This window comes from Clostridium prolinivorans (genome assembly GCF_004011155.1).
In the GTDB taxonomy this organism is placed as follows: Bacteria; Bacillota; Clostridia; order Clostridiales; family Clostridiaceae; genus Clostridium_AT; species Clostridium_AT prolinivorans.
On record NZ_RJWG01000014.1, the window covers coordinates 1 to 46,769 of the forward strand.

40 protein-coding genes, 2 tRNA genes and 1 rRNA gene are annotated in these 46,769 nt (G+C 25.7%); 15 read left to right on the forward strand and 28 right to left on the reverse strand.

The window, feature by feature from the left end; genetic code table 11:
• Positions 1-118 precede the first annotated feature (118 nt).
• The gene (locus EGD97_RS10050; protein WP_078683137.1) at positions 119-3,406 is read right to left on the reverse strand and encodes an SNF2 helicase associated domain-containing protein; all 3,288 of its coding nucleotides are present in this window, start codon (positions 3,404-3,406) and stop codon (positions 119-121) included.
• Positions 3,407-3,744: 338 nt separating this feature from the next.
• On the opposite strand from EGD97_RS10050, the gene EGD97_RS10055 reads away from it, so the two are divergent.
• Positions 3,745-6,672 (forward strand): insulinase family protein, encoded by a 2,928-nt coding sequence (locus EGD97_RS10055; RefSeq protein WP_127837249.1) that lies wholly within the window; start codon positions 3,745-3,747, stop codon positions 6,670-6,672.
• An 89-nt stretch (positions 6,673-6,761) separates the two neighbouring features.
• Here the strand turns inward: EGD97_RS10055 and EGD97_RS10060 are convergent, their stop codons facing one another.
• From EGD97_RS10060 to EGD97_RS10080, 5 genes are all read right to left on the reverse strand, one after another.
• Entirely contained in the window at positions 6,762-7,346 is a 585-nt protein-coding gene (locus EGD97_RS10060) for a uracil-DNA glycosylase (RefSeq protein ID WP_127837250.1), read from the reverse strand.
• 181 nt (positions 7,347-7,527) lie between these two features.
• Positions 7,528-9,192: a putative ABC transporter permease subunit gene (locus EGD97_RS10065; protein ID WP_078683140.1), complete on the reverse strand. Its 1,665-nt coding sequence runs from the start codon at positions 9,190-9,192 to the stop codon at positions 7,528-7,530.
• A complete protein-coding gene (locus tag EGD97_RS10070) occupies positions 9,185-9,910 on the reverse strand; it encodes an ABC transporter ATP-binding protein (protein ID WP_078683141.1) in 726 nt (241 codons plus the stop codon). The genes EGD97_RS10065 and EGD97_RS10070 overlap by 8 nt, the downstream gene beginning before the upstream one ends.
• Positions 9,911-10,093: 183 nt before the next feature.
• A complete protein-coding gene (locus tag EGD97_RS10075; protein ID WP_078683171.1) occupies positions 10,094-10,552 on the reverse strand; it encodes a spore maturation protein in 459 nt (152 codons plus the stop codon).
• Between the two features lie 200 nt (positions 10,553-10,752).
• Complete coding sequence (locus EGD97_RS10080; protein ID WP_078683142.1) at positions 10,753-11,328, reverse strand: nucleoside recognition domain-containing protein; 576 nt, start codon at positions 11,326-11,328, stop codon at positions 10,753-10,755.
• 186 nt (positions 11,329-11,514) lie between these two features.
• Between EGD97_RS10080 and EGD97_RS10085 the strand changes: the two genes are divergently transcribed.
• Positions 11,515-11,757, forward strand: a complete 243-nt coding sequence (locus EGD97_RS10085) for a metal-binding protein (protein WP_078683143.1) — start codon at positions 11,515-11,517, stop codon at positions 11,755-11,757.
• 12 nt (positions 11,758-11,769) lie between these two features.
• On the forward strand, positions 11,770-11,955 hold the full coding sequence (locus tag EGD97_RS10090; protein ID WP_078683144.1) for a hypothetical protein: 186 nt from the start codon (positions 11,770-11,772) through the stop codon (positions 11,953-11,955).
• A gap of 298 nt (positions 11,956-12,253) precedes the next feature.
• Here the strand turns inward: EGD97_RS10090 and EGD97_RS10095 are convergent, their stop codons facing one another.
• Positions 12,254-12,799 carry an NADH peroxidase gene (locus tag EGD97_RS10095; protein ID WP_078683145.1) on the reverse strand — a complete coding sequence of 182 codons (546 nt, stop codon included), beginning with the start codon at positions 12,797-12,799 and terminating at the stop codon, positions 12,254-12,256.
• A 265-nt stretch (positions 12,800-13,064) separates the two neighbouring features.
• The gene (locus tag EGD97_RS10100) at positions 13,065-13,292 is read right to left on the reverse strand and encodes a glutaredoxin family protein (protein ID WP_078683146.1); all 228 of its coding nucleotides are present in this window, start codon (positions 13,290-13,292) and stop codon (positions 13,065-13,067) included.
• A gap of 328 nt (positions 13,293-13,620) precedes the next feature.
• Between EGD97_RS10100 and rluF the strand changes: the two genes are divergently transcribed.
• Positions 13,621-14,430, forward strand: a complete 810-nt coding sequence (rluF, locus tag EGD97_RS10105) for a 23S rRNA pseudouridine(2604) synthase RluF (RefSeq protein WP_127837252.1) — start codon at positions 13,621-13,623, stop codon at positions 14,428-14,430.
• A 718-nt stretch (positions 14,431-15,148) separates the two neighbouring features.
• Here rluF and EGD97_RS10110 read toward each other — a convergent pair.
• Complete coding sequence (locus EGD97_RS10110) at positions 15,149-17,221, reverse strand: sensor histidine kinase (RefSeq protein WP_127837253.1); 2,073 nt, start codon at positions 17,219-17,221, stop codon at positions 15,149-15,151.
• A 241-nt stretch (positions 17,222-17,462) separates the two neighbouring features.
• On the opposite strand from EGD97_RS10110, the gene ispF reads away from it, so the two are divergent.
• From ispF to EGD97_RS10130, 4 genes are all read left to right on the forward strand, one after another.
• Positions 17,463-17,933 carry a 2-C-methyl-D-erythritol 2,4-cyclodiphosphate synthase gene (gene ispF, locus EGD97_RS10115; RefSeq protein ID WP_127837254.1) on the forward strand — a complete coding sequence of 157 codons (471 nt, stop codon included), beginning with the start codon at positions 17,463-17,465 and terminating at the stop codon, positions 17,931-17,933.
• Positions 17,934-18,074: 141 nt separating this feature from the next.
• Positions 18,075-18,590: a hypothetical protein gene (locus tag EGD97_RS10120; RefSeq protein ID WP_127837255.1), complete on the forward strand. Its 516-nt coding sequence runs from the start codon at positions 18,075-18,077 to the stop codon at positions 18,588-18,590.
• A gap of 12 nt (positions 18,591-18,602) precedes the next feature.
• On the forward strand, positions 18,603-19,217 hold the full coding sequence (locus EGD97_RS10125; RefSeq protein WP_127837256.1) for a DNA-3-methyladenine glycosylase: 615 nt from the start codon (positions 18,603-18,605) through the stop codon (positions 19,215-19,217).
• Between the two features lie 270 nt (positions 19,218-19,487).
• Positions 19,488-19,682, forward strand: a complete 195-nt coding sequence (locus tag EGD97_RS10130) for a cold-shock protein (protein ID WP_078683153.1) — start codon at positions 19,488-19,490, stop codon at positions 19,680-19,682.
• Between the two features lie 208 nt (positions 19,683-19,890).
• Here EGD97_RS10130 and EGD97_RS10135 read toward each other — a convergent pair whose 3' ends face one another.
• The 5 genes from EGD97_RS10135 to EGD97_RS10155 form a co-directional block, all read right to left on the reverse strand.
• The gene (locus EGD97_RS10135; protein ID WP_127837257.1) at positions 19,891-20,601 is read right to left on the reverse strand and encodes a 2-phosphosulfolactate phosphatase family protein; all 711 of its coding nucleotides are present in this window, start codon (positions 20,599-20,601) and stop codon (positions 19,891-19,893) included.
• Between the two features lie 71 nt (positions 20,602-20,672).
• Complete coding sequence (locus EGD97_RS10140) at positions 20,673-21,773, reverse strand: GerAB/ArcD/ProY family transporter (protein WP_127837258.1); 1,101 nt, start codon at positions 21,771-21,773, stop codon at positions 20,673-20,675.
• A 7-nt stretch (positions 21,774-21,780) separates the two neighbouring features.
• A complete protein-coding gene (locus EGD97_RS10145) occupies positions 21,781-22,005 on the reverse strand; it encodes a hypothetical protein (protein WP_127837259.1) in 225 nt (74 codons plus the stop codon).
• Positions 22,006-22,008: 3 nt separating this feature from the next.
• On the reverse strand, positions 22,009-23,157 hold the full coding sequence (locus tag EGD97_RS10150; protein WP_127837260.1) for a Ger(x)C family spore germination protein: 1,149 nt from the start codon (positions 23,155-23,157) through the stop codon (positions 22,009-22,011).
• A gap of 14 nt (positions 23,158-23,171) precedes the next feature.
• Positions 23,172-24,665: a spore germination protein gene (locus EGD97_RS10155; RefSeq protein WP_127837261.1), complete on the reverse strand. Its 1,494-nt coding sequence runs from the start codon at positions 24,663-24,665 to the stop codon at positions 23,172-23,174.
• Between the two features lie 122 nt (positions 24,666-24,787).
• Between EGD97_RS10155 and EGD97_RS10160 the strand changes: the two genes are divergently transcribed.
• Genes EGD97_RS10160 through EGD97_RS10170 form a run of 3 tightly spaced genes read left to right on the forward strand, consistent with a single transcriptional unit; the run spans position 24,788 to position 28,730 of the window.
• Positions 24,788-26,434, forward strand: a complete 1,647-nt coding sequence (locus EGD97_RS10160; protein ID WP_127837262.1) for a spore germination protein — start codon at positions 24,788-24,790, stop codon at positions 26,432-26,434.
• 11 nt (positions 26,435-26,445) lie between these two features.
• Positions 26,446-27,609 (forward strand): Ger(x)C family spore germination protein, encoded by a 1,164-nt coding sequence (locus tag EGD97_RS10165; protein ID WP_127837263.1) that lies wholly within the window; start codon positions 26,446-26,448, stop codon positions 27,607-27,609.
• A 20-nt stretch (positions 27,610-27,629) separates the two neighbouring features.
• Positions 27,630-28,730 carry a GerAB/ArcD/ProY family transporter gene (locus EGD97_RS10170; protein ID WP_164850202.1) on the forward strand — a complete coding sequence of 367 codons (1,101 nt, stop codon included), beginning with the start codon at positions 27,630-27,632 and terminating at the stop codon, positions 28,728-28,730.
• Between the two features lie 25 nt (positions 28,731-28,755).
• On the opposite strand, the gene EGD97_RS10175 is transcribed toward EGD97_RS10170, so the two are convergent.
• The 5 genes from EGD97_RS10175 to EGD97_RS10195 all read right to left on the reverse strand — a co-directional run bounded on the left by EGD97_RS10175 (position 28,756) and on the right by EGD97_RS10195 (position 34,124).
• Positions 28,756-29,772 (reverse strand): LacI family DNA-binding transcriptional regulator, encoded by a 1,017-nt coding sequence (locus EGD97_RS10175; RefSeq protein WP_127837265.1) that lies wholly within the window; start codon positions 29,770-29,772, stop codon positions 28,756-28,758.
• 12 nt (positions 29,773-29,784) lie between these two features.
• Complete coding sequence (locus EGD97_RS10180; RefSeq protein ID WP_127837266.1) at positions 29,785-30,732, reverse strand: PucR family transcriptional regulator; 948 nt, start codon at positions 30,730-30,732, stop codon at positions 29,785-29,787.
• Positions 30,733-30,759: 27 nt separating this feature from the next.
• Positions 30,760-31,869 (reverse strand): ABC transporter ATP-binding protein, encoded by a 1,110-nt coding sequence (locus EGD97_RS10185; protein ID WP_078683164.1) that lies wholly within the window; start codon positions 31,867-31,869, stop codon positions 30,760-30,762.
• 137 nt (positions 31,870-32,006) lie between these two features.
• The gene (locus tag EGD97_RS10190; protein WP_127837267.1) at positions 32,007-32,939 is read right to left on the reverse strand and encodes a TIGR01212 family radical SAM protein; all 933 of its coding nucleotides are present in this window, start codon (positions 32,937-32,939) and stop codon (positions 32,007-32,009) included.
• Between the two features lie 57 nt (positions 32,940-32,996).
• Positions 32,997-34,124 (reverse strand): hypothetical protein, encoded by a 1,128-nt coding sequence (locus EGD97_RS10195; protein WP_127837268.1) that lies wholly within the window; start codon positions 34,122-34,124, stop codon positions 32,997-32,999.
• 140 nt (positions 34,125-34,264) lie between these two features.
• On the opposite strand from EGD97_RS10195, the gene EGD97_RS10200 reads away from it, so the two are divergent.
• A complete protein-coding gene (locus EGD97_RS10200) occupies positions 34,265-35,311 on the forward strand; it encodes a YkvI family membrane protein (protein ID WP_127837269.1) in 1,047 nt (348 codons plus the stop codon).
• A gap of 204 nt (positions 35,312-35,515) precedes the next feature.
• Entirely contained in the window at positions 35,516-36,415 is a 900-nt protein-coding gene (locus tag EGD97_RS10205) for a radical SAM protein (RefSeq protein WP_127837270.1), read from the forward strand.
• 60 nt (positions 36,416-36,475) lie between these two features.
• Here the strand turns inward: EGD97_RS10205 and EGD97_RS10210 are convergent, their stop codons facing one another.
• Positions 36,476-38,275 carry a heme NO-binding domain-containing protein gene (locus EGD97_RS10210; protein WP_127837271.1) on the reverse strand — a complete coding sequence of 600 codons (1,800 nt, stop codon included), beginning with the start codon at positions 38,273-38,275 and terminating at the stop codon, positions 36,476-36,478.
• 249 nt (positions 38,276-38,524) lie between these two features.
• Between EGD97_RS10210 and EGD97_RS10215 the strand changes: the two genes are divergently transcribed.
• Positions 38,525-40,312, forward strand: a complete 1,788-nt coding sequence (locus EGD97_RS10215) for a SpoIID/LytB domain-containing protein (RefSeq protein ID WP_127837272.1) — start codon at positions 38,525-38,527, stop codon at positions 40,310-40,312.
• A gap of 159 nt (positions 40,313-40,471) precedes the next feature.
• Here the strand turns inward: EGD97_RS10215 and EGD97_RS10220 are convergent, their stop codons facing one another.
• Positions 40,472-42,214, reverse strand: a complete 1,743-nt coding sequence (locus EGD97_RS10220) for an HD domain-containing phosphohydrolase (RefSeq protein ID WP_127837273.1) — start codon at positions 42,212-42,214, stop codon at positions 40,472-40,474.
• 110 nt (positions 42,215-42,324) lie between these two features.
• The gene (locus EGD97_RS10225; RefSeq protein WP_127837274.1) at positions 42,325-43,011 is read right to left on the reverse strand and encodes a helix-turn-helix domain-containing protein; all 687 of its coding nucleotides are present in this window, start codon (positions 43,009-43,011) and stop codon (positions 42,325-42,327) included.
• Between the two features lie 224 nt (positions 43,012-43,235).
• Here EGD97_RS10225 and EGD97_RS10230 point away from each other — a divergent pair, with 224 nt between their 5' ends.
• The gene (locus EGD97_RS10230; RefSeq protein ID WP_078683325.1) at positions 43,236-43,556 is read left to right on the forward strand and encodes a putative heavy metal-binding protein; all 321 of its coding nucleotides are present in this window, start codon (positions 43,236-43,238) and stop codon (positions 43,554-43,556) included.
• Between the two features lie 186 nt (positions 43,557-43,742).
• On the opposite strand, the gene EGD97_RS10235 is transcribed toward EGD97_RS10230, so the two are convergent.
• From EGD97_RS10235 to rrf, 6 genes are all read right to left on the reverse strand, one after another.
• Positions 43,743-44,930, reverse strand: coding sequence for a MalY/PatB family protein (locus EGD97_RS10235; protein ID WP_127837275.1), 1,188 nt, complete (start codon positions 44,928-44,930; stop codon positions 43,743-43,745).
• Complete coding sequence (locus EGD97_RS10240) at positions 44,920-45,774, reverse strand: DUF3737 family protein (protein ID WP_127837276.1); 855 nt, start codon at positions 45,772-45,774, stop codon at positions 44,920-44,922. Before EGD97_RS10240 ends, EGD97_RS10235 begins: the two co-directional genes overlap by 11 nt.
• Before the next feature lie 262 nt (positions 45,775-46,036).
• Complete coding sequence (locus EGD97_RS10245; protein ID WP_228202009.1) at positions 46,037-46,261, reverse strand: hypothetical protein; 225 nt, start codon at positions 46,259-46,261, stop codon at positions 46,037-46,039.
• A 240-nt stretch (positions 46,262-46,501) separates the two neighbouring features.
• Positions 46,502-46,576, reverse strand: a tRNA-Cys gene (locus EGD97_RS10250).
• A 16-nt stretch (positions 46,577-46,592) separates the two neighbouring features.
• A tRNA-Phe gene (locus tag EGD97_RS10255) sits at positions 46,593-46,668 on the reverse strand.
• A gap of 28 nt (positions 46,669-46,696) precedes the next feature.
• Positions 46,697-46,769: ribosomal RNA gene (gene rrf / locus EGD97_RS12830) — 5S ribosomal RNA — on the reverse strand; the annotation flags it as partial.

Below are 46,769 nucleotides of genomic sequence, written 5' to 3' on the forward strand. Positions count from 1 at the left end.
TATTCTCTGTTTAATTTTCAAAGACCAATCATTTCGCTGTCATCTGACAGCTTTTATAGTTTATCATCTATTAATTTTTTTGTCAACAATTTTTAATATATTTTTAAAAAATTACTTTTTATATTTTAAAAAGTTCTTCAATTTCCTCTTGTGTCATTTGTGATATTAAATTTTCTTCAACATTTTGCTCATCATTCATAACATTTTTTATTATAGATTTCTTTTTTTCTTGTATATTATATATCTTTTCTTCTATAGTTCCACGAGCTATAATTTTAATTACTTCTACAGTTTTCTTTTGGCCTATTCTATGTGCTCTATCTGTAGCTTGATCTTCAACTGCAGGATTCCACCAAGGATCAAAATGAATAACAACATCTGCTCCTGTTAAATTAAGCCCTGTACCCCCAGCTTTTAGAGAAATTAAAAATACACTTCCCTTTCCTTCATTAAATTGTTTAACCATTTTTCCTCTTTCTTCACTCTTTGTTTGCCCATCTAAATACATATAATCAATTTTATTATTATCTAATCTTTTAGCAATATTTTTTAATACAGTAGTAAATTGAGAAAATAATAAAATTCTATGGCCTTTTATAATGCTTTCTTCAAGAAGATAATCTAATGCTTCCATCTTTCCGCTTTCTCCATTAAAATTTTCTACAAACACAGATGGATCGCAGCAGATTTGCCTAAGCCTAGTTAACGTTGATAATATTTTAATTTTACTTTTATTAAAACCTTTTTCTTTTATTTCTTTAGAAATATCATTTTTAGCGTCTTCAATATAAGCTGCATAAAGCTTTTTTTGTTCTTCTGACATCTCTACTACAAGTTTTTGTTCAATCTTTGGCGGCAGCTCTTTTATAACATCTTTTTTAAGCCTTCTTAAAATAAAAGGCTTTATATGTTTATTAAGTTCTTCTAATGCTTTCATATCTTTGTTTTTAACTATAGGTATTTCATATTTTTGAGAAAATTTTCTATTAGATAGTAAATAACCTGGCATTAAAAAATCAAAAATAGACCACAATTCAATAAGTGAATTCTCTATTGGAGTACCTGTTAATGCAAAATATCCATCTGCTTTTATATCTTTTACTGATTGAGCATTAACAGAAGAAGGATTTTTAATTTGCTGAGCTTCATCTATTATACAATATCTGAATTTTATATTTTTATAACTTTCTATATCTTTTCTTATAAGAGGATAAGAAGTTATAACTATATCAAATTTTTCTATTTCTTTTACTTTTTCTTCTCTTTCTTCTTTGCTCCCGGAAAGAACTAAAACTTTTAAGTTCGGTGCAAATTTTTCTATTTCATTTTCCCAATTATATATTAAAGAAGTAGGTGCTACTACTAAAGATGGCTTTTTATTTTCATTATTTTCTTCTATTTCCGATTCGATAAATGCAATTGTTTGAAGTGTTTTCCCAAGCCCCATTTCATCTGCTAATATACCTCCAAATCCACAAGCAGCCAATGTTTTAAGCCATTTAAATCCAAATTTTTGATAGTCCCTCATTATACTTTCTAAATGTTTAGGAGGGGTAAAATCTATATCTTTTACTTCTTTAATAGTATTTACAAGTTCTCTGAATTTTTTATTTTTTTCTATTGAAATCTTACTATTTTTTAATTTTTCATCTATGTAAAAGGCATTATACTTTGAAAGCAAAACCTTTTGCTTTTCTAAATCTGAAGCTTTTATATCAAGATATTCTACCATATTTCCTATATCTTGAATTTCCTCATTTTCAAGAAACACAAAATTGCCTTCTTTAAGTTTATAATATTTTTTCTTTTGTTTTATTGCTTCTAAAATGTTTTTAAGTTCTTTTTTATCTACTCCATCTATATTAAATGTAAATTCTAAAAGATCTTCATCGTTAAGTTTTATACTAGACTTAATATTTGAAGAAGTATAGACTTTCATATTTTTAAAGCTTTCAGAATAATAAATATCTGCATATTCCTGAAGTTTATTTATATCTTCTGTTAAAAACTGAATTATTTTTTCTTCATCTTTAAGAGCATACTTATATCTTTCCTCTTCAAATCCTATACTTTTTAATAACGCTATTAAATTTAATTCTTCTTTTATATTTCTTATTAAAATTTTATTATCATTATTTTTATAATTTTCATTTAAAGAATTTATTTGTATATCACCATAATTAAATATTACATCACATAATATTGATTCTTCAACTTTATCAAAATATATAGTAGTTTTAAGATCTTCTCTATATAAATCTTTTTTTAACGATTCATCAATATTTATATTTTTACTTATCTCTTTTAAATTAGGTATAACATATGCTGCTACTTTTTCTATATCTTTTTTATTAAAAACCATACTTTTATTTGAAGAATTTATAACTTCATTAAAAAAAGGAATATATGTCTTAGCCTGATTTTCACTAGGCTTGTATATATTATTTTTATAAAAAAAATACTCTGCTTTTCTTGTTATAGGAATTGGAATATCATTGTTTTGCTTAATAATTAATCCATTACTATTTATTTTAATATCAAATTCTAAAGGAATATCTTCTTCTAATATAACTACATTTTCCATATTAATATCATTTATAATAATATGAAATTTTTTACCTTTCATTAAATCTAAAAGCTTTTTTACCTGAGTATCATTCAAAAAAACTTTTTTACCCGAAAACACTCCTTTAAATTTACCTAAAAATCTATTTCTATCAAGTGATGATATAAATTCATCCATTTCATATATTTCAACAAGTAAATCAATAATCTTTTTATCTTCGTATTTAAAATCAAATATTTCAGGATCATAAATAAAATTTTTGCTAAATTCAATAACTTTATGTTTATTTTTTGCTACAGATAAAAATTCTTTTATATTTTTTATAACATATGTTTTGCCTTCACCAACCTTTAATTCAATTGAATTAAAAGTTTCTTCATTAAAGTTATTTATTTCAAATTTTATATCTAAATCCAGTTCCCTTTTATTAATTTTATCTGAATTGTTTATAATATTGTTTTTAAAATATTCAATTATTTCGTCAACATCCTTTGAAATTACTGTACCTTTTCTTTTCATTAATTCTTCTTTTTCTCTATTCCATTTTAATAATACTGCTACACAATGTTTACATATATTATTATTATTTATTGTATAAATACAATTACAATCATATTGTAAATTCCCAGTATCAATTTCTATATCTAAATTTACATCATATACATTAATTCCATAAGCTGATTCAACTGATGATTTTATATGCAAAATATTTCCTTTACTTGATTCATACATATTAAAGTCTATACTTCTTACTTTATTTCTTAAATATAAATCAAGTCCTCTAGAATATATTACATCCCCAATTTGTTTTTTCATAAGTTTTTCATCTATATCAAACATTATTCCACCTCAACTATATTTTGCATATTATAAATATCTAATTTCAAAAATAAACTCCTATTAAAATAATACTCATCTATTTTTAAAATAAATTTTTATTTGCTTAAACTATTTTATTTTACTAAGCTATATTTAGTTTTCATATTAAATACCTATATTAATATATTTTAAACAAAAAATTTAAATAATAAAATAAATATTTATAAAACTTAATATTTATTTGTTAAATATTATTATTTTATTAAAAAGAGTAAATTTTTGTTATATAATAAATATATAATAATTGCACCAAATTTTGGAGAATATAATTATATAAATTTAGAAAGGAGTAACAATATATGAAACTTGAATTAAATAAAACATATAATGGTTTTAAATTACTTGAAGAAAAAAATATTGAAGAATTAAATTCTATAGGAAGAATTTTTGAACATGAAAAAAGCGGGGCAAAATTATTTCATTTAGAAAACGATGATGATAATAAAGTTTTTTCAATAAGTTTTAGAACACCTCCAAAAGACAGTACAGGGCTCACTCATATACTTGAGCATTCAGTACTTTGTGGTTCTAGAAAATTTCCATCAAAAGAGCCATTTGTAGAACTTATAAAGGGATCTTTAAATACATTTTTAAATGCTATGACTTTCCCTGACAAAACAATGTATCCTGTTGCCAGCAGAAATCTTAAAGATTTCCATAATTTAATGGATGTATATCTTGATGCAGTTTTTTATCCTAACATATATAAATACCCTGAAATAATGATGCAAGAGGGTTGGCATTATGAATTAGAAAATAAAGATGATGAACTTACATATAAAGGTGTAGTTTATAATGAAATGAAGGGAGCTTTTTCTTCTCCAGAATCAATACTTATGAGAAAAATTCAAGAATCTTTATTTCCTGATACTCCTTATAGTTTTGAATCTGGCGGAGATCCTGATGTAATACCAGAACTTACTTACGAGCAATTTATTAATTTTCACAAAAAATACTATCATCCATCTAACAGCTATATTTTTCTTTATGGAGATATGGACATATTAGAAGAATTAAAATTTATTAATGAAGAATATCTAAATAATTTTAATAAACTTGAGATAAATTCTGAAATTGCTGAGCAAAAACCTTTTATTGAAGAAAAAAAAGTTATATATAATTATCCTATTTCTTGCAATGAAAAAGAAGAAGATAAAACTTTTTTAAGTTTAAACTTTGTAATAGGTAAAGGAACTGATAAAGAATTATCTTTAGCTTTTGATATTATTGAACATCTATTGCTTGAAACTCCTGCAGCTCCATTAAAAAAAGCTTTAATTAATGCTAATTTAGGCAAAGATGTATTTGGTTCTTATGATAATAGTATATTACAGCCTACTTTCAGCATAGTAGTTAAAAATTCTAATGAAAATAAAATTGAAGATTTTAAAAAAGTTATATTTGATACTCTTACTACCCTTGTAAATAATGGAATAGATAAAAAGCTAATTGAATCTTCAATTAATATTAAAGAATTTCAATTAAGAGAAGCTGAATATAATGGATACCCTAAAGGACTAATGTACGGAATAAGATGTATGGACAGTTGGTTATATGGTGAAAGTCCTTTTGTGCATTTAGAATATCAAGAAGCTTTAAATTCTATAAAAAAAGCTCTTACAACAGATTATTTTGAAAAACTTATAAATAAATATCTTATTAATAATCTTCATCGTTCTTTAGTTATAATAAAGCCAAAAAAAGGCCTTGCTGAAGAAAAAAATGAAGAACTTAGAAAAAAACTTGCAAATTATAAAGCTAGCCTATCAGAAACTGAAATTTCTAAAATTATTGAAAATACACATAAATTAAAAGAAAGACAAGAAACTCCTGATCCACAGGAAATATTAGAAACTATACCTTTATTGTCATTAAAAGATATTGAAGTTAAAGCTGAAAAACTTCCTCTTTTAGAAAAAGATTTATTAGGAATAAAAACTCTCTTTCATCCATTATTTACAAGTGGAATAGGATATGTAAATTTATATTTTGATTCAAGCACTGTTCCTCAAAATTTACTGCCTTATATTAGTTTATTATCTTCTATGCTTGGCAAAATAGGAACTGAAAAATACAGCTATGAAGAGCTTTCAAATATAATAAATATAAATACTGGCGGTATAAGATTTTCTGGAGATGCTTTTTCTGAATGTGGAAGTAACACTATTTTTTATCCTAAATTTTCAGTAAGATCTAAAGCTTTAATAACAAAACTTCCTAAACTTATGGAAATATTAGGTGAAATATTAACTCACAGTAAATTCGACGATGAAAAACGTTTAAAAGAAATAATTCAAGAAATGAAATCAAGATTAGAAATGAGAATGTTACAAAGAGGTCATACTATAGCTGCTAAAAGAGTTTGTTCTTATTTTTCACCTATAGCCAAATATGAAGAAACTCTTATGGGATTATCTTTTTATAAATTTATCGTAAATTTAGAAAATAATTTTAAAGATAAGATTAACGAAATTATAGAAAATTTAAATAAAGTTTCTAAATTAATATTTAATAAAAATAATCTTCTTATAAGTTTTACTGCTGAAGATAAATATTATAAAAATTTTGCAGAAAGTTTCCCTGCGTTATTTGAAAATTTAAATGACGAAAATTTATCTTATAATGAATATAAATTTGAATTTGGTGCATTAAATGAAGGACTTATGACTTCTTCTAAAGTTCAATATGTTGCTAAAGCATATAATTTTAAAGAATTAGGATATTCTTATAACGGACATCTGCAAGTCTTAAAAACTATAATAGGCTATGATTATTTATGGAATAAAATTAGAGTTCAAGGAGGAGCTTATGGTGCCTTTGCTAATTTTCAGTGGGGAGGTAATACAGTTTTCAGCTCTTATAGAGATCCTAATTTAAAAGAAACTTTAGATGTTTATTCTAAAGCTGGAGATTTTATTAAAAATTTTGATGCAGATAATCGAGAAATGACAAAATATATAATTGGTACTATAAGTGAACTTGATTCACCATTGACACCTGCAATGAAAGCTCTTGTATCAGATGAATATTATATAAGACATGTAAGTTATGAATCTTTGCAAAAAGAAAGAACTGAAATACTAAATACTACTAAAGAGGATATTAAAAATCTTGCTGATTTAATTACCGATGTTATGAATCAAAATTATTTCTGTGTTCTTGGAAGTGAAGAAAAAATTAAAGATAATAAATATATATTCGGATCTATAATAAATGTATTTGAATAAATATAAAGGATACAGTATTAAACTGTATCCTTTTCACTTTCCGCTAAAGCCACCCAAAGTTTTCTTTAAGTTTTAAATTCCATGTATATTTATTCTTGATATTTATTCTGATTACTATTTAAAATTTCATCATATTTTTTCCTTACACTCTTTAAATCATGCCAAAATAACTTTTTTTTACTTTCATCTCTAAATAATGCTGCTGGATGAAATGTTGCAATCATATAGCATCCTTTTCTTTCAATCCATTTACCTCTATCTCTTGTTATTTTCCAATCTTTGCTTATTACAAATTTCATAGCTACAGAACCTAAACAAACTATAATCTTAGGTCTTATTAAAGCTGCCTGATTTCTTAAATAAGGAAGACAAGTTAAAGCTTCTTCATCATAGGGAGTTCGATTATTTTCAGGTCTGCATTTGCATACATTACATATATAATAGTCTCTTTCTCTTAATAAATCTAACGCTGTTAATCCTTTTGTTAGAAGCTGCCCTGCTTTCCCTACAAATGGTTTACCAAGTCTATCTTCATCTGCTCCAGGTGCTTCTCCAATAAACATAATAGGTGCTCTTAAATTTCCTTCTCCAAAAACAACATTTTTTCTGTTATTTTTCAGTTCACATTTTTCACATGTATTACACTGCTCATAGAGTTCTTTCCATTTAAGCACAATAACCACTCCAAAATTTACTAATATGAGTTTTTAATTTTCATTCTTTCTCTTGTAATTATATTCTCTATTGGTCAGCTTATTGCTAACTTTATTATACATTATTACCCTATGTTTTTTCACAACATTATTATATCACAATATCCTAAGAATAAAAAAATCAGCTTAAAAGCTGATTTTTTTATTCTATTTTACTAAATAATTTTACTCCAACAGAAGTTAATAAAAAATATAAAATTAAATCAAAAGCACCATAAATAACAGCCAATACTCCAAAAGCAGTCCATAGATTTAATTTAAGCCAAACAACAGCCCCAATAGTTAATGCTAAAATTATAAATCCTAAAATCATTGATATTAAAGCATTCATATTATTTTTAACTGCCCTTTGTTCATTATCCCATAATAGTTTAGGGAACATTAAATCTATAAATATACCTACAAAATTTGTGAAAAATGTAATTATTATTGATAATATAGTAATCTGTATAATTAAATAAAAGGGTGGCTTTAATATTATAGAGGATGTCAATATTAAAAGTGCTAACCCTATAAAGTTTAATATTACACCTGATAATACTTTAGAAATAATTTGTTTTTTATAACTTATCGGAAGATATTTACATGTAAAAATGTATTTTCCTTCTCTAGATATAGCTGTAGATGCTGTTGGATTAGATGTAGATATAAACATAATTACTCCAAAACATATTGCAATTACAATTCCTGATAAAGTAGAGCTATTTAATAAATTTCTAACCTTGCTTAATTCTTTCATCATATCCGGTTGAGATAAAAATGGTAAAAATAAAATTATAGGAAATAAAAAATTTATTACTACACAATTCATAAAGTAAGCTGGTGTCCTAAATAAAATTTTTAATTCTTTAATTAAATAGGCTCTTAAAATAGAATTTTCTTTAATATTTTTCTTTATTTCATATTTGCTTAATTTTCTCTGCTTTGATGAAGTTTCTGAAATACCAATAACACCTTTAAAATAAATTTTTTCCCCAATAAAGAGTAATATTAATATAAAAACTGCATTTATTAATAAAAAAATAAATATGTTAAATAAGCCTTTTATTTCTCCACTATAAAGCATAGAATTTACTGCAAATTTTGTATTTGGAAATATAGTTTTTGAAGTTCCAACTAATGAGTTTTTTCCCTGCATCATAATATTTATCATATCTTCAGTATTTTGGGTACTTGATCCTAATTTTTGAAAAATCCAATTAAATCCTAATCCAATTGCAAGACCTAAAATACCAGAAACAGTTTTAAAAAGATCTTTATTTTTGGTAAGTGGAATAAATTTCATAATTACAATGCTTATAATAGATGAAATTACTAAAGGTACAATAGGTAAAGTAAAAAAAACTATCGCTAAATATAAATAATAAATAGCACCTATATTGCTCATAACTCCGTAAATAATCATTATAGGAAGCAAGAATATAATTTCAGTTATATATTCATATATTAATACTACTGTAAACTTTGATCCTAATATTATAGATGGCTTTAATGGTAGTGGTAATAAATTTTCTATATCTGATGAAAAATAAAAAGTATTTAAAACATAAAAAAATCCAAATATAAATATTATAAAATTAGATACTGAAATTACTAATTCAATCAATAATCCTTCTTGATTTATTTTAATAAGTTCTTCATAGGAAGCTTTTGCCATAGCTGCAAAACCAAAAATCATAGGTATAAAAGCTATAGCTATAAGTACAATAAAAGCTATAGTTTTAGGGAGCTTTTTCTTATCCTTTTGTACTAAACTTTCTCCACTGCTTTTTAATAAAACTTTAGTTAAAATTAAAAATTTACTCATTTTCAGTCAACTCCAAAAACATCTTTTCTAATGATTCATTAGACTTAAAATGCTCCCTCATTTCGTCTAAAGTCCCACAAAATAATATATTGCCTTTATTTATAATAGCTACTTTATCACATATTTTTTCAGCTACTTCTAATACATGAGTTGAAAAAAATACAGTTTTACCATTTGAAACATGCTCTCTCATCATTTCTTTTAATGTATAAGAAGATTTAGGATCAAGCCCTGTTAAAGGTTCGTCTAAAATCCAAACTGAAGGTTCATGTATTAAAGCTCCAATAAGTACTATTTTTTGTCTCATACCATGAGAATAGCTTTGTATTTTATCATTTAAAGAATCTATCATTTCAAATCTTTTAGAAAGTTTTTCAATTCTTTCTTCCCTAATTTCTTTTGGTACTTCATAAATATCTGCCATAAAATTTAAATATTCAAGTCCTTTAAGTCTTAAAAACATATCTGGATTATCAGGAACATATCCAAACTGTTTTTTAGCTTCAATTGGATTGTCTTTTATACTTATACCGTTTATTTTTATTTCTCCACTATCACTATTTAAAATTCCAGTAATCATTTTAATAGTAGTACTCTTTCCCGCACCATTAGGTCCTAAAAATCCGAAAATAACTCCTTCTGGTATTGTTAAGTTTAAATCGTTCACCGCCTTTGTAGTACCATTATAACTTTTGTTTACATTATTAATTTCAATCATATAAATTTCCCCCAAATAAAAAATATTATTACTATATGTAATTATGTGATAATTATATATATAAAAATACCAATTTTCAAGTTATGGTAATCTGTATTATATAGTATTAATTACCGTTTATTGTTGCAAAATGTGTATTTTTTAGATAAATCTATAATTATCTTAATTTATCTTAATCTTTAATTAAAATATAAGTCTGGTCAATGTAACTGCGGCAATTATTGCAGTTATATCTGCTAAAATTGCTGCCCATAAAGTATGTCTTATTTTTTTGATTTTAACTGCTCCAAAATATACAGTTAGTGTATAAAAAATTGTCTCTGTAGTACCCATTATTATTGAAGAAAGCATACCTATAAAGCTATCAGGTCCATATTTTATTAATATATCAGAAAGAACTCCTAAAGCTCCACTTCCTGAAAGAGGCTTTATAAATATTAAAGGAAGAATCTCTGGAGGAAGTCCTATAATGCTTACCAATGGTTTTACTAAAAAAATAAAATAATCTAATGCCTTAGATTCTCTAAAAACAGCAATAGCAACTAACATAGCTAAAAGATATGGAAATATTCTAATACATATTAATATTCCATCTTTTGCTCCTTCTACAAAACATTCATAAACTTTAACCCCTTTAATCATTCCATAAACTATAATAATTAATATAATTATAGCTATTATAGACTTTATAGCATAATCAAAAGAAAAAATTTTTTCAAAAGGTAGTTTCGTAAAAAGTAGTATTGATGACTTTAAAAAAAATTGTCCTAAATAATTAATAAATATCATATTATAATTTCTCCTTGTTTATTTTTAATGCTTTGTTTATATACTACTTATTTTTAAAAATATCTTTGAAGTATTTTACAATATATTACGCCCATAACTGCGGCTATTATTGAAGCTATTAATGCTGGAATAATAACTCCACCTGGATTTTGAGAACCACTTGCAGCTCTTACAGATATAACAGTTGTTGGTACAAGCTGAATACAAGCTGCATTTAATACTAAAAACAAAGACATATCATCACTAGCAACACCTTTATTATGATTTAATCTATCCATTTCTTCCATAGCTTTTATTCCAAAAGGAGTAGCGGCATTAGAAAGCCCCATCATATTTGCAGTCAAATTCATTATAATTGCACCCATAGCTTTTTCATCTTTGGCAGCATCTTTAAAAATTAATTTTAATATAGGTTTTAAAAACTTAGCTAAATTTTCAGTTAATCCACTTTTTTCTGCAATTTTCATTACACCGCACCAAATACATAAAATTCCTGATAATTTAATAATAAAATCTACTGTAGATGAAGCTGTGGATATAATTGAATTAGATATAATATCTCCTCTGCCTGTAATTAATCCAATAATTATTCCAATTGCTAAAATAAAAAACCAAATAATATTAATCACATTTCATAGCTCCCTTCAAAGACTAATATAATCTTAAATGTTTTATAAATTATAGTTTATTTTTTTAATACTGTTATTTATTTTATTCTCTATTATTTATATGATAGTATTTCATTACTATTGCATTTAATTTTATATAGTGCTACCATTTATATATAAATTTAAGAATTAAATAGGAGGCAAAATATGACCTTAAGAGATATAATGAAATATATCGAAAGCGAATATAAAGTTATAAACCATACTCCTTGTGAAATATGTGGCGGTGATTATTTAACTGAAGATATACAAATTGCACTTATTGATGATATTCCTTATGATTTATGTGCATGTGTTTGTTCACATTGTGGACATGAAAAAATATTTGAATTTTCAGCGCCTTTTATAAATGAAAATGGAATGAAAAAAATAAGAAATAATTTAAACTAAAGGAGAGTGCAAATGAAAGAAGATAGTTTAAAGATAGTTCAAAAAGATATTGATGAGGCTTTAGAAATGGTTGAATCTATGGAAAAAAATTTAAGTCAGCAAAGTTTTTCTAAGGAAACGGTAAAAGAAAAATTTGTTTTTTTATCTCAAAAACTTCAAGAACTTGAATCCATATTAAAATCTGAAGGTATACTTTAGTGGAGATACTTTTAAAAAATACAAAATAGATTCTAGATTTTACTCAACGTTTATTGTTCATATTTATTTACGCTAAAAAATCTCCATATTCATTTTTGATTTATAATTTATAATTTAATAAAATAAATCCAGTAGTAAATAGCAAAGCCTTCTACTGGATTTATTTTTAATATTTTAATAGTTAACTCAACATGACACTTATCATAAAAAGTCTTGTCTTCATCGGAATGAAACTTTTCCACTCCGATTTAAAATATTTTATTCAAAGTATCTAAAACACTATATTTTTAATGATTTTTTATTTTTGGAAATATCTATTAAGAAGTCCCTGAAATGCCTTGCCATGTCTTGCTTCGTCTTTAGCCATTTCATGTACTGTGTCATGAATTGCATCATAGCCTAGTTGTTTTGCAAGTGTAGCTAGTTCTTTTTTACCTGCTGTAGCTCCATTTTCAGCAGCAACTCTCATTTCAAGATTTTTCTTAGTAGAATTTGTTACAACTTCTCCAAGAAGTTCACAGAATTTAGCAGCATGTTCAGCTTCTTCATAAGCTGCTTTTTCATAATATAATCCTACTTCTGGATATCCTTCTCTAAATGCTTGTCTAGCCATTGCTAAATATAGACCAACTTCAAAGCACTCTCCATTAAGATTTTCTTTTAAGCCTGCTATTACTCTTTCATCAAGTCCTTGAGCTACACCAATTCTGTGTTCATCTGCCCAAACTAATTCTTCAGATTGTTCTTCAAATTTTTCTGCTGGAGCACCACAAACTGGACATTTTTCTGGTGCAGTTTCTCCTTCATAAATAAATCCACATACTTTACAAACAAATTTTTTCATAATCAATTCCCTCCATATAACATGATATATTTTATTTAATTATTTTTATTTTGAATAATTATTGTTTATTAATAATTATTTTCCTTACATAGAATATAATATCACTTTTTTAATTTTTGTCAATAGAAAAAATTAAAAAAATTTGCCTTTTTACGATTGATTTATAATAATGCCATAATATATAACAATTTTTCCTGATAAATGTACAAAAATAATAAAAAAGCTGCCAAATTGGCAGCTTTTTTATTTTAATGTACTGTATTACTTAAAGACCTAGTAGTGAATCTATTTTCTCTTTATCAAATCCAAGTATTGTTTCATCATCAATTTTTATAACGGGTACACTCATAAAACCCATATCCATAAGTTCTCTTCTATATGAAGCGTCTTTTATATTCCTTTCTTCAAAAGCTATTCCTTTTGATTTTAAATATTCTTTTGCTTGTGTACAATATGTGCATGTATCTGAAGTATAGATTGTAACATTTTTCATTATTATCCCTCCAATTTATATTAAACAAAAAAAATTATTATATAATAATATATTAATCATTGGACAAATTATTTGTCAACATATTTTTATATTTGATTAAATGAAAATATTTTATACAATATAAATATACAACTTCAAAAATTAATATATTTTTTAGAAAATAAAAATCGTCTTTTTACTAAAAATAATATATTTTCTTATTATATGTGCAACAAGCAGTTATGTTAATGATATACTGACTTATATTATTGTTTTAACAAATTATATTTATGTTTCATATTTGATGTATATAATAATAGTAAAATATTTTACAGTAAAGGAGATTATAATGAAAAAAAATAATAAAATCTATAAAGATAAAAATATTATTTCAAATAAAAATATAATTACACATAAAGAACAAAATTCTGAAATTAGAATAAATAAATTTATAAGTGAAAAAGGAATATGCTCAAGAAGAGAAGCTGATAAACTTATTGAAGAAGGAAGAGTTACTATAAATGGTATTAAAGCTGAAACAGGAAGTAAAGTAAAAAAAGGTGATATAGTTAAATTAGACGGAAAACCTCTAAAAAATAAAGAAAATCTTGTATATATAGCTCTTAATAAACCTGTAGGAATAGTATCTACCACTGAAAAAAAAGTAAAGAACAATATAATTGATTTTGTAAATTATCCAAAAAGAATATTTCCAATAGGCAGATTAGATAAAGATTCTCAAGGGCTTATTCTTTTAACCAATGATGGAGATATAGTAAATAAAATTTTAAGAGCTGGAAATAACCATGATAAAGAATATATAGTAACTGTTGATAAACCTATAACACCTGAATTTATAAAAGGAATGTCTATGGGAGTTAAAATTTTAGGTACTATTACTAAGCCATGTATTGTAAAAAAAGAAAGTAAATATGTATTTAGAATAATTCTTACTCAAGGATTAAACAGGCAAATTAGAAGAATGTGCGAAGTTTTTGGGTATAAAGTATTAAAATTAAACAGAATAAGAATTATGAATATAAATCTTAAAGATCTTCCTATAGGTAAATGGAGATATCTTACAGGAGAAGAACTTATAACTTTAAATAAGCTTATACATAACTCTATAAAAACCGAAGAAGCTTCAAGGATAAAATAATATTAACATTGTCCACAGCACTGTGGATAATGTGTTTATACTTTTGTGGATTATTTTATTTTAAATATAGCCATTAAATTATTAGAATTTTCTTAACTTTCTTTTAAATATATGTTATTATATATTTAAGGATAATTTAAATTGGGAGGCAAAGCATCATGAGTGATAACGTTATCTGGGTGGATTTTAAAAATAAAAACAAATTTAAAAACAATAATAAAAATAAATTTAAAGAATTTTTTATGAAAATTTTTAATAAATTAAAGAATATTTTTTACTTTTTCTCAAAAACTCATAATTCTAATAATCATAATAATCGTAAATCTACATCCCCTTATCATAAATCTATATTATAACTCTATTATTTTTGTAATTAATTTTTAAATATTAAAATCTATAATTTATAATTTTAAACCAAATAAAATTTTTATAAAAACTATTAAGTTTTATAGTATTTAGGATGTGAATATTTACAAAGCAATTTGTAGTCTATTTTTTTCAAATTATAAATATATAAAATGATTATCTTACAAAAACTCTTTTCCCTTAGAATTGACCACTATATTTTTAAGTAAATTGATAATAAACATACTACTCATTGTATAATGGAAATTAATTTACAGTTTATTGCAAGATTAATCATAATATTGCAAAATAAAAGGCTCTTAATTTTTAAGAAGCTTTAAAATCTATAAAGTTAAGAGCCTTTTATCATTATCTAATAATATATATCAGAAAATTCAATATGAATTCTCTCTACTTTTTCTTGGGCATTATCAATAGTTACTGCAATTTCATTTTCACTTGTTAATTTTACTGGAAGTTTAATAGTAAACTCACTTCCTACATTAACTTTGCTTTTTAAAGATATGCTTCCTCCATGAAGTTCAATCAATGATTTTACAAGATTAAGTCCTATACCGCTTCCTATAATATTTTTTGTAAAACTTGTATCTACTTGTTTAAATCTATCAAACACAACTTCAATTTTATCTTCTGGTATACCTATTCCTGAATCTTTAACTTTTATTACAATCCAATCCCCTTTATCATAAATATTAACCCAAATTTTGCCCCCTTTATTAGTAAATTTAATAGCATTAGATAATAAGTTTAATATTATTCTTTCAATTACATATACATCACAAGCCATGTATTTTTCTTCAACTTCAGTATCAAATTCAATATTTATACCTTTACTTTCAATATATTGCACAACAGAGAATGTAATGTCTTCAACGACACTTACTATATTATAGTTTTGCAGATTTAACTTTAAAAAACCAGAATCAATTTTGCTTAAATCAATAAGATTGTTTACAAGTTTAAGCATTCTATAAGAATTTTGTTTCATACTTTTTATATATTTTTTTATATTTTGCTTATTTTCATATATGTTATCATTTATAATATAATATTCTATAAGCTGTAATGCTCCAAATATAACGTTAAGAGGTGTTCTAAGTTCATGAGATATGTTTGCCATAAATTCATTTTTTACTCTATCACATTCTTTAGCTTCTTCTAATGCTTTTCCTTTCTTTTGTGCATCTTTTCTTTCTCTTATATCTCCAGCAACTACTAAAACTCCTTTTTTATCTTTTAAAACATAAGGAGAAGATTTAGTTTCTACATCTATAATTTCTCCATCTTTAGCAATTAATTTTATTTCTATCAAATCTGTAGTTATTCCTTCTTTATATACTTTATTCATTCTATCTATAATTATTTTATGATAATCTTCATGAACATAATTCATTACTTCTTTACCTAATATATCACTATAATTTTCATATTTTAAAAGATTTAAAGCAGCATTATTTACAAACACAAATTTGCCATCGCATTGAGCAAACATTGCATATGGCAAAAAGTCTAAAAGAGCTTGATAATTTTTTTTACTTTGATTTAATTTTTTGTTTATGTCTTCTAGTTCTTTTGTCCTATTTTCTAAATCACCATAAGCTTTTCTAAGTTCATAAAAAATCATATCATATGGTTTTTGAAGCGTAGTATTAACTATAAATTTATATAGAAAATAAAAAGATATTAATTTAAATATATGCCCTAATATACTAATAATACTTGTATAATTTATATAAACAGCAAAACATAATTCTGAAGCAGCCATAAAAGCTGTAGATAATATTAAAAATTTAGATATGCTTTCATAAGTTTTATTTTTATTATTAAATAAAATCACTGTTATTATAAAAAATATAACAAACATTATATACTCGCTTATTCTTTTAAATAATGTTAATCCTATTTTGGGATCATAACAAACTGGAAAATAATGAAATTTAAAAATTAAAAAGAAAAATATTAGTGCTGATGCATAGAAAAAAATTATAACATTTGACGCATTTGAAATTTTTTCCTTTTTAGTGCTCAATATACAAAACAAGATAAAAACAGCAGTTTGTATATATCTTCCGACTAAATAAAATTGAATTGATACATTATATTTTTCTGTATTAAATACTCCTCCATTATAAGATGTTAAAACATGCAAAAAATCAAAAGAACTTATGATTAAAAAACACATGCCTAAAAACATAAAATTTGAATTTTTAGAAACACCATAAGTGTTTTTTGCTATTATAAATACACTAAATCCTGTTATAATACTTAATAACTCAACTAAATTATGAAAAATAAAATAGTCTTTAATATTTACATGATACAAAATTAACATTATAATTATGCCTATTGTTAATTTTTCCATAATTTTTAATTTATATTTTTTGCTATTTAATTTTTCTGCATAATAATTAAGTTCTCTAACCATAACTTATTCTCCTCTTTAGTAAATAATAAAATAATAATACTTATTTAGCATTATTATTTATCTATATTCTACATATTAACTATATTTCCTCCATAAAAATTTATTTTATGATTTATTATATTCAAATACTAAAATATGTAATGTATTATATTGTCTTTTTATGTTAAAATAATTTTGATAATTATTATGAATTTTTTATATGTATAAATAAAAAATATATTTTAATTTAAAGGAGATATATATGAGAATTGGAATAGGTTATGATGTACATAAATTAAAAGAAGGGAGAAAACTTATATTAGGAGGCGTAGAAATACCTTATGAAAAAGGTCTTTTAGGGCACTCAGATGCAGATGTGCTTTTGCACGCTATAATGGATAGCCTTTTAGGAGCTGCTGCTCTTGGAGATATAGGAAAACATTTCCCAGATACAGATGATAAATACAAAGGAATATCAAGCCTTATTCTCTTAAAAGAAGTTGGAAAACTTATAAAAAATGAAGGTTATTATATAGAAAATATAGATTCAACTATTATAGCTCAAAAGCCTAAAATGGCAAAGTATATTCCTAATATGATAAAAAATATATCAGAAGCTTTAGATTTAAGTTACAATAAAGTTAATGTAAAAGCTACTACAGAAGAAGGATTGGGTTTTACTGGAAAATGTGAAGGAATATCAGCACAAAGTATATGTTTATTAAACAAATAGATATCCAACATAAAAATAAATAACTTTGAAATCTTTTATATCTATAAATAATAATTGTGTTTTCATAAATAGAGTATAAATAGGAAATACTAGGGAAAAATAATATTATAATGCTTAATTTTAATGAATGGAGGTATATTTATGACTGGAGGAAATAACAATGAAAACAATTCATTAGATGATCTTTACAGTAATTTTGGAAGCACAAGCGATAGCGAAATGGCTCAAGAAATAAGCAGTCTTAAAGAACAGCTAAGAAGTATGCAGCAGGCTCTTTATGATATACAATCCAGTTCTCTTATTTCTTCAGAGAATTTTAATTCCTCTCAAAATAATGGGAATAATGGAAATCAAAATAAACAAAATAACCAAAATTCTAATGGAAACTTTAAAAATTCTCAAGCTTTAAATACACTTTTAAAGCAAATAAGTGATTTTAGAAAAGAAGCTCAAAAGCAGCAAGAACAAGCTCAAATGGAAGTAGAAAAGTCTATTTCTCAGGCTATACAAATTTTACAGCAAGCTAATGATCAAATACATTCAAATGCAGCACTAACGCAAATGAATGTACTTATAGATCAAGCTCAGCAGCAACTAAACGGTATGGGTTCTATGCCAAAAAATAACGAAGGTAAAAAAGATAAAAATAAGGCTTAAAATAATAAAGTTATGGAAAAGCTTAAAAGAGAATTTTACAAAAAAGATGCAGTTACAGTTGCAAAATGCCTTTTAGGAAAATATCTTGTTCACTTAATAGATAATGAAGAAGTTATAGGAAAAATTGTAGAAACAGAGGCATATATGGGCCCTACTGATAAAGCTGCTCATTCTTATAATAATAGAAGAACTCCTAGAAATGAAGTTATGTATGGTAATCCAGGTTTTGCCTATATTTATATGATATATGGAATGTATAACTGTATGAATGTTGTTGTAGAAGAAATAAATAAGCCTCAAGCTGTATTAATAAGAGCTTTAGAACCTGTAAAAGGTTTTGAAATCATGAGTAAATTTAGATATAAAAAAAATTATAAAATAATTTCTAAAAGAGAAAAATTAGGCTTGACTAACGGTCCAGGTAAACTTTGTAAAGCACTAAATATAGATAGAACTTTAAACGGAGAAGATTTATGCGGCTCAAGGCTTTATATATTAGAAAATGATATTAAAGAAAATTTTCATATAGTGGCTTCTAAAAGAATAAATATAGATTACGCAGAAGAAGCTAAAGACTATCTTTGGAGATTTTATATAAAAGATAATCCTTATATATCTATTAAATAATTATATAATCACTTTTATTATCCTTTCTTAATATAATATTTTTCTTACAATTAAACTCATAATTAATTATTTTATAATAAAAACTCAATTAAATAGTATTTTATTAGTAGTTACAATTAACTTATAATTGCTTGTATTTATAACACACAAGTCAAACCAACAGAAAGTTACATAACTTGAAATTAACATAGCATATATTTGCTTGTATTTTTATAATAGATTTGAACATAATAAATTTAAAATAAATTAAATAAAGGAAGGATAATATTTATGGAAACAGGAATAGTTAAATGGTTTAATCCAGAAAAAGGTTATGGATTTATATCTCAAGATGGAGGGGACGATATTTTTGTTCATTATACAGCTGTAAAAATGGATAAACAGCTTGAAGCTGGTAATGAAGTACAGTTTGAAATAGTTCAAGGACGGAAAGGTCCTCAAGCTGCTAATGTAAAAATATACTAAATTAGATATTATACTAAATTAAATCTAAAATTTTAATATAAAGCTAATATAAAACTAATAAATAACTAATATAATAAGGCTTATATATAAATCATGCACATAAAAGTAAAATATTTATTCGTACTTTTATATGCATGATTTTTTATATTTTGTTATTTTTCCATATGTTTTATAAATGAACTATTTAAGTATTTGATTACAAACATTTTTATGTTGTTATTTTTCCATCTTTGTATTGAGGTACAATATTTATTATACTTTTTTGGCAACAATAATTAATATCATCTATAAGATTTAATTTTTTAATCTTTTTATAGTGATTAGCATATTTTATAAAGCTAAAAATATCTTCATTGTTTTTATAAATATAATGAGCAGTTGTACTTATATCAGAAAGTTCTATATCTTTTTTTAAAATTTTTAAACAATCAATTATATATCCGCTGCAAATAAAATCATCTATAGAAAATTCATCATAAGTTCCAGCATTTATAAATACAACATCATTATTAAGTTCTATTATCTTTTTAGCTGCAGCCTCTCCATTTATTAAAGCTGCAATTAAAATATTTTCAGCTCCTTCTGCACTTTTTATAGCTCTGGTTCCATTAGTAGTTGTAAGCACTATTGTTTTATCTTTAACTGTTTCTTTTGTATATTCAAGAGGAGAATTAGAACAATCAAATCCTTCTATTTTTACAGCCTCTCTTTCGCCCCCTAATATATACTTATCTCTATTTTCTTTTAAAAATTTTAAAGCATCTTCAATAGTTAAAGCAGGTATAACTTCTTTACATCTATTATTGATAGCTGTAACTATCACTGAAGTTGCTCTAAGCATATCTATAACAACTACCGTTTTATCTAAAATTTTTTCTTTTTTTATATCCCCTGCAGAAATAATAATATCAACTTTCATAAATCTCACCTTTATATAATTAAATTAATAATATTACAATTATTAATTTAATTATATCACGGTTATATTAATTATCCATTATTTATATTTGTAATTATTTTTTTATATCTTATTTTGCATATAAAAAAAATTAAAAGTGGTAATATTACCTCAAATATAAAACCATAATAGGGATAAACTTTTAAATTCCATTCCGTAAGTTGCATCATATCATCTGCAGCTAAAAATGCTAAATTCATTAAAATTAAAGCTGTAGGTGTAACTATAAATCTATAATCATTAAAATTAAAAATTTTGGAAATACCTTTTGAAGCACCTAAAAGAGAAATACTTATCTGAACAAATCCTGCAATTAAAAACACAATTGATACAGCTGATTCAAGTCTTTGAAGAAAATACCCTATATTTATTTTTTCAACAGCATTATATGTTGAATAATAAGTTGTAGACATAACATATGAACCTAATACCATTATATTTCTTGCTGCAATAAAAACTAAAACAGTTCCTGATAATAAAAGACCTGATATATAAGTTTTAAAAATAGATTTTTTATCTTTTAAACATGAAAAAACCATTGTGAATATAACTGTTTCTGCAAATGGAAAAGAAAAGGCAGAAAAGCCTCCTTTAATAACTGGTTTTACTCCATTTTCAAGTATAGGTAATAAATTGTTAATCTTCATATTAGGTATAGACAATATTAAATTCATAAAAATTATAAATACAAGAAATACTATCAATATTTCTGCCCATCTTCCAAGAACTTCAATTCCTTCTTTTACTGCCCAAGTAGAAAGAAACATAATCATTCCCATAAACACTATTTTAGGAGTTTCATTTAATCCTACAGTAGATACAAATTCGCTAAAAGTATATAATACTAAAGCCCCTATATGAAGAGCATACCATATATATATAAGGCTAATAATTCTTCCAATAATTTTGCCAAAAGCTAAATTTAAAATATCAAATATATCCTTACCTTCAAACATAGAAAGAAGTTTTGCATAAATCATTAATACAGGTAAAGCCATTAATATGCCTAATATTTTTGCAAGCCATACATCTTTTAGTGCTGCACCTGCCGTACCTAAAACTAAAGCACTTCCCCATATAAATAATATAATTAATATTATACCTTGTTTGTCTGAAATTATTTCTTTATTCATTTATAAATCACATCTCCTGAAATTGCTTTAATATAGGTTTAAAAAGTTTTGTTGTAATTGATGCTATGCTTTGCATTTCACTGCCTGATTCTATATTTATACTAAGCATTAATGATAATAAAATAACAATAATATATACTAAAGCTTTCTTTTTTGCCTTATTTTTGTACAATGGTATTACTTCTATAAAAATTATAAACATATATATAAATATTGTTAGCAGTAAATTCACCAATTACTCCTCCTTTATAGGCTTTGAACTTATTTCACTTCCTTTAATTATAAAATCAACATTTATATTTACTGGAAGTTTTTCAAACTCCTCATCCCATTTTGGCTTTAAACTTTTCCATAAATTTTTATTTTCTATATTTATTTTATCTCCAAATGAAAAAATGTCACTTTTATATTCATTTTGCATTTTTTTTACTATATACTCTAATCTATTTTTAAGCTTTTTTTCAGCATCTTTTTTTATTTTCTCTTTAACATCTTCTTTATAAAAAGGTATACTTCCATTAACTTCTCCAATGCTTACAGTAGTTGTAATATAAACATTTACTTTAATTTTACCATCTTCATATTCTGGCTTTATTTTTGCTTTGTTTTTAAATATTTCAAAAGTAATATCGCTGTCACTTTCTGCTATATCTTGAACAGCCCAAACTCCCCCTTTTAATTTTCCCATAACCCATAATGCATATTGAGTTTCTTCTCCTGTTAAATAGCCTACTACTTTATTATATTTTAATACAGCACTGCCTTTAATTTCTGGTGTTATATTATCATTTACCTGAGTTATGTCTATAAGAGGTATTAAAATAGCTTTTTCTTTAGATGCAAAATTTTCTATTATATCAGTAATAATAATTTTAGGATATTTTGAAGCATCCTTTTGATTTTCTAATATATATTCAAGTTTAGTAGTTCTAAGTTCATTTTCTTTATGGCCTGTTTCTAATATTTCTTTTGCTGTATCTTTATTAGATATCAATATCATTAAGTTTTCTCTAGGCTCTACATCTCTATAAAAAAAATCAAGTACAGATGAAATATCTTCAGAAGCAATACTCTTACTTAAAATTCCTACACTTGCATGTGCCCAAAATAATTTTTTACCTGCTATTTCTATAAATCCTCTTACTGCTTCAAATATTGTTCCTGCTTTATATTCATAAATATTTGACATATACTGTGATTGATTTTGTCCTGTTTCAGGCCTTACAATCTCTACTGTAAGTATATATTCATTATCTATTTTATCTATTGCAAAAGCCATAACAATATTAAACCTTTCAATATCTTTATAGTTCCAGCAAGAAGTGCTTAAAAATGTATTTACTATTATCATAAATATAAGCAGCAATTTTTTGAAAACTTTCATAAATTGTTCCACCTTTAATTTTTTATTTTACGCTGCCTTTGCCTGTCTTTATTAAATAGTTTTGGACGAAAATTCATATAAGGCCAAGGTTTTCTAACGCTTGCATCCCTCATATCTTCAAATCTTATAATTGAGCTATTCATCATATAAGGAATTCCAAATGATCTTATTGAAACTAAATAAATAAATAAAGCCATAATACCAAATATATAACCATATAAACCTAATATTGATGAAAGAATTAATAATATAAATCTGATTATTATAAGTACTCCTACCATATTAGGAAGAAGAAAAGAAGCAAGGCCTGTTAATGCCGTAACTATTACCATAGGAGCACTTACAATTCTGGCATTTACTGCTGCATCTCCAAGTACTAAAGCGCCTATAATACTTACTGCCTGACCTATAGGTTCTGGAAGCCTTGCTCCTGCTTCTCTTAATATATCAAAACCAATTAACATAAATACAGCTTCAACTATAGTAGGAAACGGAATACCAATCCTTGAAGCATATATACTTAAAAGAAGTGATGTTGGTATTAATTCCTGATGAAAACTAGTTATTGCAACATACAAAGAAGGAACACTTATAGATAAAAAAAATGCAAATATTCTTAAAATCCTATTAAAAGAAGAAAATATATAATTATTATAATAATCTTCATAACTTTGAAAATATTCTATAAATATATAAGGAAGTGTAAGTACAAAAGGAGTTCCATCGCATAAAACTACAATCCTTCCTTCAAGTATTTTTCCTGCTGCTGCATCAGGACTTTCTGTACTTCCTATAGTTTTAAATATGGAAAGTGGTGCATCAGATATAAATTCCTCTATATATTGAGATTCTAATACACCATCTATATTTATTTTACTTAATCTATTTTTAAGTTCTTCAAGTATATCAGGTAAAACTAATTTATCTAAATAGCATAAAGCTATCTTAGTTTTTGTTTTTTCTCCTAATTCCATAAAGGTAAATTTTAAATCTTTATTTTTTACTTTTCTTCTTATAAGAGTTGTATTTGTAATAATACTTTCAGTAAATCCTTCTCTAGGACCTTTTACTTTCTTTTCTGAAGGAGGTTCATTTATAGTTCTTGTTGGCCATCCTTTACTATCTAAAACTAATGCTTCATTAACACCATCCATAAGAACTATAGTATCGCCATATAGCATACCTCCTATCATTTTATCAATATCTTCTTCTTTTTTTACTTCAGAGACATTTATAACATTTTTAGCTATTATATCTAAAATATTTTTAGGAGATATTCTCTCTATTATATTTAAATTTTGCAAATTAACATCCATAAGCTGCTCTATTATGTATTCGACAATTACTTGTTTGTTTATCATACCATCTGCATATATAATGCAATATCTTAAATTTCTATTATACTTATTTTGAATTTCTCTAAATTTTATTGTGTCGTCACCTTTAAATATTTTTTTAAATAAATCTATATTTTGAGCAAGTACATTTGAAAGTTTAATAAAAATCACCTTCTTATTTTTTTACTTATTTTATTATTTGCATATTCTGACAATATATTCTTACATATAAGTGAGTATAAATATATATTTTTTACATAAACTAAATCATAAAAATTATAGTGGTGATAGTTATGAATAATTTTTTCAAAAATTTATTATATAAACAAGACAAAAATCAAGGTATTCAGTATAAAGAAATAGAAACATCAATAAACAATATATTTAAAGGTGAAGAAGAAAATGTTAATGCACAAACACCTAAAAAATTAATTCCTTCTAAAAATCTTGAAAGAAATAAAAAATATATACAAACAGTATTTACAAAATGCGATGACATAATTTATAGAGAAATAAATATTATGAGTGATAATAAATATAATGCTGTTTGTATTTATATAAAAAACATGATATCTTCACAAATTGCTGAAAATATTATTAATAAATTAAGCAGCCCTCCTTCTAATTATCAACATATAAACAATATTAAAGAATATTGTAAATCTACTACTGGAATTGATGAATCTGATGAAATAGAAGATTTAAATCAAATAGTTGATGCTATTACTGAAGGTGAAATGATTTTAATAATTAATGGAATTGATAGAGGATACTCAATTGATATAAAAAGCCCTCCCTCAAGATCCATAGAGCAGCCTGTAAGCGAAAGCGTTACAAGAGGTCCTAAAGAAGGATTTATAGAAGATCATTTTATAAATATTTCTCTTATACGTAAAAAAATTAAAAGCCCTAACCTTAAAGTAGAAGGTTTAAAAGTTGGAAGACAAACTAATACAAATTTAAGTATAGTTTATATGGAAAATATAGCAAACAAAAGCATTGTAGATGAAGTTAGAAATAGAATAAAACAAATTGATATAGATTCAGTTTTAGCATCAAGCTACATTGAAGAATATATAGAAGATAGCCCATTTAGTATATTCCCCACCATATTTAGAACTGAAAAACCTGATGTAGTTTGCGGAAAACTTTTAGAAGGAAGGGTTGCAATTTTTATAAATACTGAACCTGTTGTTTTAATTGTTCCTACTCTTTTTATAGAGTTTTTTATGTCTCCTGAAGATTATTATTTAAGATTTTACGCCGCCACATTATCTCGCATTATTAGATTTTTATCATTTATATTATCTTTAATATTACCTGCAGCTTTTGTATCTTTAGTTACTTTCCATCATGAACTTTTACCAACAGCATTAATTATAAATATCATAAGAGCAAGAGCAAGTATACCATTTTCTCCAATGTTTGAAGCTTCATTTATGCTTACTACTTATCTTGTTTTGCAAGAAGCTGATCTTAGGATGCCAAAAACTATGGGGCAGGCTGTAAGCGTAGTAGGTGGTTTAGTTTTAGGGCAAGCTGCAATAAGTGCAGGTATTGTTAGTACACATATGATTATAGTTGTAGCATTTTCAGCTGTATGTGCTCTTGCACTGCCTACTCCAGAACTTCAAATGCCTTTATCCTATATTCGTTTTGCACTTTTAATGTTAGGAGGATTTGCAGGTATGGTAGGACTTACATGTGGATTAATATTTATAGCCATACACCTATTATCTTTAGAATCTTTTGGAGTACCATACTTTTCTCCATTAAGCCCACTAAAACCTCAAGAACTTATGTATGATACATTTATAAGATTCCCCATCTGGACTATGAAAAAAAGGCCTAAAACTATAATAGGTAAAGACAGTATAAGAAGAAAAGGCAAGGTAAAAACTAAACCTATAACTGAAGATGAAAAAGATAAATGTAGTTAGGTGATAAAAATATGAAAAAAATTATAATTATTTTTTTATTAAGTCTACAGATTTTTGTTTTTACCTCTTGCGTAGGCAATAAAAAAGAAATTCAAAAGATATATTTAGTAGTTGCTATGGGGATAGATTTAACTCCGGATAAAAAATATGAAGTAACTTTGCAGGTGTTAAATCCTTCAGCTTCATCTACTCAAGAATCATCTAATTCTACTTCTCAAAGTAATGAAATTCTTATTTATTCAGGCATAGGAGATACTTTCTACGATGCTGTTTTTGAAACTTCTAAAGTTATGGGTAAAATGCAGCATTTTGGGCATTTAAAATATATTGTACTAAGCAAAAGAGTTGCCGAATACTCAGATAAAACTTTTAAAGATAACATATTTAGATTAGAAGATATTAGATTAAATACTCCTTTACTTGTAACTAAAGGAAATGCATCTGAAATAGTGTCTGCAAGAACAAAAGAAGGAATTATTCCAGCTTATGTTGTAGATAATCTTCTTGAAAGGCAGTCTCTTATAGGATATAGGCCTTATACTTACTTACTTGATTTTGTAAATCAAATAAATAGTGAAACACCCTATCCTGTACTTGGTGTAATTGAACTTGTAAAGGGTGAGGATAAACTTGGCTCTGAAACATTTAAGCTTTCAGGTTCTGCTGTATTTAAAAAAGATAAATTAATAGGATTTTTAAATGATAAAGAAACAAGGGGCTTAAACTTTATTGAAGGCAGAGTTGATAGAGGTAACATTACAGCTTATTCTTCTAACCTGGGTAAAATATCACTAGAAATTTCAAATTCCTCTAGCAAAATTAAACCTGTATTAAAAAATGATACCATAAATATCCAAATAAAAGTTAAAACATTATCTGTACTTAGAGCTGCACCTTCTCTGCCTGATCCTGTTAAAGATCCGAAAATTATGGATGAATTAAATAATGCTCAAAATAAAGCTATAAAAGATGAAATAAATCTTGCTTTAATGGCAGCTCAGCATAATTTAAAAGCAGATATATTTGGCTTTGGAGAAAAAATTCATAAATCTTCTCCAGAAAAATGGAATTCTATAAAAGAAAACTGGGATTCTTTATTTGAAAATGTGGATATTAATATATCTGTAGAATCCAAAATAAGAACTACAGGTTCAATATTTAAATCCATGGAATGAAAACAAAGGAGAGAATTTTTATGGAGAAAAAAATATCACCTTATGAGCTTTTATCATCAATGTTTATTCTGCCATATGGAAGTGCAATATTATTTTATTTAGCTCCAGATGCAAAGCAAGATGCATGGTTCTCTATGCTCTTTTACATAATTCCAGCTATAATTCTTGTATTAGTTCACATAAAGCTTTTTGAATTTTATCCAAATGATACTTTAGTTACATACATGCCAAAAATTTTTGGCAAATTTTTGGGAAGTTTTTTAAGTTTATTATATATTATATATTTTATTTATGCATCAACTAGAGTACTTAGAGATTTTTCAAGTCTTATTGTTAGTTCTTCTATGCCTCAAACTTCTGTTTTATTTATATCTTCTCTTATAATGATTGTTGTAATTTATGGAGTAATAGTTGGTATACAGACTTTAAGCAGAGCTTCTGAAATATTATTTATTATTATGATGTTGGGTCTTTTATTTGCTGTTTTATTTCTTGTAAATACTAAATTTGTGCTAAATATAGATAATCTTTTTCCTATGTTTGAAAATGGAATATTATTCCCTATAAAAAAAGGATGGTCTCTTATTACCTTCCCTTACGGAGAATTTACTGCTTTTACAATGTTATATAAAAATCTTAATGATACTAGTAAAATAAAAAAAACTGTTATTAGTGCAGTAATATTAGAAGGTGTCTGCTTAACTATAATTAACATACTGTTTATTACAGCTTTAGGCGTAAATTTTGCATCATCATCTGTTTTCCCTCTGCTTGAAACTTTACGTCTTATAAAAATAGGAGGTTTTTTAGAAAGATTAGATATAATTATAATAGTAACTATGGTTACAGGTGGGTTTATGAAAATAAGCTTTTTTATGTATTTTGCAGTTTTAGGCATAACTGATTTTTTTAATATAAAAAGTACAAAACTTTTATCTATTATAGTAGGCATAATAATTTTATTTTCTTCTGAAATTATTGCTAAAAATTTCCCACAACATTTAAAAATAGGTTTAGATGTTACAGTAAAATATATACATCTGCCAATGCAGACAATAATACCTTTATTAGCTCTTATAACTGCCTGGCTTAAAAATAAAAGTAAAAATAAAACCTACTAACTTTATAAAATAAAATTAGCAGGTTTTATTTATTTTGAAAAGTTTCTCTATATATAATTTTTGTAGGAACTATAATTTTATTTTGTTCATTTTCTCCTTTAATTGCTTCTATGATTAATTTAGCTGCCTCATAGCCAAGAGAATAAGCATTTATCTCCACAGATGTAAGAGAAGGATTTATAAGTTCTGATGAAGGTATATTATTAAAACTTATTATTTCAATATCTTCAGGAATTTTAAGACCTTTTTCTTTAACAGCATCTAAAACTCCAAAAGCCATAACATCATCAGTAACGACAAAAGCTGTAGGATGTTCTTTCATATCTAAAAGCTTTATTGTACTTTCGTAAGCCCCTTCTTTAAGATATTCTGAATGTTCTTTAATATACTGTTTATTAATAGGTATATTATACTTTCTTAAAGCATTTAAATAACCATCAAGCCTATCTAATGAAACAACAAATTCATATGGCCCACATATAAATGCTATTTTTTTATGCCCATTTTTTATAAGTTTTTCTGTTACATCAAAAGAAGCCTGAACATTATCATTGTCTACATAAAGCGTTTCTTTTGAATTTAAAGGTTTGCCTATAACAACCACAGGAGTATTAAGTTTTTTTAATGTATCTAAAGCAACATTATCTACAGAAGAATATGTTAGTATAATTCCGTCTACTCTACCACTCATTACAATGCTTTCTATAGATTTAATCTGTTCCTCTTCTGTTTTTCCAGTAGACAAAAGTATACAGTAGTCTTTTTCATGAGCTGCAGCTGCAATACCACTTAACGCCTCTGGAAAAAAAGGATTTAAAAATGCACTTTCAGTAGATTTAGGCATTACTACACCTATAGTATTGGTAGATTTATTTACTAAACTTCTAGCTATAGCATTTGGATGATATCCTAAACTTTTCATAGCTTCTCTTACTATTTTTTTCGTTTCTTTACTAATTCTGGGACTATCAGATATTACTCTTGATACAGTTGAAGGAGATACTCCTGCCTTTTTTGCAACTTCCTTTATTGTTATTTTCATGGTAATCCTCTCTTACTGCTTTTTTTCTTTCCAAATAAGAAACGCAATTATAAATACAGTAGCTTCCTTAAAGTTTCTAATATCAAAACCAGTCTCTTTATTTATTTTATCAAGCCTATATATAAGTGTATTTCTATGTATATATAATTTTCTTGCAGCATCACTTATATTAAGCCCGGAATTTACAAATTCATCAATAGTATCAATAATTTCTTTATCAAATAAATCAAATTTATCTTTAAGTTTTAATAAAAGTTCGTCTTTTATTTCTTTATTAATATTTAAAACTATTTTCTCAAAAAGCACTTTATCATAGAAAAAAATTTCATCTTTTATTTTAAAAGTTTTTCTTAAAGTAAAACATTCTAATGCCTGCTCATAAGCTCTTTTAATATCTTTTATATCATATATAAGATTACCATAACTTATAGTGCATTTGCAATATAAATCTGATACAATAGATTGTCTTATACTTTCAGCATGTTCATTTACTTCATCAAATAATCCTAATATTATAATTCTATTTTTATATATAAAGCTTATTGCTTCTTTTTCATTATAAAGCTGCCTTATAATATTTAATGCTTCTAATTTACTTCCATCAACATCTATAAGAAATAAAGCAGCCCCATCTAGCAAAAAAGGAAAATCTTTTTCTACATAATTTGTAGATGCATCTTTCCCTTCTATTATTTCAATGATAGATTGCTCTCTTATTGAGTAAAATTCATTATACTTATTTTGTATTGTATATTTTAAAAGTCTGCTGCAGTTTTCTAAATTTTTAGGCAGCCTTAAGCTGCCCTTAGAGTTACCAAGGCTTATAAATATGTTATAAGTTTCTATATTTTCTGCATTCTTTAAGCCCTCATACATATATGTTCCATCATCAAGTATCAAATCAAATTTTAAACCTGTATTTAAACTTAAATCTTGCAGAAATTCACGAAAATTATACATATTAAAGCCCCCTTAAATTTTATACTATTAAATTATTGTATTTTCTGTTTCTTTGTCAAATACATGTATTTTACTTGTATCTAAAGCTATCTTTAATTTGTCTCCAGCTTTAGCCTTTGAAGTTCCATTAACTCTAGCAACAATATTTGCTTTTCCTTTTACAAGATAAATATAAGTTTCTGCTCCCATAAGTTCTGTAACTTCAACATTTGCAGTTATTACAGCATCATTATGTTTAGCAATAAACTCTTCATCATCATCTATGTTTTCTGGTCTTATACCCATTATAACTTCTTTTCCTACATATCCTTCTTTCTTTAAAACAGCTGCTTTATCTTGTGGAAGAATTATTTTATCTTCACCAAATACAAGAATTATATTACCATTGCTTTCTTCAACTTTAACGTCTATAAAGTTCATCTGTGGTGAACCTATAAATCCTGCAACGAAAATATTAGCTGGATGATCGTATATATATTGAGGAGTATCAACTTGCTGAATAACTCCATCTTTCATAACAACTATTCTTGTACCCATTGTCATAGCTTCTGTTTGGTCATGTGTAACATATATAAATGTAGTTTGTAATTTTTTATGAAGTTTAGAAATCTCAGTTCTCATTTGAACTCTCAATTTAGCATCAAGGTTAGAAAGTGGTTCGTCCATTAAAAATACTTTTGGCTCTCTAACAATAGCTCTACCTAAAGCAACTCTTTGTCTTTGTCCACCAGAAAGTGCTTTTGGCTTTCTATCTAATAAATGCTCTATATCAAGAATTTTAGCTGCTTCTTTAACTTTTTTGTCTATTTCAGCTTTTGGAACTTTTCTTAATTTAAGACCAAATGCCATATTGTCATATACACTCATATGTGGATATAATGCATAGTTTTGGAAAACCATAGCTATATCTCTATCCTTTGGTGCTACATCATTTACCAGCTTGTCTCCTATATACAACTCTCCTTGAGATATTTCTTCAAGACCTGCTATCATTCTAAGAGTTGTTGATTTTCCGCATCCAGATGGTCCAACAAAAACTATAAACTCTTTATCCTCTATATCGAGACAAAAATCTTTAACTGCTGTAACATTTCCTGGATATACTTTATAAATATGTTGTAATGATACACTTGCCATTATAACATTCCCCCTAACATTATTTATTATGAACATATTATTTTTTGAACTTACATGTTCATATCTCTTTGGAATACATTCATTTTATCATGTAAACGGTATAAAATCTATTCGTAAAGCCTACAAAAGTAAAAGTATCATTTTGTAGAAAAATACAAACCTTGATATAAATCTTTTCTTACCAATTCTCTATCTATAGCATTTAATATTTCCCATTTTTTTAAACTCCACATAGGTCCAATAAGAAGTTCTCTTGGCGAATCTCCTGTAAGTCTATGAATTACCATATTTTCAGGCAGCATAGCTATAGACTTAGTTACTAAATCTATATATTCTTCTTCCTCTAAAAAATTTAATTCTCCATTTTCATATAATTTAACTAATGGAGTGCCTTTCATAAGGTGAAGAAGATGAAATTTTATACCTTTAATAGACTTTGTAGAAATATATTTAATAGTATTTAACATATCTTCATGTGTTTCCTTTGGAAGTCCAAATATAGTATGAACTACTACATCTATATTCTTTTTATTAAGCTTGCATAAAGCTTTTTCAAATGTATCTAATGTGTATCCTCTATTTATAATTTTTGCAGTATTATCGTTTATAGTTTGAAGTCCAAGTTCTACCCAAACATATACTTTATTGTTTAGTTCCTCCAAAAGATTTAAAACTTCATCAGAAAGACAGTCTGGTCTTGTAGCTATAGCTAATGCAACTACCCCATCCTCTTTTATAGCTTCTTCGTACTTTTCTCTAAGAACATTTACTGGTGCATAAGTATTAGTATATGCCTGAAAATAAGCTATATACTTTCCTTTTTTCCATTTTTTACTCATCATTTTTTTTATATCTTCAAATTGAGAAGATATAGAAAAATTTCTGCTACCAGCAAAATCTCCCGAGCCTCTTTCACTACAAAATATACATCCACCTTTACTTATTGTTCCATCTCTATTAGGGCAAGAAAAACCTGCATCTAAAGATATTTTAAAAACTTTTTCACCAAATTTTTCTCTTAAAAAATAATTTAAGCTATAATATCTTTTACCTCCCCATTCCTTTTTCATATATATCTTCCTTCCTATATCTTAAAAATATAAATTTAACCATAATGTTTTTAATTATTAAGCTTTTTTCTCTTTAAATTTTTTTAAATCAAGTTGATATTTACCCGCTTCTTTTTTTAATGCTTCATCACTCATATCCTTTTGAATAACTTCATAATTTAGAACATCTTTATCAAAAGATGAAAAAACAATTTCAACTTTCCCATAAGGATATTTTTCTTCAAATTTAAAAGGTATAAGTTCTCCGCTATCTGTGTTATAAACTCTTATACATCTTCCTGTATTATTTTTATTATACTGTACAAGTATAAATTTTTCACCATTTGAAAAAGACATAAATTCTATTTTTGAATCCTTTATTAAATCCAGTGGAATCATTTCTTTACCTATAGGTTCTTCTCTTGCCATAGTGCTTCCTTCTCCTTGCCCTCCTTGAGCCTTTGAATCTTGGGACTGAGATCCTTTATCACCCTGACCGCCCCCACCTTTTCCTCCTTGAGCAGCCATACTTTCATCAATTTTAATAATTCCAACAAAAGAATCTTTGTCATAAGTTGATACAGCTATTCTTTCTCCTTCATAACCAAAATTTATAACAGAAAATTTATCTTTAGGAACTACCTGTTTTGATAAATTACCTTCATCATCTTTTGAAAATATATACTGAGGAAAGCTTGAGATATCTGCAAGAAGATTTGTCTTTACATTATTTTTATTTCTAACTCTAATAGTATTATCTTCTAAAAATGCTTCTTTTCTTATTTCATTTTTTACTTCATCTATTTTATATTCTGAACCTTCTTTTTTTACTTTTATACTACAATCATCTAAAGTAGCTATAGGCTTATTTAAATTCATTCTTGCTACTTTAAGCTTAAAAAATCCACTTTCTCCTATCTCACTTGTTTCATCTATACTGTAACCTTTAACTTTAAGTTCACTTTCACCTTCCTCTTTAGTTTTTTGTGCAAGTTCGCTACTATAAAATTTTTTAGCACCTTCTAAATTATCCTTCATAAGTTCTTTCATATAGATATCTACAATATTTTGTGCAACCATTAAATCAAATTCACTAGTTTTTGCTTTTTCTTCTTTAGGTACTTCTTTTTTACATGATATAAATGTACTTAATATAAAGCTTATAAGAATAAATGATAAGAGCTTTTTTATATAAAAATTTTTCATGCTTTTCCTCCTTATCTTTATAGTAATTATATATATAGTTTGCCAAAAATCAAAAAATTAATTTATAAATACATTATTTTATAAATTTTTTATATATTTATATAAAATAGAAGTTTTATTATTTTTTTGGAGGGATTTTTTTGTGTAAAGAATTTAAGCTTTCTTTTCAAATTGCAGCAGTTTTTATTGGAACAATAGTAGGCGCCGGATTAGCCTCTGGGCAGGAAATTAGACAGTTCTTTACTGAATATGGCTATAAAGGTTTTTTGGGGATTTTACTTTGTACCTTAATTTATATATTAATAGGCTACATGATAAGTTCCATAAGTTTAAAATATAATTTAAAATCTTATAATGAAATAATAAATTTAGTATTAAGGCCTAAAATATTTGCAAATTTTACAGATGGAATTACAAGTCTCTTCCTTATAAGCGGAGCAGCTATAATACTTGCAGGAAGTGGTGCATTAATTCATCAATATTTTGGTGTCTCAAAATGGGTAGGAATAATACTTATGGTTTTAATATCTATTTTTGTTCTTCTTAGGGATACTAAGGGCCTTATTGAAATAAATTCTTTTATAGTGCCTTCTCTTATTATAGTTTTAATTACAGTTTTTATATTATATATATTTTTTAATAAAGATATAGTGAGTCTTACATATGTAAAAAGTATGCCTAGTTATAAAAGCAATTGGTTTGTATCTTGTCTTTTATATAGTGGATTTAATATACTTAGCTGTAGCGGGGTTTTGGTTCCACTAAATCATGAAACCAAAAATAAAAAAAGTATGCTTTGGGGAATTATTATTGGCTCTATTGCTTTAGCTATACTTGCATCAATTATAAATTTTATGCTTTTATTAAATATTCCATACATATTTAAATATGAAATACCTCTGCTTTACATAGCAAACAGATTTGGAAAACTAATTCAAATACTTTTATTATGTATTATATGGCTTGAAATGTTTTCAACAGAAGTTTCTGATGTATATAGTGTTGGAAAAGCTTTATCTCAAACTTTTAATATATCTTATAAAACTTCAGTTATTTTAGTTATATTAATAGCAATTCCAATATCTCAAATAGGATTTGTAAATCTTATAAGTATAATTTATCCAGCTTTTGGTATTATAAGCCTTTTATTTATGATTCAATGTGTGTATTTTTATTTTAAACATTAAATATATAAAATGATTAAACCGCAATAAATTGTAAATAAATTTCCATTACACAATGTGTAGTATCTTTATTGTTGATTTACTTTAAAATATAATGATCAATTCTAAGAAAAAATAGTTTTTGTGAGATAATCATAAATTATTTTTGTGATAAAATATAATTATATATTTAAATATATTTCTAAACATATATTGAGGGGGTACTAAATGTTAGAACTTTTAAGTAATTGCAGACTTTGCCCTAGAAACTGTGGTGTCAACAGATTAAAAGGAGAAATTGGATTTTGCAAATCAAGTGATAAAATTAAAGCGGCAAGAGTTTCACTGCATGAATGGGAAGAACCTTGTATTTCCGGCTCAAAAGGATCTGGAACAATATTCTTTTCTGAATGTAATTTAAAATGTGTTTTTTGTCAAAATAGTTCTATAAGTTATGAAGGCATAGGTAAAGAAATCTCTATAGAAAGGCTTTCTGAAATATTTTTAAATCAGCAAAGTCGTGGTGCTCACAATATAAATTTAGTTACTCCTACACATTTTGTACCACAAATAATTGAAGCTATAAAATTAGCTAAAAAAAGGGGACTTATGCTACCTATTGTATATAATACCAGCAGTTATGAAAATATAGAAACTATAAAAGCTCTCAAAGGGTATATAGATATATATCTTCCTGATTTAAAATATTTTAATGATAAATATGCAGTAAAATATTCAAACGCTCCAAATTATTTCAAAACAGCTTCTAAAGCTATTGAAGAAATGTACTTACAAGTTGGTAATCCTGTATTTAATAAAGAAGGTTTAATGGAAAAAGGAGTTATAATTCGCCATCTTATGCTTCCTGGGCTTTTATTTGATTCTAAAAAAATTATTGAATATATATATAAAACTTTTAAAGATAATGTTTATATAAGTCTCATGAATCAATACACACCATTTAATAATGTAGAAAAATATCCTGAGATAAATAAACCTTTAAATCCAAAACATTATAATTCTCTAATTGATTATTGTTTAAATTTAGGTATAAAAAATGCCTTCATACAAGATGAAGGCACTGTTTCTGAAAGTTTTATACCAAAATTTGATTTAAGAGGAGTATAATTTTAAAATATTTTTATAATATCTTAAGTTTAGAGCCTAAAATATATAATAGGCTCTATTTTAAATTTTATATTTACTTAAATCTCCTTTGAAATTTTCTGTAATATTTTTAAATTCATGAATGTTATCTATAAGCCTTTTAATTTCATTTGTATAATTTGAAACACTAGCACTTACTTCTTCTGATGAAGCTGAATTTTCTTCAGCTATGGCTGCTAAAGATTCAATATTTTCATAAATACTTGCTATAGAATCTGTTTCTTTGTTTAATTCATTTATTGTCTTAATTGTAGATTCTGCAACAGTATGTATTGAATTAGTTGCTTCATAGCTTATATCTCTGACCTTTTCAAGATTGCTTGTTTCACTTTCTAATACTCCATATTGACTTTCTATTTTATCTACAAGAAGTTTTATTTCCTCTACAAATTGAGCAAGATTTGCATTTATTTCTTCAACCGCACTTTTAGATTGTTCTGCAAGTTTTCTGACTTCTTCTGCAACAACTGAAAAACCTCTACCAGCCTCTCCAGCTCTTGCTGCCTCTATAGAAGCATTTAATGCCAATAAATTTGTCTGCTCAGAAATTCCCGATACTATAGATACTATTTGAGTTATATTTTTAGCTTTATTTTCAAGCTCAACTCCCTTGTTTTTAACTTCTTTAAATTTATCTAAGCTATTTAAAATGTTTTTACTTGTATTATTAACATTTTCATAACTATGATTAATTTTTTCAATGGCTTTTTCAAGTTCAACTTTATTGTAATTTTCATTATCTACTATAGCCTTTAAAGACTGAATATTATCATTTAATATAGCAACTGCATTTTCTGTGTTTTCTGCTTGACTTACAGAAGTATTAGCAACTTCTTCAACTACATCTGCTATTTCCTTTGAAGTTATATTCATAGAGTCTGATATCTGATTTATTTTGTCGACGAAAGTATTCATCTCGTCTGTTACACCTTTAAATCCAACAAAATCAGATCTAACCATTTTTTTATGTTCTGTAACATATTTGAATAAATCTTCAAAAAAATCCACTGTTACTATTTCTATATCTTCTACAAAATCGCTATTATTTAATTTTTTTAAGCTTTCTTCTAATAAATTTTTAGGCCTTGTTAAAGCTGATGAAGCTATAAATGCAGCTAATGCAGGCACAAAAGCTATTGGTATAATTTTAGCATAACCTATTGTACCTATAACAGGAATTAAACTAATAAGTGTAAATAATAAAGTAAAAATTGAAACTTTTATTCCAAAATTTCTTATAAATCCTAAAGATAAAAGCTTATTAAATCTATATTTCTTTTTATAAAATATATCTTTTTCAAATGTTAGTTTTAGTTTAAGAAAGTCTTCTCCTCTTTCAATCTCTTGTATTTCTATTTTTTCATTAAAAGTTTCAGCACTTCCTTGAAGCATACCTAAAAAGTAATCAAACATACCTCTCTTTGATCTATATGAAAAATTTGCTTCTCTGCTTGAAATTGGAGTAATATTAAGAAGCGGCGGTGTTGCACCAGGTAATCTTTTTACCATAACAACATGAACATCATACATAGACTTTAAAAACGAATATAAATTTTCGTGCTCAAAAAAAGCTGGAAAATCTTCAGCAAATGATTTTATATTATAATTTCCTATATTCCTCCAAAGCTCTTTTACTTGTATATTTTGAGATTTTGCAATATCACCTATAACTTTCATTATTTTAGAATCATCTACATTCTCTGCAGGTGAAAAGATTTTTTTGCTGCTCCAGCCATTACTTTCCATAATTTTATCTACTATATCATTACCATATAATTTCCTACAAGTTTTCATCCAAGCGGCTACTACTGTTCCCTTCATATATGCTCCTCCTTTAGCTTACAATCTTACATATGTAACCAGACTTTTTATAAAAAAATATATAAATTTTTATACTTATATTTCGTTAAAATTTATTATTTCTTTAATAAAACATCTGAAAATTTTTTAAAATAAAAAATAAAAATAAATTTTATAAAATACTATAAAATAATTTATATTTATATGTATGAATTATTTCTTAATATATTATAATTATATCATAAGTAATTATTTAAGGGGGATTTTTAATTGAAAAAACTTATTATAATAAATATAATTTTAATAATTATATCGTTAATAATATTTTTCCCACGTTCTATAGAACATGGTATTGTTCTAAATTCTAATTCTAAATCAATTAATGTGATTATAAACGGAAAAGAAAAAAAATATATCTATGAAGGTTCTACTTTCCCAAAATTTACTGTAATTAATTTTAAATATAATTTACTAAAAGCATATGATTTTGAAATAGTTAACCCTATAGAAGATAGAATTATGCTTAAAACTTCATCATATTACGATATGGAAAATTCAGGTCAAATAAATCTATCTAAAAAAAAGTTTTTTTATAATATAGATAAAAATAATAATATATCTTTAGGAAAAGCTAAAGATATTATAATTGGAAAAAATAATATAAAATCTTTTAAAAATAAAAAAGGTGAACTTAAAACATTTATTGTATTTCCAATAGATTATACTACAATAAGAGTTGGATTATCGAGTACTAATTTTTCATCTATTTATCATAAAAATATGAAAATAAAATGTAATACAAATTCTAAACTTTACAGTATAAGAGATAAGTTTTCTATTGATATACCTAAAGAAAGTATAATTTTTATAGAGCCTAAAGATAAAAATTTAAAAATTACAATAAATAACACAAATGTTTTATTTAAAAATAGAGTTTATTTAAGTGGAAATGATTTATCAATCGAAAGCTTAGAAAGAGGTAATCCTTCTTTTACTCCAGTATATAATGGAATAGTGGAATTTAATATTTTAAAAAATGGTATGACAGTTATAAATGAAGTAAATATAGAAGATTATCTATCTAAAGTAGTTCCTTCTGAAATGCCATCTTTTGGAGGTATTGAAGCTCTTAAATGTCAAGCAGTAGCAGCAAGAACTTATGCAATATCAGATATGATATCTAATAGATTTGAAAACTTAGGTTTTCATGTAGATGATAGTACCAAAAGTCAAGTATACAATAATATAGAACAAAATAGCCTTGCTACAGAAGCTGTTATATCTACTAAAGGCATAATAATGACTTATAAAGATAACCCTATAGATGCTAAATATTATTCTACATCGGCAGGTACTGGAGCAGATTATAAAGATGTATGGTTTAAAGCTGATGGTACTTCAGATAATAAACCTTATATACAAAATAATAATTATCTTATACCTAAAAAAGAACTGCCAAAATCTGAAAAAGAATGGCTTGATTTTTTTAAAAATACAAATATTAAAGCTATAGATAGTAATTATCCTTATTTTAGATGGAAAGTTGAATATTCAAAATCAGGTATTACAACTGCTTTAAATAAAACTTTAAAAAATCTATATTCTGTAGAAAATTATAGAGATTATATAACTGTTTATAAAAATTCAAAAAAAATAAAAGAAATGCCCATACTTAAAGATATTAAAGATATTAAAATATTAAAAAGAGGTAAAAGCGGAATAGTAAAAGAGATATCTTTTATTTTTTCAAATGCTGTTGTAAATGTACAGGGTGATTCTTATATAAGAAGTTCTATAAAATGTAATGAACAATATACAAATGAAAAAACAGTTTTAATAAGGCAAAATGGAACATCCCTTACTAATATAGCTTCTCTCCCTTCTTCATTTTTTTCTGTAGAAAAAAACGAAAAAGGCTTTATATTATATGGTGGCGGTTTTGGTCATGGTGCAGGAATGAGCCAATATGGAGCAATTGAGCTTTCAAAAAATGGAATAAAATATAAAGATATTTTAAATATCTTTTATAAAGGTATAAATATAGAAAGTATATATTAAACACCATAACAATTAAAAACTCACATTGCTAAAAATTTTTTAAAAATATAGCACAAATCAAATGATTTTTGTTTATTTAAATTAGTAAGTTTAACAAAAACATTTGCTTTGTGCTTATTTTATAAAATTTATTATTAATTTAATACAGTAATTAAATATTTAGTTTAATTCTGTTTGTGCAACTTCAAATTCACCTTCTCTAATCATATCTACAAAAACTTCAACTATAAATGGATCAAATTGTATCCCCTTATTTGCCTCAAGTTCAGCAATAGCCCTATTAATAGACATACCTTTTCTATAAGGTCTATCTGATACCATAGCATCAAAAGCATCTGCTACACAAATAATTCTTGCTCCAAGTGGTATTTCATTACCTTTAAGTCCTTCTGGATACCCTAATCCATCAAATCTTTCATGATGATACTTTATCATTTCTCTTTCTTCTTTTAAGCTTTCAATGCCTTTAAGCGCATAATAACCTTTTACAGGATGAGTTTTTATAATATCATATTCTTCCTTTGTAAGCTTTGATGTTTTGTTTAAAATAGATTTATCTATTCCTATTTTGCCTATATCGTGAAGTATAGCTGCAATCTGTATGCGTTCAACATCTATATTAAATCCATATTTTTTATTTAATCTTTCACTTATCTCTTCTGTATAACATGTTACAGCTTTAGAATGACCTGCTGTATATTCATCTTTTATCTCAAGAAGATTTACCATTGCCCATATTATTTTAAAATATTGATCTTTTTTTTCTTTTTCATTTTTACTTAAAATTGTAATCATATTCTTTATTTCATTATTAGCATCTATAAGTTCTTTATTATAAATTTTAAGTTTTTCTTCTCTTGTTTTTATTTTATCTGACATAATGTTAAGAATTTCTACTATATCATTTACTTCTTCAATATAAAATTTATTGGTAATTTTTATATCTTGTTCCCCAAAAGTTATACTTTTAGCATAATCTTTAAATATATTTATATAATCTGTAATAGTACGTGATGCCCAAGAGGAAAATAATATTATAGATATAAAAACAAATATATTAATCAAAATAAATAAAATTAATAATCCAGTATATAATGTTTTATTACTAAAAATATTATATTGAACTATTATATACATAGAACTCATGGAATCTTTTTTTATGCTTCCTATAACAAGCTTATTTGTTATTTTATCTTTATAAATAAAAGCTTTATTTCTTTTTAATCCTTTATTTATAATAGAATCTTTAATTGTTCCTTTTATATTCTCGTCATTACTTTTAAAAACTATATTTCCATTGCTGTCTGTCAAATAATATTCAATACCTTTTAAATTTTTACTTTCTATAATGTTTGGATCAACAATAGCTACTATAATCCCAATTAAATTATTACTTTCCCTTATAGGACTTATTATATTAGTAGTAATTTTTTTATCTTTATAAGACACATAAGAATTAGAAATTATATATTCTTTATTTTTATTATTTACAATCTCCTTATAATATTCTTTATTACTTAAATTTAATCCTATAAAATCTCTATAATTGTTGCTGCTATCTATAACTACACCTTTTTTATCTAAAATAACAATGCCTTTAATATCACCTGTAGTATTTACTAAGTTTTCAATAAATCTCTTTTTTTCATTAGCAGGAATATTATTATTTTTAAATATTTCTGCTAATGTATTTAAATTTTTCTTAATCATTTCGTGCTTTTTATTATAATTATTTACAAGAATTTCTGAAAGATTTTCTTGATTAGATCTTATTATAAAAAAAGCTTCAGTAATGAAAAATATACTTGTCATAAAAAAAATTACCAGGAGAACTAATACACTGCTTTTTATCATTGTATAAAAAGAAATTTTTTTAATACTTCTAATTTTCTTTTCTTTCAACTTTTTTCTCCTTTATAAATAAAAACTTACATTTTTTTAAATCAAATACACATTGTCCTCCTAGAAATATTTTATATATATTTATCTCCTCCATTTATATTACCTCAATTTTACAATTTTATTTCTATTCTGTCTAATTTTGCAATTACATTTATATCTTTAATGAAAGCTGTTTCTGCTTTTATACTTCCTCTATTACTTATAAGAAGTACCTTATTATTATCTAATTTTTTTATTTGTCTTATGGCTCTTTCTCCATTATATTCAATTAAACATATAGCATTATTCTCAATTTCATGAGTAATATGAGCAAAAGCTAAATCTCCTTTTGCTATTCTAAATCCTATCATGTCATCATCTTCTATTAATAAATACAAAACTTTGTCCAATGCATAACCTTCAATTTTATTAGAAATAACAGGAAGCTGCCTTGTACCTTCTATATCTTTTAAATTATATTTATATATAGGTACATTTTTTAACACTGAACTTAAAGCATTACTCCATACATCATTTACTTCATTTTTAATATTATTAGATTTATTATTTTTAATATTTACTGTCTTTATATCCACATTCTCTTTAGCTGCTTCTTCTTCTATGGACATAGTTATATCATTTATATCTTTACCTGTAAGCTTCGAAATTTTATTTATCATTGTTTCATTTAATATTCTTCTTCCTTGTTCAACCTCTTTTATAAAATTTTCAGAAACACCTAATTTTTTAGCTAACTGCTTATGATTTAATCCAAGTTGTTCTCTTATATCTTTTAGTTTTTCTCCTGCTCTGCTCATCTATTTTCCCTCTTTTCTTTCAAGTAATTAAACGTTCATCTTTATTTTAATATATATTAACTTAATTTTCTATCATATAAAAATATAAATTCTTTAAAATATAAATTTTTCTTTGCTTATATCATATTAATTCTTATTATATGATATAATTTTAATAAGTTCTTTTATTTATTATTAATTTTTAAATTTTTTATTGAATATATAAAATTTTAGGAGGTATTTTTATGATAATCACCACTACCCCTACAATAGAAGGCAAAAAAATAATTGAATACAAAGGAATAGCTTTTGGTGAAGTTATATCTGGAGTAGATTTTATCAAAGATTTTACAGCAGGACTTAGAAATTTCTTTGGTGGTCGTTCTAAATCTTATGAAAATGAACTTGTACAAGCAAGATTTGATGCATTAGATGAACTTCAAAAAAGAGCAGAAGTTTTAGGTGCTAATGCAGTAGTTGGAGTAGATATAGACTATGAAGTACTGGGACAAGGCGGCAATATGCTTATGGTAACAGCTTCTGGTACAGCAGTAGTAGTTGAGTAAAATTTTATATAATTTGATTTTTAAAATATTAATTTCATAAAAAACAGCCTATACTGCAAATTATAAACAATTTGCAGTATAGGCTGAAGGTAAAATCATAAAACAAGTTAGTACTGCATACTAAAAAAATAAATAAACTTAAATTTAATAGGTAATACATTATACTTATTCATAAATTTCATCATATTACTTAATACCTTCCATTTTATTAACTTTTTTAAATAATTGAATTCCTTTTTTTAATCTTGTAAGTCCATCCTCTAGACGTTCTTTAGGACATGCTATATTGATTCTAACAAAGCCTTTCCCATTTTCTCCGTAAGTTTCTCCAGCTGAAACATATAGTCCTGCTTCACTATAAAGAAAGCGGCACAAATAATCTGTATCCTGTGTAATCTTATTGCAGTCAATCCACAAAAGATATGTTGCATGGGAAGGTACTATATATAATTCAGGCAGTTCAGATTCTATGAACTTTTCTGCAACTTTTTTATTTTCTTCTATATAATATCGAAGTTCATTTAGCCACTTTTCTCCTTTAGTAAATGCTGCAATTGTGGCCTCCATAGCTATTGCATTTGGCTCAGCCACCTCATCTGTATTTAGTGCCCTATTTATTTTATGTCTAAAAAATTCATTAGGAACTACTACTGCTGCTGTCTGTACACCTGCTATATTAAATGCTTTTGTAGGAGCAATACAAGTAATGCTGTTATTTGCACATATTTCTGAAATAGACGCAAATGGAGTATATTCATATTGTGTATCCGTCAAATCACAATGAATTTCATCTGAAAGAACAAGCACATGGTGTTTAAAACACAATTCTCCAATTCTTTTCAGTGTATCTTTATCCCATACCTTTCCTATTGGATTATGAGGATTGCATAGAATCATCATGGTTGTCTGTGGATCAGAAAGTTTATTTTCTAAGTCTTCAAAATCAATGCTATATTCTTTTCCATCGTATAATAATTTATTTTCTACAACATTTCTTCCATTATTTTTAATAGAATTAAAGAAAATGTTATAAACAGGCGTTTGAACAAGTATATTTTCTCCAACCGACGTCATCTTTCTCACTGCACTTGATATTGCAGGCACAACTCCTGTACAAAATATTAACCATTCCTTATCTATTTGAAAATTATGCCTTCTTCCCCACCAATTGATAATAGCCTTATACCAATCATCTGGTATAATAGTATAACCTAATATTCCTTTTGACACCTTTTTTTGAATTGCTTCTATAATCTCTGGTGCCGTCTTAAAATCCATATCCGCTACCCACATAGGAAGCACATTTTCATCAACTTCCCATTTTAGAGAGTTTGTATTTCTCCTGTCTGTTAATACTGAAAAATCATACTGCATATTTTATATCCCCCGTTATAATCTTGGTATTTTCAGGATCTATTTTTGTTTCATCCATAACTAGTTCCTTAATACCCTCTGCCTTAATTATACCACCAGATGGATTCATAACACTATCAATTATGCTGTTAATTTGTACATCTATTGTTGAATATTCAAATGCCAACTTAGTGTTCAATAATCGGCAGTTTTTCATTACAAGGTTATCAATATAACAAAGTCCCTGCAAGCTTTCAATAGTGCAGTTTATAAATGTTAGATTTTTAGAATTCCATCCTATATATTCTCCTGAAATAAATGAATCATAAACTATTACATTCTCACAGTTCCAGAAAGCATCCTTTGACAACATTTTAGCATTATGTATTTCAATATTTTTTACTCCATCGAATGAGTAATTACCTACCAATTGAAATCCCTCAATTTTAATATTTGTACTATTCATACCAAAATAATCACCTTTAACTGTTACATTTTTAAGAGAAATCTCATCACAATTCCATAAAGTTTCACCGGCATTAGGTATATTTACATTTTCTAACATAATCTTTTTTGAATGTCTAAATGTCTTTGGTGCTTCAATAATGGTATTTAATATAGAAATATTTTCTGTATACCAAATTCCAGCACGAGCCATTTCAAACAATGTGCTATTCTCTATTAAAATATTTTTACAGTACCATAATGGATATTTCCATTTAAACATACTATTATCTATTTTTATATTCTGACTTTCCTTTAACGGAGATTCTCCATCAGCAAATGTCGAGTAAGAAATCTGTAAATTCTTACTATGGAATAATGCTCTTTCACCTGTTAACAACTGTTGTTTTATTACTTCCATTAATTTATATTTACCTCCATTTAAAACAATTTATTGATTATATAAAAAGTATTAAACCCTTTATATTAAGTAGTATTTAATATTAATTTTTTACATTAAAACTATCTTTTTTCTTAAAATTTAAGTTAATTCATAAAGCATCCTTCCTTTACTAATAATTATTTATTATAATTAGTTTCATATTTCTATAATAAAGGATGGAGTTAACTCTATGTCAATAATTTGTTTGAAAATTTAAATTATTTATCTAAATTATATAACCTTAAATTCTTTCCATCTTCCACAAATTCTTTCCATCTTCCACAAATTCTTTCCATCTTCCACTTTTAAATCTAACAATGTATATAAAAGAACGAAGCATCCAATCAACCCCCATAGCAATCCATATACCAATAACCCCCATAATAACCCCCATATTAAATAGGATACCTAAAGTATAGCCAAGAGCTATACGCAAAACAAACATAGAGCAAATAGAAACAATCATAGTAAATAGTACATCTCCTGCTGCACGAAGTCCACTTGGAAGAGTAAAGGCAGCTGGCCACTTTTATATTTTAAATTATGCCTAAAAAGCATGTATATATTGTAGAAGCCAAAACATACACAGGGAAGAACACTTATATTTAAAATAAGATTTTCAGGTTTAACTGCAAACAAAAGGAGCCTATACCCTAACATTTTAATAAGTTAGAGTATAGGCTCCTTTCTATAAGATTTATATACTTGGAGGCGCCACCCAGATTTGAACTGGGGAATAAAGGTTTTGCAGACCTCTGCCTTACCACTTGGCTATAGCGCCTTATTAATTAAATCTTTGGTGGCCAGACCAGGAATCGAACCAGGGACACGAGGATTTTCAGTCCTCTGCTCTACCGACTGAGCTATCTGGCCTTAATAAATTTTACATATTATAAAACTTATCTGGCAACGTCCTACTCTTCCACTCGGTCTCCCGAGCAGTACCATCGGCGCTGAGAAGCTTAACTTGCGTG

Excerpts from the sequence above, each read along its gene's own strand:
- EGD97_RS10070 (WP_078683141.1), bottom strand. The coding sequence starts at position 9,910 with ATGATTGAAATTAATAATGTAAACAAAAGTTATAATGGTACTACAAAG.
- EGD97_RS10075 (WP_078683171.1), bottom strand. The coding sequence starts at position 10,552 with ATGATTAAAGGGGTTAAAGTTTATGAATGTTTTGTAGAAGGAGCAAAA.
- EGD97_RS10110 (WP_127837253.1), bottom strand. The coding sequence starts at position 17,221 with ATGGTTAGAGAACTTAATTATTATGCAGAAAAATTAAATAGCAAAAAA.
- EGD97_RS10175 (WP_127837265.1), bottom strand. The coding sequence starts at position 29,772 with ATGAAAATAACAATAAAGGAAGTTGCAAAAAAGGCAGGAGTATCTCCT.
- EGD97_RS10090 (WP_078683144.1), top strand. The coding sequence starts at position 11,770 with ATGAAAGAAGATAGTTTAAAGATAGTTCAAAAAGATATTGATGAGGCT.
- EGD97_RS10205 (WP_127837270.1), top strand. The coding sequence starts at position 35,516 with ATGTTAGAACTTTTAAGTAATTGCAGACTTTGCCCTAGAAACTGTGGT.
- EGD97_RS10160 (WP_127837262.1), top strand. The coding sequence starts at position 24,788 with ATGAATAATTTTTTCAAAAATTTATTATATAAACAAGACAAAAATCAA.
- EGD97_RS10240 (WP_127837276.1), bottom strand. The coding sequence starts at position 45,774 with ATGGAAGTAATAAAACAACAGTTGTTAACAGGTGAAAGAGCATTATTC.
- EGD97_RS10095 (WP_078683145.1), bottom strand. The coding sequence starts at position 12,799 with ATGAAAAAATTTGTTTGTAAAGTATGTGGATTTATTTATGAAGGAGAA.
- EGD97_RS10150 (WP_127837260.1), bottom strand. The coding sequence starts at position 23,157 with ATGAAAGTTTTCAAAAAATTGCTGCTTATATTTATGATAATAGTAAAT.
- EGD97_RS10180 (WP_127837266.1), bottom strand. The coding sequence starts at position 30,732 with ATGTATAATTTTCGTGAATTTCTGCAAGATTTAAGTTTAAATACAGGT.
- rluF (WP_127837252.1), top strand. The coding sequence starts at position 13,621 with ATGAAAAAAAATAATAAAATCTATAAAGATAAAAATATTATTTCAAAT.
- EGD97_RS10125 (WP_127837256.1), top strand. The coding sequence starts at position 18,603 with ATGGAAAAGCTTAAAAGAGAATTTTACAAAAAAGATGCAGTTACAGTT.
- ispF (WP_127837254.1), top strand. The coding sequence starts at position 17,463 with ATGAGAATTGGAATAGGTTATGATGTACATAAATTAAAAGAAGGGAGA.
- EGD97_RS10100 (WP_078683146.1), bottom strand. The coding sequence starts at position 13,292 with ATGAAAAATGTTACAATCTATACTTCAGATACATGCACATATTGTACA.
- EGD97_RS10055 (WP_127837249.1), top strand. The coding sequence starts at position 3,745 with ATGAAACTTGAATTAAATAAAACATATAATGGTTTTAAATTACTTGAA.
- EGD97_RS10170 (WP_164850202.1), top strand. The coding sequence starts at position 27,630 with ATGGAGAAAAAAATATCACCTTATGAGCTTTTATCATCAATGTTTATT.
- EGD97_RS10050 (WP_078683137.1), bottom strand. The coding sequence starts at position 3,406 with ATGTTTGATATAGATGAAAAACTTATGAAAAAACAAATTGGGGATGTA.
- EGD97_RS10235 (WP_127837275.1), bottom strand. The coding sequence starts at position 44,930 with ATGCAGTATGATTTTTCAGTATTAACAGACAGGAGAAATACAAACTCT.
- EGD97_RS10210 (WP_127837271.1), bottom strand. The coding sequence starts at position 38,275 with ATGAAGGGAACAGTAGTAGCCGCTTGGATGAAAACTTGTAGGAAATTA.
- EGD97_RS10135 (WP_127837257.1), bottom strand. The coding sequence starts at position 20,601 with ATGAAAGTTGATATTATTATTTCTGCAGGGGATATAAAAAAAGAAAAA.
- EGD97_RS10085 (WP_078683143.1), top strand. The coding sequence starts at position 11,515 with ATGACCTTAAGAGATATAATGAAATATATCGAAAGCGAATATAAAGTT.
- EGD97_RS10130 (WP_078683153.1), top strand. The coding sequence starts at position 19,488 with ATGGAAACAGGAATAGTTAAATGGTTTAATCCAGAAAAAGGTTATGGA.
- EGD97_RS10065 (WP_078683140.1), bottom strand. The coding sequence starts at position 9,192 with ATGAGTAAATTTTTAATTTTAACTAAAGTTTTATTAAAAAGCAGTGGA.
- EGD97_RS10225 (WP_127837274.1), bottom strand. The coding sequence starts at position 43,011 with ATGAGCAGAGCAGGAGAAAAACTAAAAGATATAAGAGAACAACTTGGA.
- EGD97_RS10245 (WP_228202009.1), bottom strand. The coding sequence starts at position 46,261 with ATGATTGTTTCTATTTGCTCTATGTTTGTTTTGCGTATAGCTCTTGGC.
- EGD97_RS10195 (WP_127837268.1), bottom strand. The coding sequence starts at position 34,124 with ATGAAAAATTTTTATATAAAAAAGCTCTTATCATTTATTCTTATAAGC.
- EGD97_RS10140 (WP_127837258.1), bottom strand. The coding sequence starts at position 21,773 with ATGAATAAAGAAATAATTTCAGACAAACAAGGTATAATATTAATTATA.
- EGD97_RS10230 (WP_078683325.1), top strand. The coding sequence starts at position 43,236 with ATGATAATCACCACTACCCCTACAATAGAAGGCAAAAAAATAATTGAA.
- EGD97_RS10165 (WP_127837263.1), top strand. The coding sequence starts at position 26,446 with ATGAAAAAAATTATAATTATTTTTTTATTAAGTCTACAGATTTTTGTT.
- EGD97_RS10190 (WP_127837267.1), bottom strand. The coding sequence starts at position 32,939 with ATGAAAAAGGAATGGGGAGGTAAAAGATATTATAGCTTAAATTATTTT.
- EGD97_RS10120 (WP_127837255.1), top strand. The coding sequence starts at position 18,075 with ATGACTGGAGGAAATAACAATGAAAACAATTCATTAGATGATCTTTAC.
- EGD97_RS10185 (WP_078683164.1), bottom strand. The coding sequence starts at position 31,869 with ATGGCAAGTGTATCATTACAACATATTTATAAAGTATATCCAGGAAAT.